At 69.9% G+C, this 57,671-nt stretch carries 49 protein-coding genes (2 of these 49 cut by a window edge); 15 read left to right on the forward strand and 34 right to left on the reverse strand.

Annotated features, from left to right (window positions below; translation table 11 throughout):
- On the reverse strand, positions 1-207 hold the start of the coding sequence (locus ABAZ39_RS21200) for a DUF1489 family protein (protein WP_040134732.1). The gene continues 222 nt to the left of window position 1, outside the view; 207 of the gene's 429 nt are visible here — the first part of the coding sequence; it begins with the start codon at positions 205-207; its stop codon lies off the left edge, out of view.
- Positions 208-309: 102 nt separating this feature from the next.
- Positions 310-753: an acyl carrier protein gene (locus ABAZ39_RS21205; protein ID WP_247875153.1), complete on the reverse strand. Its 444-nt coding sequence runs from the start codon at positions 751-753 to the stop codon at positions 310-312.
- A gap of 12 nt (positions 754-765) precedes the next feature.
- Between ABAZ39_RS21205 and ABAZ39_RS21210 the strand changes: the two genes are divergently transcribed.
- Entirely contained in the window at positions 766-1,665 is a 900-nt protein-coding gene (locus tag ABAZ39_RS21210) for a DMT family transporter (protein ID WP_040134736.1), read from the forward strand.
- Between the two features lie 21 nt (positions 1,666-1,686).
- Here the strand turns inward: ABAZ39_RS21210 and modC are convergent, their stop codons facing one another.
- From modC to ABAZ39_RS33240, 19 genes are all read right to left on the reverse strand, one after another.
- Entirely contained in the window at positions 1,687-2,778 is a 1,092-nt protein-coding gene (gene modC / locus ABAZ39_RS21215) for a molybdenum ABC transporter ATP-binding protein (RefSeq protein WP_040134738.1), read from the reverse strand.
- On the reverse strand, positions 2,775-3,443 hold the full coding sequence (gene modB, locus ABAZ39_RS21220) for a molybdate ABC transporter permease subunit (RefSeq protein ID WP_014198586.1): 669 nt from the start codon (positions 3,441-3,443) through the stop codon (positions 2,775-2,777). Before modB ends, modC begins: the two co-directional genes overlap by 4 nt.
- Positions 3,444-3,477: 34 nt before the next feature.
- Positions 3,478-4,224, reverse strand: coding sequence for a molybdate ABC transporter substrate-binding protein (gene modA, locus ABAZ39_RS21225; protein ID WP_051658320.1), 747 nt, complete (start codon positions 4,222-4,224; stop codon positions 3,478-3,480).
- 24 nt (positions 4,225-4,248) lie between these two features.
- The gene (locus tag ABAZ39_RS21230) at positions 4,249-5,040 is read right to left on the reverse strand and encodes a TOBE domain-containing protein (RefSeq protein ID WP_014198584.1); all 792 of its coding nucleotides are present in this window, start codon (positions 5,038-5,040) and stop codon (positions 4,249-4,251) included.
- 416 nt (positions 5,041-5,456) lie between these two features.
- Positions 5,457-6,188, reverse strand: coding sequence for an SIMPL domain-containing protein (locus ABAZ39_RS21235; protein ID WP_040134740.1), 732 nt, complete (start codon positions 6,186-6,188; stop codon positions 5,457-5,459).
- A 96-nt stretch (positions 6,189-6,284) separates the two neighbouring features.
- Positions 6,285-7,238, reverse strand: a complete 954-nt coding sequence (locus ABAZ39_RS21240) for a ligand-gated ion channel (RefSeq protein WP_040134742.1) — start codon at positions 7,236-7,238, stop codon at positions 6,285-6,287.
- 26 nt (positions 7,239-7,264) lie between these two features.
- Positions 7,265-7,852, reverse strand: coding sequence for a TIGR00645 family protein (locus ABAZ39_RS21245; RefSeq protein ID WP_081863192.1), 588 nt, complete (start codon positions 7,850-7,852; stop codon positions 7,265-7,267).
- Positions 7,849-8,406, reverse strand: a complete 558-nt coding sequence (locus ABAZ39_RS21250) for an Hcp family type VI secretion system effector (RefSeq protein ID WP_040134744.1) — start codon at positions 8,404-8,406, stop codon at positions 7,849-7,851. The genes ABAZ39_RS21245 and ABAZ39_RS21250 overlap by 4 nt, the downstream gene beginning before the upstream one ends.
- A 3-nt stretch (positions 8,407-8,409) precedes the next feature.
- The gene (gene tssA, locus ABAZ39_RS21255; protein WP_040134746.1) at positions 8,410-9,513 is read right to left on the reverse strand and encodes a type VI secretion system protein TssA; all 1,104 of its coding nucleotides are present in this window, start codon (positions 9,511-9,513) and stop codon (positions 8,410-8,412) included.
- A 1,978-nt stretch (positions 9,514-11,491) separates the two neighbouring features.
- Positions 11,492-13,546 (reverse strand): type VI secretion protein IcmF/TssM N-terminal domain-containing protein, encoded by a 2,055-nt coding sequence (locus tag ABAZ39_RS37095; RefSeq protein ID WP_247881676.1) that lies wholly within the window; start codon positions 13,544-13,546, stop codon positions 11,492-11,494.
- 15 nt (positions 13,547-13,561) lie between these two features.
- The gene (locus ABAZ39_RS21265; protein WP_040134750.1) at positions 13,562-14,440 is read right to left on the reverse strand and encodes a DotU family type IV/VI secretion system protein; all 879 of its coding nucleotides are present in this window, start codon (positions 14,438-14,440) and stop codon (positions 13,562-13,564) included.
- A gap of 8 nt (positions 14,441-14,448) precedes the next feature.
- A complete protein-coding gene (gene tssK, locus ABAZ39_RS21270) occupies positions 14,449-15,792 on the reverse strand; it encodes a type VI secretion system baseplate subunit TssK (protein WP_035678847.1) in 1,344 nt (447 codons plus the stop codon).
- A gap of 27 nt (positions 15,793-15,819) precedes the next feature.
- The gene (locus tag ABAZ39_RS21275; protein WP_051658321.1) at positions 15,820-16,269 is read right to left on the reverse strand and encodes a hypothetical protein; all 450 of its coding nucleotides are present in this window, start codon (positions 16,267-16,269) and stop codon (positions 15,820-15,822) included.
- A 5-nt stretch (positions 16,270-16,274) separates the two neighbouring features.
- Positions 16,275-17,051 carry an SPOR domain-containing protein gene (locus tag ABAZ39_RS21280; RefSeq protein ID WP_040134757.1) on the reverse strand — a complete coding sequence of 259 codons (777 nt, stop codon included), beginning with the start codon at positions 17,049-17,051 and terminating at the stop codon, positions 16,275-16,277.
- A 217-nt stretch (positions 17,052-17,268) separates the two neighbouring features.
- Positions 17,269-17,784, reverse strand: coding sequence for an SPOR domain-containing protein (locus tag ABAZ39_RS21285; RefSeq protein WP_040134759.1), 516 nt, complete (start codon positions 17,782-17,784; stop codon positions 17,269-17,271).
- Positions 17,785-17,794: 10 nt separating this feature from the next.
- Entirely contained in the window at positions 17,795-18,355 is a 561-nt protein-coding gene (locus tag ABAZ39_RS21290; protein WP_051658322.1) for a lytic transglycosylase domain-containing protein, read from the reverse strand.
- Positions 18,356-18,555: 200 nt separating this feature from the next.
- On the reverse strand, positions 18,556-20,580 hold the full coding sequence (locus tag ABAZ39_RS21295; RefSeq protein ID WP_040134761.1) for a SpoIIE family protein phosphatase: 2,025 nt from the start codon (positions 20,578-20,580) through the stop codon (positions 18,556-18,558).
- Positions 20,577-22,520, reverse strand: a complete 1,944-nt coding sequence (locus ABAZ39_RS37100; RefSeq protein WP_051658323.1) for a hypothetical protein — start codon at positions 22,518-22,520, stop codon at positions 20,577-20,579. Before ABAZ39_RS37100 ends, ABAZ39_RS21295 begins: the two co-directional genes overlap by 4 nt.
- Complete coding sequence (locus ABAZ39_RS33240; RefSeq protein WP_051658324.1) at positions 22,517-23,269, reverse strand: hypothetical protein; 753 nt, start codon at positions 23,267-23,269, stop codon at positions 22,517-22,519. The genes ABAZ39_RS37100 and ABAZ39_RS33240 overlap by 4 nt, the downstream gene beginning before the upstream one ends.
- Positions 23,270-23,451: 182 nt before the next feature.
- On the opposite strand from ABAZ39_RS33240, the gene ABAZ39_RS21305 reads away from it, so the two are divergent.
- The 11 genes from ABAZ39_RS21305 (at position 23,452) to ABAZ39_RS21355 (ending at position 36,207) form a co-directional block, all read left to right on the forward strand.
- The gene (locus ABAZ39_RS21305; RefSeq protein WP_040134766.1) at positions 23,452-23,766 is read left to right on the forward strand and encodes a hypothetical protein; all 315 of its coding nucleotides are present in this window, start codon (positions 23,452-23,454) and stop codon (positions 23,764-23,766) included.
- Between the two features lie 200 nt (positions 23,767-23,966).
- Complete coding sequence (locus tag ABAZ39_RS21310; protein ID WP_247881677.1) at positions 23,967-24,530, forward strand: hypothetical protein; 564 nt, start codon at positions 23,967-23,969, stop codon at positions 24,528-24,530.
- Between the two features lie 168 nt (positions 24,531-24,698).
- Complete coding sequence (gene tssB, locus ABAZ39_RS21315) at positions 24,699-25,235, forward strand: type VI secretion system contractile sheath small subunit (RefSeq protein ID WP_014198564.1); 537 nt, start codon at positions 24,699-24,701, stop codon at positions 25,233-25,235.
- 49 nt (positions 25,236-25,284) lie between these two features.
- Entirely contained in the window at positions 25,285-26,754 is a 1,470-nt protein-coding gene (tssC, locus tag ABAZ39_RS21320) for a type VI secretion system contractile sheath large subunit (protein ID WP_040134770.1), read from the forward strand.
- A gap of 39 nt (positions 26,755-26,793) precedes the next feature.
- A complete protein-coding gene (locus ABAZ39_RS21325; RefSeq protein ID WP_051658325.1) occupies positions 26,794-27,309 on the forward strand; it encodes an Hcp family type VI secretion system effector in 516 nt (171 codons plus the stop codon).
- A 151-nt stretch (positions 27,310-27,460) separates the two neighbouring features.
- A complete protein-coding gene (gene tssE, locus ABAZ39_RS21330; protein ID WP_040134772.1) occupies positions 27,461-27,934 on the forward strand; it encodes a type VI secretion system baseplate subunit TssE in 474 nt (157 codons plus the stop codon).
- Between the two features lie 14 nt (positions 27,935-27,948).
- A complete protein-coding gene (tssF, locus tag ABAZ39_RS21335; RefSeq protein WP_040134775.1) occupies positions 27,949-29,745 on the forward strand; it encodes a type VI secretion system baseplate subunit TssF in 1,797 nt (598 codons plus the stop codon).
- Positions 29,742-30,812 carry a type VI secretion system baseplate subunit TssG gene (gene tssG, locus ABAZ39_RS21340; protein WP_247881678.1) on the forward strand — a complete coding sequence of 357 codons (1,071 nt, stop codon included), beginning with the start codon at positions 29,742-29,744 and terminating at the stop codon, positions 30,810-30,812. Before tssF ends, tssG begins: the two co-directional genes overlap by 4 nt.
- Positions 30,809-33,424, forward strand: coding sequence for a type VI secretion system ATPase TssH (tssH, locus tag ABAZ39_RS21345; RefSeq protein ID WP_040134780.1), 2,616 nt, complete (start codon positions 30,809-30,811; stop codon positions 33,422-33,424). The genes tssG and tssH overlap by 4 nt, the downstream gene beginning before the upstream one ends.
- Positions 33,425-33,437: 13 nt before the next feature.
- A complete protein-coding gene (locus ABAZ39_RS21350; protein WP_040134782.1) occupies positions 33,438-35,513 on the forward strand; it encodes a type VI secretion system Vgr family protein in 2,076 nt (691 codons plus the stop codon).
- 1 nt (position 35,514) lies between these two features.
- Positions 35,515-36,207, forward strand: coding sequence for a toxin-antitoxin system YwqK family antitoxin (locus ABAZ39_RS21355; RefSeq protein ID WP_040134784.1), 693 nt, complete (start codon positions 35,515-35,517; stop codon positions 36,205-36,207).
- Positions 36,208-36,375: 168 nt separating this feature from the next.
- On the opposite strand, the gene ABAZ39_RS21360 is transcribed toward ABAZ39_RS21355, so the two are convergent.
- From ABAZ39_RS21360 to ABAZ39_RS21375, 4 genes are all read right to left on the reverse strand, one after another.
- Positions 36,376-36,768, reverse strand: coding sequence for a DUF4280 domain-containing protein (locus tag ABAZ39_RS21360; protein ID WP_014198555.1), 393 nt, complete (start codon positions 36,766-36,768; stop codon positions 36,376-36,378).
- A 94-nt stretch (positions 36,769-36,862) separates the two neighbouring features.
- Complete coding sequence (locus ABAZ39_RS21365) at positions 36,863-38,062, reverse strand: DNA polymerase IV (protein ID WP_040134787.1); 1,200 nt, start codon at positions 38,060-38,062, stop codon at positions 36,863-36,865.
- Between the two features lie 68 nt (positions 38,063-38,130).
- Positions 38,131-38,784, reverse strand: coding sequence for a ChrR family anti-sigma-E factor (locus tag ABAZ39_RS21370; RefSeq protein ID WP_040134789.1), 654 nt, complete (start codon positions 38,782-38,784; stop codon positions 38,131-38,133).
- Complete coding sequence (locus ABAZ39_RS21375) at positions 38,781-39,356, reverse strand: sigma-70 family RNA polymerase sigma factor (protein WP_051658326.1); 576 nt, start codon at positions 39,354-39,356, stop codon at positions 38,781-38,783. The genes ABAZ39_RS21370 and ABAZ39_RS21375 overlap by 4 nt, the downstream gene beginning before the upstream one ends.
- A 215-nt stretch (positions 39,357-39,571) precedes the next feature.
- On the opposite strand from ABAZ39_RS21375, the gene ABAZ39_RS21380 reads away from it, so the two are divergent.
- Complete coding sequence (locus ABAZ39_RS21380) at positions 39,572-41,008, forward strand: sigma-54 interaction domain-containing protein (RefSeq protein ID WP_040134792.1); 1,437 nt, start codon at positions 39,572-39,574, stop codon at positions 41,006-41,008.
- Here the strand turns inward: ABAZ39_RS21380 and pflB are convergent.
- The 8 genes from pflB to ABAZ39_RS21420 all read right to left on the reverse strand — a co-directional run bounded on the left by pflB (position 40,980) and on the right by ABAZ39_RS21420 (position 53,553).
- On the reverse strand, positions 40,980-43,112 hold the full coding sequence (gene pflB / locus ABAZ39_RS21385; RefSeq protein ID WP_372684163.1) for a formate C-acetyltransferase: 2,133 nt from the start codon (positions 43,110-43,112) through the stop codon (positions 40,980-40,982). The genes ABAZ39_RS21380 and pflB overlap by 29 nt on opposite strands.
- Positions 43,113-43,434: 322 nt before the next feature.
- Positions 43,435-44,046, reverse strand: a complete 612-nt coding sequence (locus tag ABAZ39_RS33245; RefSeq protein WP_051658327.1) for a PqiC family protein — start codon at positions 44,044-44,046, stop codon at positions 43,435-43,437.
- An 8-nt stretch (positions 44,047-44,054) separates the two neighbouring features.
- Complete coding sequence (locus tag ABAZ39_RS21395) at positions 44,055-45,749, reverse strand: PqiB family protein (RefSeq protein ID WP_040135782.1); 1,695 nt, start codon at positions 45,747-45,749, stop codon at positions 44,055-44,057.
- The gene (locus tag ABAZ39_RS34570; RefSeq protein ID WP_081863195.1) at positions 45,742-47,025 is read right to left on the reverse strand and encodes a paraquat-inducible protein A; all 1,284 of its coding nucleotides are present in this window, start codon (positions 47,023-47,025) and stop codon (positions 45,742-45,744) included. The genes ABAZ39_RS21395 and ABAZ39_RS34570 overlap by 8 nt, the downstream gene beginning before the upstream one ends.
- 159 nt (positions 47,026-47,184) lie before the next feature.
- Entirely contained in the window at positions 47,185-47,886 is a 702-nt protein-coding gene (locus tag ABAZ39_RS21405) for a hypothetical protein (RefSeq protein WP_040134794.1), read from the reverse strand.
- A gap of 111 nt (positions 47,887-47,997) precedes the next feature.
- Positions 47,998-49,692, reverse strand: coding sequence for a tetratricopeptide repeat protein (locus ABAZ39_RS21410; protein ID WP_051658329.1), 1,695 nt, complete (start codon positions 49,690-49,692; stop codon positions 47,998-48,000).
- A gap of 65 nt (positions 49,693-49,757) precedes the next feature.
- Positions 49,758-52,076 (reverse strand): NADP-dependent malic enzyme, encoded by a 2,319-nt coding sequence (locus tag ABAZ39_RS21415; RefSeq protein ID WP_040134797.1) that lies wholly within the window; start codon positions 52,074-52,076, stop codon positions 49,758-49,760.
- A 175-nt stretch (positions 52,077-52,251) separates the two neighbouring features.
- A complete protein-coding gene (locus ABAZ39_RS21420) occupies positions 52,252-53,553 on the reverse strand; it encodes a dicarboxylate/amino acid:cation symporter (protein WP_014198542.1) in 1,302 nt (433 codons plus the stop codon).
- A 229-nt stretch (positions 53,554-53,782) separates the two neighbouring features.
- On the opposite strand from ABAZ39_RS21420, the gene ABAZ39_RS21425 reads away from it, so the two are divergent.
- The gene (locus ABAZ39_RS21425; protein WP_247881679.1) at positions 53,783-55,612 is read left to right on the forward strand and encodes a sensor histidine kinase; all 1,830 of its coding nucleotides are present in this window, start codon (positions 53,783-53,785) and stop codon (positions 55,610-55,612) included.
- A complete protein-coding gene (locus ABAZ39_RS21430; protein WP_040134799.1) occupies positions 55,609-56,988 on the forward strand; it encodes a sigma-54-dependent transcriptional regulator in 1,380 nt (459 codons plus the stop codon). Before ABAZ39_RS21425 ends, ABAZ39_RS21430 begins: the two co-directional genes overlap by 4 nt.
- A 7-nt stretch (positions 56,989-56,995) precedes the next feature.
- Here ABAZ39_RS21430 and ABAZ39_RS21435 read toward each other — a convergent pair whose 3' ends face one another.
- Positions 56,996-57,671 carry the 3' portion of a DUF2161 domain-containing phosphodiesterase gene (locus ABAZ39_RS21435; RefSeq protein WP_040134801.1) on the reverse strand. It continues 17 nt past the right edge of the window, so the window shows 676 of its 693 coding nt (coding positions 18-693); the start codon falls outside the window, past its right edge; its stop codon occupies positions 56,996-56,998.

A 57,671-nucleotide genomic window follows, 5' to 3' on the forward strand; every position in this document is an offset into this window, starting at 1 on the left:
CACCCGCTGGCGGGCGGCAACGGAACCGCGGACCACCCAATAGATCGAACCGCCGGCGAGGATTTCGTCCCCGTGCTTCGGCACGCGGCGCGTGAAGACGGGAATCATCGACCGGCCGTCGACGGCCTGCGCGCGGCGCGCCTGCACCGCCGCCAGATGGTCGAGGTCGTCGATCCCGACGGCGAGCTTGATGAGATGCAACGGCATGAACGGCTCAGGGAGAAAGGTTGGCAGGACGGGTTCGCTGCCGGAGATGGGAATCCACGGCAGCGTTTCCAGCCATGCGCTGTTGAAAGCGAGACGCGCGGGTCAGGCCGGCACGTTGTTGAGAGACCGGCAACGCTCTTCGAACGGCGGGGTGACGAAGTCCGGCTTCTTGAAGAGGCCGCGCATCCAGGCCGTCAGCGTGCAGAGGTCTTCCAACCGCACGGTTTCGTTCAGGGTGTTCTCGGGGAAGGTCAGCTCAAAGGTTTCGGCGATGTGGTCCAGCACCTGTTCGAGCTGCTCGGCTGTGAGGCCGATTCCGCCGTCCAGCACGGCGTTGCGGGTCAGGACCTTTTCATCCACGCCGTATTCGTCACGGATCAGCTTCACGATCCAGCGGAACAGATGCATCCAATTGGTGATCCCGAGGATCGGCTCCGACATACCCCGCCCCTTGTGTACCGCGACCTTGGCGCGAAGAATGACACGTATTCTTTGCAAATTCATTGCGTGAAAATGCCGCTTCCGTAAGGCGGCGGCGGCGATCATAGAATGCGGCCCATGCGTGCCGCTTATCTCAACCTCGCCCTGTCGATGACCCTGGTCGGCCTGTCCGTTCCAGCGTCCAAGGTGATCGTATCCCATATCCCACCGCTGGTGGCGGCAGAAATGCGCTTCGCCCTGGTCGCGGTGCTTCTGGCGCCCTTTGCCCTCAGGGGTGGAACGGCGGCGCTGCCGCGCAATGGCCGGGACTGGACGAGCCTCACCCTGCTCTCCCTGTTCGGCATGGTTCTGTTTAACCTGTTCCTTCTCTATGGGTTGCGCGAGACCAGTGCGGTGGCCGCCGGGATCATCACCAGCACCATCCCGGCCATGACGGCTCTCGGGGCGGCGTTGATCCTGCGCGAGCGGATCGGAGCCGGCAGCGCCGCGGCCATCGCTTTGGCGGTCGTTGGCATGGTGGCGCTGAATCTGCGCCCCGGTGGCGGCGGTGGACCCGACGATTCCGTCGTCGGCAACGCGCTGGTGCTGGGCGCGGTGGTGTCGGAGGGGCTGTACGGAGTCTTCGCCCGGCAGCTCGGCGGGCGGATTCCGCCTTTGGCGCTGACCTGTCTGGCGAATGTGCTGGCCGCGGCGATGATGACGCCGGGTGCGCTGGCGACGCTGGGCGGCTTCGATCCGGCCGCGGTGCCCGGCTGGGTCTGGCTGCTGTTCGTGGCGTCCGGCCTGACCGGCGGCTTGCTGGCGGTGGTGCTGTGGATGCGCGGGATCGCCCATGTCCCGGCCAACCGGGCCGGGCTGTTCACCGGGCTGATTCCGGCGGCGGGCGTGCTGGCCGCCGTGCTGTTCCTGGGAGAAGCCTTCACGCTTGCCCACGCCGCCGGGCTGCTGTGCGTTCTGTTCGGAATCGCGATGGGGACGGGGGCGCTGCGCCTGCCCAAGCGCTTCACGCCGAGGTAGCGAGCAGCGCGTCCATCCGAATCACATCGATTCCTGGACCAGGGCCACCCCCTTGACCTGGGCATAGACCGGCTGGCCCGGCGACAGCCCCAGGGCGTCCCAGCTCTTGCGGGTGACGCGGGCGAGCATGCGCGCGCCCCTGCCCTCCTCGCCCAGGGCCACGACGGCCATGATCTGCACCTCGTCCTGCCGCTCCGCCGCGACGATGCGGGCGGGAAGCGCGTTCAGGATGGTGCTGCCCTCCGGCGGGTTGCGGGCGAGGCTGACGTCGGACGCCGCGATGCGGGCGCGCCGCGCCGTTCCCTGCGGCCCGAGGTCGCCCGGAACGAGCAGATGGCCGCCGTCCAGCCGCAGCAAGGTCAGGCCGTAGGCGTCCTCCCGCCCCGCCACCACCGCGGGCAGGGTCACCCCGGCTTCGGGCATGCGGGCGATGGGCAGGGTGGGATCGGCCTGAAGCTCCTGCATGGGGCCGGCGGCGACGACGCGCCCCTGGCGCAGCAGCACCAGATGGTCGGCCAGCCGCTCGACCTCCGCGATGTCGTGGCTGACATAGAGGACGGGGACGGACAGAACGCCGTGCAGCCGCTCCAGATAGGGGAGAATCTCCTCCTTGCTGAAGCGGTCGAGCGCTGCCAGGGGCTCGTCCATCAGCAGCAGGCGCGGTTGCGAGAGCAGCGCGCGGCCGACGCCGACCCGCTGGCGCTCGCCGCCGGACAGATGCTCGGGCGAGCGGTCGAGCAGATGCCCCAGCCCCAGCAGATCCACCACATCGTCCAGGCGGATGTGCTCCGGCACGCCGCGCCCCACCGTCCGGCGATGACCGAACAGCAGATTGGTGCGCACCGACAGATGCGGGAACAGGCTGGCTTCCTGGAAGACGTAGCCGATGGGCCGCTTGTGCGTCGGCCGGAAGGTCCGCCCCTCCTGCCAGACGTCGCCGTCCAGGGCAAAGCGCCCGTTCAGCCGCTGCAATCCGGCCGCGCAACGCAGCACTGAGGTCTTGCCGCAGCCGGACGGGCCGAACAGCGCCGTGATGCCGCGGCCCGGCGCCTCGAACGCCACGTCCAGGGCGAACTGGCCGAGCGTCCCGTGGAAATGCACCGACAGGCTCATCGCCCGCCCCGCCCGATGCGCTTCTCCAGCATCATCATCGTCAGGATCACCGTGAAGGAGAAGACCAGCATGCCACCGGCCAGCAGATGGGCCTCGTCCCATTGCAGCGTCTCGACATAGTCGTAGATGGCCACCGACAGGACCTTGGTCTGGCCGGGAATGTTGCCGCCGATCATCAGGACGACGCCGAACTCGCCCATGGTGTGGGCGAAGCCCAGCACGGCGCCGGTCAGGAAGCCGCGGCGGGCCAGCGGCACCGCCACGGTGAAGAAGGTGTCGAGCGGCGAGGCGCGCAGCGTCGCCGCCGCCTCCAGCGGGCGGTCGCCGAACGCCTCGAAGGCGTTGCGGATCGGCTGCACCACAAAGGGCATGGAGTACAGCACCGATCCGATGACCAGCCCTTCGAAGGTGAAGGCCATGGAGCGGGCGCCCCACAGGGAGGCCAGCCACCCGCCGGGGCCGTTCGGCCCCAGCAGCATCAGCAGGTAGAAACCCAGAACCGTCGGCGGCAGGACCAGAGGCAGCGCCACCACCGTGGCCACCGCCTCCTTCCACCAGGCTCCGGACCGCGCCAGCCACCAGGCCAGGGGGGTGCCGACGATCAGCAGGATGACCGTCGTCAGCGCCGCCAGCTCCAGCGTCAGGATGATCGGTTGCCAGCTCATCGGCGGGCTGTCCTTACCAGGGAGGCCGGCATGGTCAGTTCGGCGCCCGCGTGCCGTAGCCGTACTTGGAGATCACCGCGGCGGCCTCCGGCCCCTTCAGGAAGGCGAGGAAGGCCGTGGCGGCCTCGTTGCCGGCGCCCTTCTTCAGCAGGACGGCGTCCTGGAAGATCGGGTCGTGCAGCGCTTCGGGCACCGGCCAGCGGGTGCCGTCCGGCTTGGCGATCACCTGGGACAGAGCCACGAAGGCCAGCTCGGCGGCGCCGGTCTCGGCGAACTGGAATGCCTGGGCGATGCTGTTGCCCTGGACGATCTTCGGCTGGATCGCCTCGTAGACGCCCATCTTCTTCATCGTCTGCACGGCGGCGAGGCCGTAGGGCGCGGTCGCCGGGTTGGCGATCGACAGCTTCTCGAAGGCGCCCTTGCGCAGCGTGTCCTCGCCCAGCGGCGCGTCGCCGGCCTTGGTCCACAGCACCAGACGGCCGACGGCGTAGGTGAAGCGGGACTCCGGAACGGCCAAGCCCTCCTCCACCGCCTTCTTCGGGGTCTCGTCGTCGGCGGCGAGGAAGACGACGAAGGGCGCGTCCTGCTTGATCTGGGCGTAGAACTGGCCGGTCGCGCCGAAGCTCAGGACGGCCTTGTGGCCGGTCTTCTGCTCGAAGGCGGTGGCGATCTCCTTCGCCGGGGCGGTGAAGTTCGCGGCGACCGCGACGTTGAATTCGTCGGCCCGGGCCGTCGCCGAGACGGACAGCAGCGCGACGGCGGCAAGCAGGAAACGCGTCATTCGAAAACTCCTTCCGATCTATCGTCAATCCACCGCAAGAATGATGTGCGATGCGTCGATCAGCGCGCAGGCCGGGTCGCCGGGCTTCAGGCCGATGTCGTCGGCGCTGCGCAGCGTGATGATGGCGGTCAGCGTCTTGCCGCCGCCGATGTCCAGGGTGATCTCGCTGTTGACCGCGCCGTCCTCGCGGCGGGCCACCACGCCTTCCACGCGGTTGCGCATCGAGGTGCGCTTCGCCTCGTCCGCCGGGGCGAGGATCACGAAGGGCGCCTTGATCAGAGCCGTCGCCGCGCGCCCCGGGAACAGGCCCAGGTCGCGCACGCTGTCACGGGTGATGATCGCGACGATCGAGGTCTGGTCCGAGACGGCCAGGGTGACTTCGGCGTTCACCGCCCCGTCGGTGATGGCGGTAACGGTTCCGCGAAGGGCGTTGCGGGCACTGGTGCGCATGAAGAATCCCCACATCAGGCTGGCCGCTGAGAGGCCGGTGCCGTTGAGTTCCGGTTCGAGCACCTGGAAGGCGCGGACCATCTCGCTCTGCAGGCGGTGGAAGGTGGCGACCAGCCGCACGCCGTCCGGCGTCAAGGCGGTTCCGCCGCCGCGCTTTCCGCCGGCCTGCGCCTCGACCAGCGGGCGGCCGAACAGGTTGTTCATGGCGTCGATGGCGTCCCAGGCCGCCTTGTAGGTGACGCCAACCGACCGCGCCGCTCCGGAGATGCTGCCCTCGCGCCCCACCGCCTCCAGCAGCCGGATGCGCTCCGCGCCGATCGGCGACGCGTGCGGCCCGGCGAACGACACCTGCGGTTGGACGGACATGAGCGGGCACCCTGAATTCGCTATATACGATGGCTATATAACCATGCTCGACGCAGGTGAACTAGCGCTTTCTGCCGGAATCGTCATTTTTGAGGAATATCGGCGAGGGGATGCAGGGAGCCGATCTGAACAGCCGATCAACCCACGAAATGCATCGAGCAAACGATGCACGACATCTGCCCATTCTGCCGATTTTCTGAGCGTATTTTGGCAGAGGGCGAAGGTTTATTGTTCGCTTGGCGGCGCAATCGACGGATTACAGAAACAGGATTGTCAGTTTCCGCGCCATCACGATCCATAAGCCACCCGCAGGCCGTGCCGCCCGCCGCCTTTTGGGCAGCGGACGGCCAGATGCGGCGAATCCAATATATAGATGACCTATACAGCGAGAAGGCGGGCGGAGCACTGCCGCCCCATCAATCCACCAGTTCCCAGTCGAGTGTCGACACAACGCGGACGATCTTGTCGATCTGCCGGCTTTCCATGATGCCGGGAGCTTCGTCGCGGGCGAGGATCTGGAACAGACCCTGGTTGGCGCGGCGGATGCCGCCCAGAGTGGCGCCGCTGTCGGTCGCGAACTGGGTTGCCGCTTCGCGCGCCTTGGCGGTCGCCTCGGCAATCATCTCGGTCTTTACGTCGTTCAGCCGCGTGAACAGGTAATTGGGGCCGGAGCCCATGCCCGGCTCCCCGCCCAGGGTGACGCCCTGGTCGAGCAACTCCGCCAGATTCTGGCTGGCTCGATCGACCCGCTCCACGTCCGGGCTGCGGATCATCAGAGTGCGGGTGAGAATGTAGCGCTGGTCCGCCGGCCCTTGGCGGTAGGCCTGGGCGAGCAGGTCCACGAGATCGAGCGAGCGCGAGACAACGGCGTCGGCACCCAGCCCGTAGCGTTCCAAAAAGGCCAGCACGGCCTTCTCGTCCGCCGCCGTCTTCGTCTGGACGGCCGAGAGATCATCGCCGGTGGCGACGAAGCGCACCGGCCACAGCGCGAGGTTCGCCTTGACCTCGCGCTCCGCGGAGCCCTTCACGGTGACGAAACGGTCGGCCAGCCGGACCTGGGCGACCTCGCGCCCCGCCGACCAGCCCGCCACCGCGATCCCGATGGCGAGAAACGTCGCCGCAGCCAGCGCCGTCCGGTTTCCGATCATCCCACTCTCCCTCATCGCTCCACGCGGAGGATGACGGAGGATTGTGGCGAAGCTCAGGCCGGAACGGCGCCCCCCAACTGGATCACGGCGCCAGACTCACACCGTGGTCAGCCAGACGCACAGCAGCGCGTAGGCGACGGGGAAGATCACCAGGGACCAGCGGTCCAGGATCAGGGCCTTCGCCGCGTTCCGCTCGTAGATCATCAGCGACACCGCGCTCTGCATCAGGCTGAGGAAGATCATGCCCATGGAGGCGAGGTTGACCCGGTCCGACAGGGTGAAGCCGCTGCTGCGCGGCAGGTCGCTGGCGATGACGAAGTAGCAGGCGACCACCGCGAACAGCGCGCCGATGCCCAGGCCGAAACGGGGGTCGAGGTCCACCGGCTTCACCAGGAAGGCCAGGAAGGCCACCAGCGAGGAGATGAAAATGGTCGAGAAGGTCTTGATGTAATAGACCGAATCCGGCCGCTCCAATGTGATCGCGTGGGTGTAGCGGGAATAGACCGACTCGTGGTTCTTCGGCAGGGTGATGTCGCCGTAGTTGGTGCGGTAGCGATGCGCCGAGATGGTGGCGCCGTTGTTGATCAGCGTGTAGCCGGAGACGTCGACGTCGGGATCGACGGTGCTGTTGTCGGTGTCCGGCACATAGACGACGTATTCGGCCGTCTGGTCGCTGTCCTCAATCACCAGACGGATGGTCTGGGTGTCCAGGGGGAAGCGGCTCACATCCCAGGGCTGGTTCAGAACGGCTTGGACGCGCGCCTGCCCGTAGTTGGTGTCCTTCAACTTGCGGACCGGGGTGGGCGTGCGGGATTCGATCCGCCCGTTCATCAGCTCGAACGTCTCCAGCGGGTTCAGGGAGTCGTCGTCCCAGCGGAACCAGACGTAAAAGTCCACATTGACCTGATTGTCGCGGAGGTTCACCCCGGTGATCTGGTTGACGTAGGTGCCGACCACCACCTTCGCCGGCCCAGGGGGCGTTTCCGCCCTCGACGCTCCGGGCAGGCCGGTCAGAAGGATGGCGAGGAACGCCAGCGCATACCGAATCATGATGCCCTCTCCTTTCCTGCCGGATGTCAGTGCGCGTGGCTCTTCTTGACCAGCACGTCCATGGTCGCCAGCAGGACACCGGAGACGATGAAGGTGACGTGGATGGCGACCAGCCACATCAGGTCGCGGTCGGAGACCTCCGACACGTTCATGAAGGTCTTGAGGATCTGAATGGAGGAGATCGCCACGATGCTGGCGATCAGCTTCACCTTGAGCGCGCTGAAATCCAGCTTGCCCATCCATTCCGGGCGGTCGGCGTGGCCGGCGACGTCGATCTTCGAGACGAAGTTCTCGTAACCGCTGAAGATCACCATCAACACGAGGTTGCCGACCATCGTCAGGTCGACCAGCCCGAGCACGATCAGGATGATGTCGTTTTCCGTGCCGTGGATCAGAAGCGGCAGCGCGTGCACCAGCTCCAGCGCGAAGCGCCAGCCGATCATCAGCAGCGCTCCCACCAGGCCGACATAGAGCGGCGCCAGGAGCCAGCGGCTCTGGAACATCACCTGCTCCAGGAAATGCTCGGCCCGGCGCGCCGGACCGCGGCGCCCCTCGCCGTTGCGGGACAGGACGGTGGTGTCGCCGGTCAGGGCCGACGGGTTCGACTGGGTCATGACTTGCTCGCCAATGTGATGTCGCCATGGATTTGGCCGATTTTCCGGCCATCGATTTGATGCTGGTAGGTCATCTGCAGCTGGTCGAAGGCCAGCGAGATGGTTTCGGTGCCGTTGCTGCTGTCGTCGTCGTCGACCGACAGCACGTACTCCGTGATCTGCGTGTTCTTCAGGATGATGGTCAGGTACGGCTCGGCGAAAATGTCGCTTTGGCCGAAATGCTCGCCGCCCTGCAGTTGGGCGAATGTGCGGAAGAAGTAGATCTTCGCAGTGACGTCCTTCTTCTGCGGATCGAAGGCCGCCCGCATCAGCTTGGGCGAGGCGAGGTCGAAGTGCCGTTCCAGCTTCAGGCTGTCGACGCCGAGCTTGTCCTGCTTCTGCGCCTTGCGACTGCCGAAGTAGGAGTTGTCCTCGATCGGGTCGTCGTAGTTGAAGCCGCCGACCTCGCGCTTGCCCGACGACAGGTCGAAACTGACGCAATCGGCCAGATTCTTGTAGTTGCGGATCAGCGACTCGCCCTTGATGCCGGGGTAATCGAGCAGGATGCGGGGCATGGCTCAGTGCTCCTCAAGCCGCAGAAGGCCGAAGATCCGTCCGACCTCGCCGCGGTCGCCCAGCAGTTCGGCGTAAAGCTCCGGCAGGGACAGGTTCCCCCAGGCGGCGGCGCGGCGGACGAGGTAGGAGGTCGGGCTGTGCGGCTCCTCCCGCGCCAGGAAATCGGCGATCTGGTGCAGCATCGCGTAGGCTTCCTGTCGGGTCCGCGGCCCGCCCGGGCGGGCGAAGGCGGCGGCGGGGATGATCTCGGCGGACGCGTCGATGGTGGCCCCCTCCTCACCTTCGGCCTCCTCCGGCGCGGCGGAGGCGCCGTCCGGATCGATGCCGCGCTTGGCGAGCGCTTCGCGGTGGAACTGGATCAGGCTTTCCAGAGTCTTCAGAAGCTGGCTGAAGCCGGGGGCGGCGCGCCCGGCCACGGCGTCCAGCTCCGCCGCCAGGGTTCGCACCGCCGTCACCGTGTCGCGCAGGTGACCGTGCTGGGTCTGGTAGAAGTCCGGCGGGGTGCGGTCCTGCGCGGCGAGGATCTGCTCGACCGTCACCTCGCCGTCGTCAACCGCCGCGTGGAAGGCGCGCGGGTCGCGGGTGGCGAGCTTGCGCAGGCGCTGCGCGTTCTGCCAGTCCTGGAAACGGTGCGTCTCGTCGGTGTGTGGCCCCGGCTGGGTGATGGCGGTCGCCATCAGGTCGCGCGACAACTGGCTGTCCAGCCAGACCAGCGGGGCCAGCCGCGGCTCCGGGTCGCCGTCGTCCAGGCGCGGGTAGAGACCGTCCCAGAAATCCTCGACCAGCCCGTGGACCAGCAGAAGCCCCGGCGCCAGCCCCGCCGGGCCGTGCAGGTGGCCCAGCGCCTGGACCAGCCACGCCGCGACCTGGAGGTCCTTGGTGCGGGTCTTCAGCAGGTCCGAGGATTGCTGGACGACGCCCTTCCAGTCCGCCTTCTTGACGGTGGTCTGCCAGATGCCCTGGTCCAGATCGTCGTCCATCCGGCGCGCCTCGGTCAGCGCGTCGAATTCCGGGCCGTGGCGCAGGTCGTCGCCCGCCGGATCGTCGCCGGGGATGGGCTGGAGCAGGGCACCGATGTCGATCAGAGGGTGGGGCGTGGTGGTCATGGAACTGCTCACGGGAAGCGTTGGGCCGCGGGGCGGAGCATCGGGGATTGGGACGGAGGGGTGCCCAGATCGAAGAAGGCGCGATCCGCCGGAGCCACCGCCCCGGAGGGCGCCGGCCATCCGGCCAGACCCGGCATCCGCCGCATGCTGCCGACCGGGGCGAGCGGCGGCGCCTGCGCAGGCAGCGCCGGCACGGCCACCTTCTCCTCGCGCGGCGGCTTGCCGTCGGCCAGGACGGTGCGCTTGACCGCCAGAGTCATGAAGACCCGCACGTTGGGCTTCACCACGGGTTGCAGCACCGCCTGCACGGCCGGAGCGATCGGCATCGGGGCAGCGGCGGCGGCTTCCTTGACCGGGCCGCTGGCCGTGGCTTCGAACAGCAGCAGCGGTTCGGTGTCCGGACCGGGGCGGCGGTCGCGCTGCGGCGCGGCCTGTCGGCTGGCCAGGGCGAACAGCGCCCAGGGACCGTCGTAGTCGAAGCGCAGCGAGGGTCCGTCCACCGACGCCCCCGCACCGACGCCGGACACCGGCAGCACCGTGCCGTCCTTCGCCCAGCGCAGTGTCACGCTCAGCTTGTCGCCCGGATACCAGCGCAACGGCGTCCGCGGCAGCATGCTGGACAGGGAGCCGTTCGGCGTGGCGAGCTTCCATTCGATGATGTCGCTGCCCCCGGCCTCACGCCCGCGGTTGACGCGGAAGGCGGGGTCGAGCGCCAGACCGCCGCTCTGGTCCGGGGTCACCGCGGCGATCAGCAGCGGACGCGCCCGCTCCATGGTTTCCACGAAGCGCAGCGCCTCCCGCCCTGCGGTTCCGAAGCGCTCGCCGCGACGCAGCCCCTCCAGCACAAAGGCCGAGCGCGCGTCGAACCGCTCGTAGAAGGCGCGCACCGCCGCCGGGTCCGCCTCCTCGCCCGCCACTGCGGCGGCGGCGAAGGGGAAGCGGCCGGCTAGCATCTCGTTGAACGAGGCGGCCATGTCGACGTAGGCGTCGTAGACGCGGGCGTCGGCGGCCAGCACGCAACGCGTGGCGATCCACTGCTTCAGCTCGGCCAGACGGCTGCGGAAGAAGTCGTCGGGCACCCCGTCGATGGCGCCGAGATTTTGGCAGCCGGCGGCGTCCACCGCGGCGCTTTCCACCGTCACGAATTTTTCCAGCTGCGCCAGGGAACTGTTCGGGCGCCCGCCGTCGTACTTGTCCAGCTCGGCGATGATGCGCGCCCATTTGGCGGCGGCGCCCGACCCGGTCCCGGCGCCCATCACCGAGCGCTCCAGGATCTCCACCACGGGGGCGGCGATGTCGCGGGCAAGCACCGTCACCTCCTGCCGGGCGTTGCCGAGATAAAGCGCCAGCCCGGCCGGCGTGGTCTGCCCGAACAGCAGGTGCGGCACCAGCGGCCCGTCCACCCAGACGTCCAGCGCGTGGGCGTCGGGCCGGTAGAGCTGGTCGCCCTCCAGCAGCCGGTCGGCCTGGGCCAGAACGGCGTTGGCCTGCCGGGCCACCGTGTCGCGGATGGTGTCGGCGGAGGTGGTCAGCCCGATCTGGCGGAAGGACTGCATGGTTTCGGCCAGCACCGGGAAGGCGGTGCGCAGCGCGTGGGCCGAGGCGCGGAGCTGCGCCAGCCCACCGGCCCGGTCCACCCCGCCGGCCGCCGGACTGCCGGCCAAAGCGCGGGCGAGGATGCGCTCCACGCCCTGGCGAAGCTGGTGCTGCGCCGCCGCCCGCATGGAGGTGCGGAGCATGGCCGGCGCTTGCGGCAGGTCCTTGGCGTCGAAGAGCAGATAGTCCTCGACCAGCGGCGGGATGCTGTCCAGAGCGGCGCGGTCCCAGCCGGCACCCACGGCGGGCATCGCCAGCGCGCCGGTGTCGTCCGTCTTCATGAAGCGGCGGGCCATCCACACCGCCAGGGTGCGGCGGAGCTGCTCCGCCGCCGGAGCCAAGCGAGCGCCTCCGTTGGGGGCCTGTTCCAGCAGGCGGCCGATCACGGAGTCCAGGCTGCGGGCGCCGACGCCCGCCTCGTCGTAGCGGCGTTGCGCCAGATCCAGGATGTCGGCGCGCAGGTTCGGGCCGAGCAGGTCGGACTTCTCCAGCCGGCCGAGCAGCGCCTCGAATTCGGGGGGCAGGACGGGGCCGTTGGCGCCGATCCAGGCGCCGCGCTCCGCCCCCAGGCCGCGGGCGGCGTCCTCCAGGCTCGACAGAACCTCGGCGTAGGCCGCCGCCGCGTCGGCGCCGGACCGCGCCCCGCCGGCCAGCAGCTCCAGCTCGCTGGCGGCGACCGACAGCCGCGCGGCGGCGAGGCCGCCCATGGCGAGGTCGCGCAGATAGGAGTCGGCGTATTGCCGGAAGCGACGGCTGACCTCCGCCCGGTGGGCGGTGAGCCCAGCGCAAAGTCCAGCACCTCGTCCAGCGGCAGGGTCGGGTCGCGGGCGTCCACGTTGTTGTAGGCGCGGGCTAGGCCCTCGGCGATGCCGATCTCGCCCGCGAAGGCGCGCAGCCGCTCGAAGGCGCCCGCCCCCGCCGGCCCCACCCCGCCGTCGCGGGTCAGGCGGCGCAGCCGGTCCTCGGCGACGTCGCGCACGGTGGACAGGGCCAGCCGGCGGTAGCCGACGGCCAGCGCTCCCGACACCGAATCCGGGACGCCGCTGATCCAGGAGGCCGGCAGCGGGTTGAAGGTCCAGTCGGTGGGCAGCATGGTCACGCCCTGCACGAAGCGGGCGGCCGGATCGCCGTAGGCGGCGGTCATCGGCGCCCCGGCTTCGACCGCCGGACGCTGGTCGGCGAGCTGCTGGAGCCCGCCCGGAATATCGGCCAGGACCGGAACCAGCCGGTCCGACAGGGTGGAGGCGCGCTGCACCCCCATCCACAGCAGCAGAATCGCGGCCAGCGCGGCGGCCCCCGTCCCCACCGGCCAGGAATAGCGGCGCCACGCGCGGGACGCGGCCAGCGCGCGGGTCGGCTTGGGCAGACCGGCCTCGGGGAAAATCTTGCGGTTCAGCAGGTCGCGCCCGAACAGCGCCGCCGCGTCCGGATCGGGGCGGCCGGTGAAGTAGAGGCCGCGGACGTAGAGCGTTTCCTGATAGGCGGTGCGCTTGAAGGCGGTGCCGAGCAGGGCGCGCAAGGCCGCCTCCGTCCCGGTCAGCCGCTCCGTCAGGGCGAACAGCGGGGCGCCGTCCGGCGTGGCCGTGGCGCCGAACACCTCCAGCTCCACCGCCAGCAGGCCGTCCGCCAGCGACTGCAGCGCCTCACTCACGAAGTCGGGGGAGAAGGCGGTCTCCAGAGCGTAGGGGCTCGACCAGCCGAGCATCCCGCCGGTCAGGGACGGGGGCAATGCCTCGGCCAGCGCCGCGAAGCCGGGGGCCTCCTCGCAGCCCGTCACCACCACATAGACCGGCAGGGCGAAGCCCAGCGTGCGCTGGATCTCCCACAGCCGGGCGTACAGCTCCGTCCCGCGCGCGGTGGCGCGGCGCACGTCGTCCAGCTCGGCCAGCGGCACGGTCAGGATCAGCCCGTCGGCGGGCAGCATCGGGCGGCGGCGGCCCAGCAGGTCCAGCACGCCGGCCCAGGCGGCGCGGGGGTCGTCGACGTCGATGACCACCGCCCGGTCGTAGAAGCGCCAGGAGAAGCCCGCGTGCCGCTCGGCGGTCACCGGGGGGCGCACCTCCTCCGCGCAGGACAGCAGGCCGGCGTCATCCGACGCGGCGACGCCGGTGCGCAGGTACCAGGGCACCAGATAGACGTTGCGCGACAGCGTCTCGCGATAGGCGGCCAGACCGTCGCGGAACAGGCGGCGGATGTCGCGGATGGTGACGTCCGGCGCGGTGGCGGCCAGCGCGGGGACCGCCCCGCCCTCCTCCGCCGTCGCGTCGGGCGGCGGCAGGGCCGCCGGTTCCGCCGGGGCGGGCGGCGCCGCGCTGCGGGCGCGCAGCAGGATCGCCGCCATCACCGTGATGATGACCAGCACGAGGACGAGAAGCCCCGCGAAGACCCAGATCTGGTTGCCGGCGATGCCGGACAGGACCGCTGCCAGGAGTTCCATGACCGTCCTCTCCCGTCAGCGGGTCACGCGGACCGATGCCTGAAGCACCGCGTCCGCCGCGTTGGAAAGCTGTGCGGTGGACATCCACCAGAGCGCCTGACCCAGGACCAGCCACAGCCCGGCGATGGCCCCCAGAACCAGCGGCCAGCGCGGCCCGCGCGCCAGCGTGCGCGCCTTGCCGTCGGTCAGCGTGTAGGCGTAGGCGGCCGGGATCAGCGTCCGCCCGCCGGGCAGCACCCCCGCGCCCAGCTCGGACTCGCGGCCGGCGATGAACTCGAACAGGCGGGCGCTGTAGTCGCGCAGGGTGGACTCGCCGCCCGGCACCCGGCAGCGCCCCTTGAAGCCCATGCCGAGCACGCAGAGATAGACCGCCGCCAGCTGGACCAGCCGCCGGTCGTTGCTGGCGAGCAGCGCCTCCATGCGGTCGAACACCCGCTCGCCGGCCAGCCGGGTGCGGAACACCGCCTGTTCCAGCAGCACGCTGCGCCACAGCTCCCGCCCGTTCCACTCCACGTCGTGGATGAACAGGTCGTCGGCCAGCGCCGCCATGGCGTATTGCGCCTCGCGGTGCTGGCTGATCATCAGGTCGGTGCCGGTGCGCCCGACCTGGACCGCCTGCGCCTCCAGGAAGTCCTGAAGGCGGCGGATGATGATCTCGGCGTCGGGCTCCAGCGCCAGGGCCGGCACCGCCGCGGCGGCACCGCGCGGCGCCGGGATCGCCAGGGCGTCCTCGGTCAGGAAGGCCGGCAGGCTGTCCGCCGTCTCCCCAGCGGCGCCCTCGGGCTTCGCGGCGGCGGGACGACCCGCCCCGACCGCGGCGCGGTGCTTCTGGAGTTCCCGCGCGAAGGCGAGGAAGTGATCGACCAGATCCCGGCGGTGCAGCATGGCGGTCATTCCCAGCCTCAGGCGCTGACGAAAAGGGTGATCTCGACGGGGCGGAAGCGGCTGCCCAGCGAGTCCGGATTCCAGATCTCCAGCCGCTCGCCGGGGACGATGTAGCGGGGATCGACCTTGATCTCGAACGGCACCACGCCGCGCGGGGCCGCCACACCGCCCTCGCCGCTGTCGTCCAGCGCGACGCGCTCGGCCCCCTTGACGCGCAGGCCGGACAGCGTCTCCAGCCGCGAGCGGGAGGCGACGATGCAGTTCTCCATCCAGGCGGCGACCTCGCTGACCGGGGCGGAGGCCGGGCCGCGCACGCCGACGACCAGCCGGCCCTTCAGCCAGGCCTCGTCCATCGGCAGCCCGAACATGCCGTCCTCGAAGGTGAAGGGGATGCGGGCGACGCCCTCCTTCACCCGGTCGATCATGCGCAGGATGAAATCGCGCACCTCGCCAAAGCTCGCCATCGGGTCGTCGTGGTCGTAGCGCGACAGCTTGGCCGGCACGGCGCCGCTGGCGAAGGCCGACAGGTGCCCGGCGAGCGTGCACAGCGACATGTAGACGTCGAACGGATGGCAGACGCCAACGCCGAGTTGCGCCTCCAGCGGCGGCAGGCCGGTGACGAGGCTGCGGATCTCCGCCCGCGCCGCCTCGGCCAGTTCGGTCGCCGGGTTGCCGTTGCCCACGCCGGAACGCTCGGCCAGGAACAGCGCCTTCTCGCGCACGCGCCGCACCACCTCCGCCCCCAGCCGGCCGAGCGGCGCGTTGGCGGCGACGGTCATGGCCGGCGGCACGAAATCGGTCAGCACAAAGGCGTCGTTGCGGAAGGTCGCCTGCGCGATCGGCATGGAGACGAACTTCTGCGGCGGCTTCTGCGTCGGGCCGGTGGTGGCGAACAGCGCCAGCCGAGGGCGCAGCCGCGCGATGGACAGCTCCTCCCCGCCATGCTGGTCGGCGACCGGCGCGCCCTCGACCGAGACATAACGCGGCGTCTCCCCCGGCCCCGGAGCGCGGTCGCCGCGGGCGGCGGGAACGATCAGGTGGATGGTGATCTGCGTCTGCCCCACCGGGTCGGCGTAGGCGGAGATGTCCACCTCCAGCGGCTCGTCGATCCCGGCGCGGTAGTCCACGACGAGGCCATCGGGCAGGATCGCCTCCAGCTCCCGCACCTGGACCAGTCCGGAGACGAGCTGCACGCGGTCGACCTGGAGATGGACGACGCCCCAGTGGAAGGGCCGCGCCTGCCGGACATGGTAGGTCAGCTGCCGCTCGTGCCGCAGCGCCTGCTGCTGGAAATGCTGCGGGGCCAGCAGCATCCCGTCGTGCCAGTCGATGGCGTCGGGAATGTCGCGCGCCTCGGTCATGCGGCCCTCACGGAATGGGAAAGAACATCACGGAACCAGTTCGACATCCTTGTCCCCGGCGGTGAGGGTCAGCGTTCGTGTGTCGGGCACGCGCAGGCGGTGCGGTCCCGGCGTGGAATAGTTGGCGAAGACGAGCAAGGCCCAGGCCGGCTCGCCCGGCGGCAGGTCCGTCTTCAGCGTCTGGCCGGGGACCAGTTCCCAGCTCGTCACGCCGAGCGTGGCCGGATGGTCGCGCATCGACTGCTCGCGCTGGCCGAACCACTCCGCAGCGGTCAGCGTCCCCAGCTTGTCCACCAGCGCCTTGTCGCGGACGGCGACAAGGTCGATGGCGACCGGCGTGGTGTCGTTGGCGGCGGGGGCAACCGTGAAGGACACGCTGTCCAGCGCGGCGCGCGGCTTGTCCGCGCAGCCGGCGACCAACAACGCCAGCGTCAGGACGCCGGCCAAACCAAATCCTTTTCCGTTCACCGGAGTCATGGCGTTCAGCGCTCTCCCGCTTCGGCAAGGGTCACGACGGTTCCGGACACCCCGTTCGTCCGCGTCAGCGCGTCCAGCGCGCGGGCGGCCTCATCGGCGGCGGCGTAGCGTCCGGTGCGCACGGCGTAGGGGGCGTTGCCGCCCGGCAGCGGCGCGAAATCGACCGTGCCGCGCACGCCGCGCTGGGCGGCAGCGGCGGCGAAGGACTCCGCGTTGGCCGGGGTGGCGAAACGCCCGAGTTCGATGGCGTAGTGGCGGACCGGCGCCGCCCCGTCCTCCTTCATCGCGTCCAGCCGGTCGTTGAGCGTGTCCTCGACAAGGCCTTCCACGCTGTTCCCGGCGAATTCGGTGACGCGGTAGCCGGTCTTCTCGATGACGTGGGCGGCGGTGCCGGCCATCCAGCCGGGCAGGAAGCGGCGGGCCGCGTCCGCGGCGCCGCGGGTCATAGGCTCGGTCGCCGAAATTGCCCGTCCGCGCGCCTCGTCGCTGAAGATGTCCGCCGTCTCGATCACGCCCTGGCGGGCCTCGAAACTGTCGGCGACGCTGCTGCGTGCCATCGCGCCCAGTCCGCCGCCAGCGGCGCCACCGGCCGCAGGTGCGCCGGCGGATGCCACGGAGGAAGCGGCGGGTGCGGACGCCACCAGCGCGCCACCGCCATTGCCGCCGCCCGTCAGGATCAGCGCCGCCATCACCGCGCCGAGCAGCAGGGCCACGACGGTCAGCACGGCGACGCCGGCGGCCAGAGCCGCCACCTGCCATCGTCCGAGCGTGATCGTGGTCATCGCGGGAATTCCTGGGGAAGAAACCGTCGGATGGACCGCCCGCCCCACAAGACGGCGGCCCAGCCTGATAGAAGCATCCCGGCGGCCCAAATCCGCGCGCTGTCTGGTTCGTTCTGGCGTAGTCCCGCGGGGGTTTCCCGGCGATGGCCCGGAGGCCCGCCCCGTCCTGCGGAGAAGCCCGCAAATCCGGCGGGTTACCCCGTTGGTCCGAACTGGATCATTCGCCGCCGCCGACCTTCGCGGGCTGGGCGGCGGCAAGCGGCTCCTCGACCACCACCCCGCCGATCCCGGCGGTCCGCTCGAAGGACGGGCGGCGCGCCTCAGCCTGCCAGCGATCGGCGAAGGCGCCGGCGCGCACCCGATGCCATTGCCCGCCGGCGGCGTCCATGGTCTCGACGATTTCCACCGGAAGGCCCCGCCCGGCCAGCGCCGCCGCGAAGTCCTGGGCGTTCCCAGCGGAGCGGAAAACGCCGAGTTCGATGGAGAAGCGCGCCGTCGCCGCCTTCACGGCAGCAACCGGACGGACCGGGACGGCGGTCGGTGCGGCTTTCTCCGGCTCCACCTTCGCCGCGTCCTGCGGCGCCGCGGCGGGCGTGGCCGGTGCGGCGTTCGCCTCGGTGGGCGCGGGGTCCTCGGTGCCTCCCGGCATGCTGCCCCCGGCCAGGAAGTAACCCCCGGCAAAGGCCACCAGAAGGAGGAGCAGCGCCAGCACGCCGATCAGAAGTTTCTTCATGGCTCCGCGCTCACGATTCCGGGCCGCCGCACAGCCGGCGCATTTCAGCCGTCTCGCGCTGGTAGCCGAGCCGCACCCGCCGGTCGAGCACGAGGCAGAGGTAGGTGTCCTGCGCCGTCGGGTCGCTGGCGTGGTAGCGACGCACCGCCTCCGTCCAGGAGCCGTGGCGGTCGTACAGCTCCCGCAGGAAGCGGGCGGCGTAGGCGACGTTGACCGCGGGGTCCAGCATGTCGTCGCCCCCCGCGAAGGAACCGGCGTGCCAGCGCGTGTGGATCTGCATGCAGCCGACCGCCACGTCACCGCGCAGGCCGCCCTCGCCATCCTGCATCAACCGCAGCGCCTCGCGCCGTGTCGCCGGGTAATGCGGGCGCCCCGAGACGTTCAGCGCCCAGGGCCAGGGCATCCCGGCCCGCCCGGACTCCACGACGCTCATGGCGTGCAGGATACCCGGCGGGATGCCATAGAGCGCCTCCCCGTTGCGCAGATAGCGGCTGCATTGGAACAGCGCCGGTCCACCGTCGGACGCCGGAGCCAGTTCCGCCACCGCCGGCCCGGCGAGCAGGGCGCCCATCAATCCCAGAACACCGGCGAAAAGGCGCCCCGCCCGCCAACCCCTCTCCCGCTCCGGGAGAGGGAGGGGCCCGCCGCGTCGCGGCGGGAGGGTGAGGGTGCGGCCAAGGAACCGCGCCACCATTCTCGCACGACCCTCACCCGGCGCCATTGGCGCCACCCTCTCCCGGGGCGGGAGAGGGAATGGAAGTGCGCCGGCCCTCATGCCCGCACCCGCAGGGCGACGCACAGCCGGTCCACCGCCATCGCGGCGCCGCCGCCATGCTCGGCCAGACCGGCGGACACCGCGGCGGTGACGCTGGCGGCGGACAGGTCGTCGAGGTTGCCGAGGATGCCGGTCAGCCGCGCCCGCCCGAAGGCGACGCCGAAGCGGTTCTCGCCGTCCAGCAGCCCGCCGTTGCACAGCACCAGCGTCGAGGGCACCGGCAGGTCGAGCGCGGTTTCCACCGCCGTCATCGCCGGATCGAGGCCGAGCGGCGGGTTGGCCGCCACCGGCAGGTCCACCACGTCGCCGAAGCGCCGCAGCAGGAAGGGCTCCGGCACGCCCGCGGCGGCGAAGACCAGCCGGCGCGAGCGCGGCGACACGATGCCCATGGCGAGCCCGATCGACAGACCCGCGGCATTGTCCGCCGCCAGCAGCCGGTTGGCGCCGGTCAGGCAGGCCGCCGGCCCAAGCCCGGCCGCCGCCAGCGTCCGCAGGGCGGCGCGCGCCGTCACCGTCATGAAGCCCGCCGCCAGCCCACCGCCCGACACCTGCCCGATCAGCACCGCCAGCGACCCGTCCGCCGTCAGGAAGAAGTCGTAGAAGCTGCCGTCGAACTCCGCCGCCGGGCGCATCAGGCCCGACGCCTCCAGGTCGGGCGCGGTGGTCAGGTCGGGCGGCAGGATGGCCGCCTGCATGCGCCGGGCGATCTCGAACTGCTTCTGCAGCTCGACAAGCTCGGTGCGGGTGTCCAGCGCGGACTGAAGCTGACGGACCATGCCGTCGAGCGCGGTGTGCTGGTCGCGCACGCGCTCGGCCATCACCTCGAAGGCGACGGCGAGCGCGCCGGGATCGTCGGTGCGTGCGCAGGGCGTCCGGCCCTCCGATGCGGCCTCGATGCGGGCGAGGTCGGCGAGGAGTTCACGTCGCCCCTGCTCCGGCAGGGTTTCGGACAGGCGAAGCATCTGGCGGCGGATGAAGGACTGCTGGCGCAGCCAGTGACGGGCGCGCCGCTCCTCGGCGTCGCGCAGCGCGCGGCTGCGGCTGCGGAAGACCTCCACGGTGCGGGCGAGCTGCCCGGCTTCGTCGGTGCGCTCCGCCCCCAGCACGGCGACGCCGGTGTCGCCCGCCGCCAAAGCCGACAAGGCGGACATGGAGGCGTAGACCGGCGTGAAGACACGCCGGAAATACCAGTCCAGCCCCAACGTCCCCGCCACGAGCACCATCAGCACGACGAGAAGGGCGGAGCTGTCCAGCAGGCTGTCGGCCATGGCGGCCAGCGTGGTCTCGCGCACGGTGACGAGGTACAGCGTGCCGTCCCCCTCCGTTCCCGCCACCTTGGGCAGGCGCAGCTTGCGCACGCCGTAGCCGCGGGCGCCGATGCTCGCCTGCACCTCCTCGCCGCGCTCCGCGGCGGGACGCACGTCGGCCCAGGCCAGCGGCCCGGCGTGACCGTACAACGTGCCGTCGCTGCCGACCAGGAAGGCGGAGCCGCCGAGGACGCCGGCCAGCGCCTCCAGGCTGCCGGTCAGCGGGCGGATGGCGACCAGCGCCCGGTCAGCCGGCCGCTGCGCGCCGAGGGGGCGGGCAAGCAGAAGCTGCGCGGCACCGCCGGTCAGCACCAGACCGTCCTGCGTGTCGTTGCGGGCCAGCACCTGCCCGATGCGCCGCTCGTCGAGAAGGCGGATCGGCTGGTCGGCCGGGACGGCGAGCAGGGTCTGCCCCGCACCGTTGACCACCGTCACCGCCGTGAAGCCCAGAGCGCCGAGCCGCTCTGCCACCGCAGCGGCGTTGCCGCGCTCCAGGGCGTCGGTGAGGCGGGGATCGCCCACCGCCACCCGAGCGGCGGCGGCGGACTGGTCGAGCAGCCCTTCCCACAGCCGCAGGGTCATCCGCCCTTCGTCCTCCGCGTGGCGGGTGGCCCCGCTTTCGATGCGCAGCAGGGCGAAGACCGCAGCGGTGACAAGCACGGCGAGGACCACCGCGGCGGCGGCCACCGTCATGCGCTGGCGAAGACCGGTCATCGCGCGGCCTCCCCTTCGACCGAAACGCGCCGGCGTGGCGTGGCGTGGCGCCACAGGGTCAGCGCCAGCGGCGGCAGCGCGGCGATCCCGGCGAGCAGGGCGAGGGAGGGCAGCGTTCCGGCGGCCACCACCGTGTTGCTTCCGCCGGACAGCCACAGCACGCCGAGCGTCGCGGCCAGGGTCAATGCGGCGCGGACCGCGGTCAGCCCCCCCCAATTCCCCGACGCCGCGAATCCCGCATGGCCGGCGCCAAGCGCCGCGGCGATGCCCAGCGCGACGGCCGTTCCCGGCTCCACCGGACCGAGCGCCAGGAGAAGCCCGACCACCGCCGTCGCCCCCAAACTCAGCAGCCCCGCAGCCCCCCGCGGCAGCAGAACCGCGACCAGCGCGGCGGCCAGCCAGGCCGGAGTGGCGTGCAGCCAGAGGAGTTCCGCGACCCGGCGGGCGTCCATCGCTCCGCCGCCGTCGGCCCGGCTCAACACCGCCAAGGCCAGCGCTGTGACCAGCCACAGCCCCCAACCCTTGGGACGCAGCGTCCCGTCCACCCACCAACGGTCCACCGCCAGCAGAGCGCGGAGGGTCACGCGCGGCAGCGTCAGACCGCTCCGCCGCTCCAGCCGGACGGCGGCCAGCAGACCGGCCAATCCGGACAGCACCGCGCCGGCCATGAGAACGCCCGGCACGCCACCGCCGATGCACAGTACCGACAACCCCGTCCCGGCGACCAGACCGCCCGCGGCGGACACCGCCGGTCCGGCGCGCAGACTTTCCGCGGCGGGACGAGCCGCCTGGAAGGGAAGCGCCGCGGAAAGCCCGCCCAGCACCGCCCCGCTCAGCCAGACAACCACTCCGTCGCCCAACCCGTTCAGCAGCGCCCATGCGCCCAGCGCCAGCGCTCCCGCGACCGGTGCGCGGCGGCCGAGCGCCAAGGCGAGCGGAACCGCCACGGCCATGCCCAGGACCACCCCGCCGAGCGCCACGCCCGGTGGCAGGTGCCGCGCCGCTATGGCCGCGGCGACGGCCGCCCCCACACCGGCGCAGAAGGCGGTGGCGTAGGGCAACGACCCGGCATCCGGCGGTGCCAGCGCGGTCAGCCGGTCGGGCGAGAAGCGGCCCAGCCGCTCGATCCGCTCGATCAGCGGCGCCACCTCCGCCGCGGCATCCTTGTTGAAGCTGAGGTCGCGCACCTCGGCCAGATAGCTGCGCAGGCGGGCGAAGCGGTCGTTCACGCCGGTCACCACCCGGTTCATCTCGGCCAGCAGGGTGCCGATCAGGCTCTGCTCCACCGGCGGGGCGATGCGGTCGTAGGCGGAGCGCGCAAGGTTGGCCTCCAACGACGACGCCAGCCGCAGCGGCGCCATCACCTGGGCGTTCAGCATGGTGCGCAGCGCCAGCCCGCCGAGCGCCAGGGCGATGCTCAGCGCCACCGCGAAGTCGATCAGGATGCGCGGCGCATTGGCCGGCTGCGCCACGGCGCTGCGGCCCAGCAGGACCTCACCCGCCGTCGCGGCGCCCTGACGAATGGGAAAGCGTTGCAGGACCAGCCCGAGCGCGGACCAGTCGGTCTCCGCCGGCACCAGCCGGACCGACAGGTCGGGGCGCGCCGCGTCGGATTTCTGGAACAGCGGGCGCCCGGCGCCGTCCACCACCAGGATCAGCTTGATCTCCGGAAAGACCGCGCCCGCCTCGCCCAGATAGTCGTCCATCCCGGCCATGCGGTCGAGTGGCAGGCCGAACGCCAGCGCCTTTTCCAGGTCATGGGCGATGCCCGTCCCGACGATCTCGGCGCGGGAGGCGGTTCCCCGGTCGGCCAGCCCGGCCGCGGCGATCAGCGCCGCCGCCAGCGTGGCGAGCCAGGGCACAACGACGACCACCGCCATCAGCGGGATGAAGCGCCGCAACACGCTGCGCTGGGGGAACAGCGTCGCCGGGCGGGTCATCGCAGCACCTCCCCGTCGATGCGGGCGGCCTCGGTCTCCGCCGCGCGCAGCCCGGCCAGGACGGCGGACAGCGCCGGATCGGCGACCGCCACGGCGGCGGGTGCGTCGGCCTGCAGCTGCCGCGCATCGGCGGCGTAGAAGGCCGTCCGCTCCAGAACGGACCGGCAGACGCCGGACAGCAGAAGCCGCGTGCCCAGAACGGCGAGAAGCCCGATGGCGGCCAGGAAGACGGCGGTGACCGTCGCCGTCTCGCGCAGCGCGGCCAGAACCTCCACCCGCGCGTCCTGCTGCGGGGCGAGGCCCAGCACGGCGCCGGCGGGCTTGCCCAGGGCGTCGGCCACCGGCACGCCGACCAGAACGCCGTCGCGGTCCGCGAGGTCCCAGGGCTCTGCCGGCAGCCCCGCGGCGCCGCCCATCCAGGAGGCCGGCACCGGCGTTCCCGCCGCCTGGGCGGTGGCGAACAGCACCGTCCCGCGCGGGTCCACCACATAGAGCCGCACGCCACCGCCGCCGGTGGAGGCCACCTCGATCAGCCTTTGCAGGTCGTTCTGGTCGGCGAGTGGAAAGCCGATGGCCGCGCGCTCCGCCGCGCTGGCGGCGACGCGGCTGGCCAGCGCCGACGCGCGCGCAGCGATTTCCGCCGTGTGCGCCTCCGCCACCGCGTTGTGAAAGGCGAACAGGGTGAACGCCTGCCCGCCCACGGCGCACAGCCACAAAACAAGCGCCAGACGCCCGAAACCGTAGAGCATGGCCAGCCTCCCAAGGGTCCGGCTATAGCGGCTTTCCGCGGGGGCATCCCGTTCAGATTGGCCCAACTTGGTCTGATCTGCTTTTGCCGCTTCCCGGCCCCTGCGATACTCCCCCGACCAACCAGACCAAACAACCAGACCGGCCAACCAGAAAGGACGCGCTCCATCATGAACCGGCCATCATGAACCGGGATGCCCGCCTGCACGCGATCCTCGCCCGGCTGCGCAGCGATTCCCCCGGCGAGCGGCTGGCCGCCCTCTCCGCGCTGGAGCGGTTGATGCCCGCCGGCACCTCCCTCTACGAGGTCATCCAGGTCGGGCTGTTCTACACCGACCGCGGCACCGTCGCCCCCTCGCTGGTCGAGGAGGTGGACCGTCTGCGCGGCGAGGCGCAGGAGGCCACGCGGCGGGAAGAGCGGCAGCGCCGCCGCGTCCGGGCACTGGAAACCGGCATCCGCGCCGTGATGGAGGAATTCCGCGGGGGCAAAGGCGACTGACCGCCTTCGCTCCGCAACGGACGCAGTTCCGGCGGCGTGACTCCGGGAGTGGACCAACAAGGCGTTCCGCGGCGGCCCGCCATCGCACACCTTGCGAAGCATTATCGCCGTGCGTACCCGGAGGCCCTTTGCCCACCATCACAGCACCCTGTCAGCATGCCCTTTACGCCGCCGTGGACTTAGCGGCGGCGGCGCGCGGCATGACGGTGCCCGCCCTGATCCGCTCCTGCCTGACGCTGGTCGGGCCGGAGGCACTGACCCATCTGCCCGACCCCGGCAGCCCCGAGCCGGTGGACGTCTCCCACCGCACCGTGACGCTGAAGAACGGCGGCACCCGCCGCGTGCGGGTGGTGCCGAAGCTGCGGGTGCGCCACGCCACGCCGCTGGACGCGGCGACCGTGCGCAAGGCCGCCTGGGTCGCCGCCACCATCGGCAACGACGACGGCGCGCACCTCATCACCGCGGGCGAGCTGAACGCCGTGGAAAGCGAGATGAGCCGCTGCCGCCTGCGGCTGGAGCAACTGACCGCGGCGCTGGAGACGCTGGCCTTCCGCCCGCTGCGCCAGCCGATCCGCAAGCCCTGGCAGGCCACCTACGTGCTGGGCTTCACCCACGAATGGGGGCTGGACACGCAGACGGTCAACAGCCGCTTCCGCACGCTGGCCCCGATCTTCCATCCCGACACCGGCCTGCTGTCCAGCGCCGAGCGGATGAGTCAACTATTGGAGGCCCGCAACTTCCTCTTGCAGCACCTTCGAAGCTGAGCGGGCGATGCTTCGTACGCCGGACATTCCCTCCGAAACGGAGGTGTTCCGGGGCGATGTCGTCCAATTGGGGTCCATCTCGGCTGGCCTCCGCGGGGGTGCCTTTCGAATGATGGCGAAGCTCGACAGCCGGCGCGCGACGCGCACAACCCTATGAGGTCGTCAGATATGAGCGAGAGCAGTCAGAAGAAGTTGGAGCGCGTCCGCCCGCCGCGGGTGAAGCTCACCTACGAGGTCCACACCGGTGGCGCCCAGGAGATGAAGGAGCTGCCCTTCCTGGTCGGCATCCTGGCCGATCTCAGCGGCAAGCCGGAGAAGCCCCTTCCCAAGCTGAAGGAGCGCAAGTTCGTCGAGATCGACCGCGACAACTTCAACGACGTGATGGCCTCCGTCGGGCCGCGCCTCGCCTTCCAGGTGGACAACAAGCTGCAGGAGGACGGCGGCAAGCTGAACATCCTGCTGAACATGCGCCACATGGACGATTTCCAGCCGGTGGAGGTGCTGAAGCAGGTGCCGACGCTGAGCCGCCTGTTCGAAGCCCGGCAGAAGCTGTCGGATCTGCTGGCCAAGCTGGACGGTAACGACGAGCTGAACGGCCTGCTGAACGACGTCATCACCAGCACCGAACAGCAGGACGAGCTGAAGAAGCTCCTCGGCCCGGTGGCCGGCGCCCCGGCCGGCGAGCCCGCGGGCGAGCCCGCCTGATCCCCCCTCCCGGTAAGCCCAACCAGAACCCCCTTCACGGAGCGAACAGGTGAGCACGGAAACGTCCGTTGAGAGCGCCGCCAGTCTGTCCCTGCTCGACCGCATGATGGTCGAAGGCAAGATGGCGCGCGAGGAGGGCCAGCGGCCCTACGCCCGCGACCTTCTGACCGAATTCGTCGACCAAGTCCTCGCCGAGACCGGCGACGCCTCCGCCATCGACGTGGTCGAGGCGATCAACCAGCGCATCGCGCAGATCGACGAGCTGATCAGCGACCAGCTGAACGAGGTCATGCACCACCCCGACTTCCAGAAGCTGGAAGGCACGTGGCGCGGCCTCAACTATCTCGTCATGAACACCGAGACCTCGACGACGCTGAAGCTGCGCGTCCTCAACGTCTCCCGCAAGGACCTTCAGAAGGACCTGGACAGCGCGGTCGAGTTCGACCAGAGCGCCATGTTCAAGATGGTCTACGAGGCCGAATACGGCACGCTGGGCGGCACGCCCTACAGCATGCTGGTCGGCGACTACGAGTTCGGCCGCCATCCGCAGGACATCTCCCTGCTGGAGAAGATGTCGAACCTCGCCGCCGCCGCCCACGCGCCGTTCATCAGCGCCGTGTCGCCGGCGATGTTCGACATGGAGAACTTCGGCGAGCTGGGCGCCCCGCGCGACCTGTCGAAGATCTTCGAGACGGCCGAGATGGTGAAGTGGCGCTCCTTCCGCGCGTCGGAGGATTCCCGCTACGTCTCGCTGACCATGCCGCACGTCCTGATGCGCCTGCCCTACGGCCCGAACACCGTTCCGGTCGAAGGCATGAACTTCGTCGAGGACACCGACGGGCGCGATCACTCCAAGTACCTGTGGGGCAACGCCTCCTGGGCGCTGGCCGCGCGCATCACCGACAGCTTCGCCAAGCACGGCTGGACCGCGGCCATCCGCGGCGTGGAAGGCGGCGGCAAGGTCGAGGGTCTGCCCAGCCACACCTTCAAGACCGACGAGGGCGACATCGCCCTGAAGTGCCCGACGGAGATCGCCATCACCGATCGCCGTGAGAAGGAACTGAACGACCTCGGCTTCATCTCGCTGGTCCATTGCAAGAACACGGATTACGCGGCCTTCTTCAGCGGCCAGACCACCAACAAGCCGAAGGTCTACAACACCGACGAGGCCAACGCGAACGCCCGCATCTCCGCGATGCTGCCGTACATGCTGGTGTCGTCGCGCTTCGCCCATTACCTGAAGGTGATGCTGCGCGACAAGATCGGCGCCTTCCTGACGCGCAACAACATCACGGACCACCTGAACACCTGGATCGCCAACTACGTCCTTCTGGACGACGAGGCGTCGCAGGGCACGAAGGCCCGTTTCCCGCTGCGCGAGGCCCGCATCGACGTCTACGACGTGCCGGGCCGTCCGGGCGTCTACCGCGCCAACATCTTCCTGCGTCCGCATTTCCAGCTCGAAGAGCTGTCGGCCTCCATCCGCATGGTCGCCGAACTGCCGGCGCCGGAAGCCTGATCCCCTCCCCACCGAACGCATCGTCCGGAGTAAATCCGCATGTCTATGATCATTCTCGATATCCCCAACGTCCAGGGGGAGTCCGCGGTGGAGATCGCCGGGGGCACGGTGTTCAAGGACATGATCCTGTGTGATTCCCTGTCGCAGGACATGACCGTCGAAATGGAAGTGTCGACCAACGCCCGCCGCACGGTCCACACCCCGAAGGTCGAGAACATCACGCTTGAGCGCAAGTGGGACCGGGCTTCGCCCAAGCTGATCTCGCTGCTGCTGCGCTCGGCCAACTCCGACACGGCGAAGAAGCAGTGGACCATCCACTGCCTCAAGCCGATCGGCGACACCCACCAGTGGGGCGAGTTCCTGACGATCGAGCTGACCAACCCGCTGATCGCCAAGCACAGCCTGAGCGTCAACGAGGGCGACACGACCGAGACCATCGAGATCAACGCCACCGAGATCTACTGGACCTACAAGCGCTACACCGAGGAGCAGAAGCACGAAGGCGGTGGCGGCGTGAAGTTCAACCTGCTGAAGGGCACCGTGTCCGACAGCTAATTCTCCACGCTTGGCAGAAGCCCTCTCCCCCTGGGGAGAGGGTTGGGTGAGGGGGTTGTGCGTGTCGGCACGTCCGGCAAAAGCATAACCCCCTCATCCTAACCTTCTCCCCAGAGGGGAGAAGGAACTGAAGCCCCCAACGGACACGGCGATGACCCAGCCCAAGACGATGACCGGCGGACGGTCGCTGCTGTTCGAACGGCTGATCGACTTCGAACCGGACCACCCGACGGGCGACGAGCCGTCCGCCACGGTGCTGTCCATGCCCGACCTCAAGGCGTCGATCCGGCGCGAGGTGGCGCGCATCCTCGACAGCCGCAGCACCGGCACGCGCCGCCCCGACCTCGGCGGAACGGCGCTGGACTATGGAATTTCCGACATCACGCATCTGGACGCCGCTTCCGACGCCGACCGCCGTCAGGTGGAACGGATGGTGCGGCAGGCCATCATCGATTTCGAGCCGCGGCTGAAGCGCCCGCGGGTGACCGTCAGCGCCGGAACCGGGCGCGGCACCATGGTCACCAGCATCTCCGGCGAGGTCGTGGCGGGAACCGTCACCGAACGGCTGGAGTTCGACGTGGGCCTGCGCGGCCCGGCCGCCACCGAGCCAAGCCAGTCCGGCTGAAAGGACGCACCAGGATGCGGCGCGAGGACCTCCTCGACCATTACGAACGCGAGCTTCTCTACGTCCGCCGGGCGGGCGAAGCCTTCGCGCGCAGCTATCCCAAGATCGCGCGCCGCTTGGCGCTGGGGCCGGATCAGGCCGCCGACCCGAACGTCGAGCGGCTGATCGAATCCTTCGCCTTCCTGTCGGGTCGCCTGCAACTCAACCTGGAGCGCGAATTCCCGCGCTTTTCCGAGGCGCTGCTCGGCATCCTGCACCCGCAGATGATCGCGCCGATCCCGGCCATGGGCATTGCGCGGATGGAGCCGACGCCCGGTGAGGGGCGGCTGACCGGCGGCTTCCGCGTGCCGCGCGGCACCCCGCTGCACGCCGTGGCCGAGGACAACATCCGCTGCCGCTTCCGCACCGCCTACGACGTGACGCTGTGGCCGGTCGCGGTGACCGACGCCGCGGTGGAACCGGCCGACCGCTACGACTTCCTCGACGGCGCCGCCACCGCGTCGGTGCTGCGGCTAAGGTTGGAGACGCGCAACCAGTCCTTCGAGAATCTGCCGATCGACAAGCTGCGTCTGTTCATCGACGGCGAGACCATCCTCACCTCCGCCCTGCACGAGCTGTTCCTGTGCGGCGTGGTCGAGATTGCCTACGTCCAGCCGGGCAAGCCGCCGGTGCGGCTGCGCGGCGAGAACCTGATCGCCCCGGTGGGCTTCGGCCCGGACGAGACGGTGCTGCCGCATCCCAAGCACGCCCAGCCCGCCTACGGCCTGCTCCAGGAATACTTCGAGTTCCCGCAGAAGTTCGACTTCTACGACCTGCCGATTCCCCAGGGGCGATTGTCGGGAGAGGTCGTCGATATCCTGATCGCGGTGTCGCGCCCGCTGCCCAACCGGCTGACCCTGCGCAAGGACAGCTTCGTCCTCGGCTGCACGCCCATCGTCAACCTGTTCAACCGCACGGCGGAGCCGATCCGGCTGAATCACCGGCGCACCGCCTACCGCGTCGTCCCCGACGCCTTGCGCGAGCGCACGACCGAGGTTCATTCGATCCTGGAGGTCAGCGGCCTGCGCGACGGCGACGGGATGCACCACCGCTACGTCCCCCTCTTCTCCCACCAGCACGCCGAGGCCGAGGCCGAGCCGCGCGGCTTCTGGCTGGCCGCGCGCGAGCCGACCCAACGGGAGGACGTGCCGGGCACCGACATCCATCTCAGCCTGCACCACCTCGACCTGACGCCGACCGACCCGGCGGACGAGACGCTTCTGGTGCGCACGCTGTGCACCAACCGCGCTCTGGCCGAGCAGGTGCCGGCGGGGGCCGCGCTGATGATCGAGGAAACCGCCCCCATCGCCACCATCCGCTGCCTGCACAAGCCGACTCCCGGCCGCCCCGCCCCGGCGGGCGGTTCCTCGGCCTGGAAGCTGATCTCGCACCTGTCGGTCAACCATCTCAGCCTGACCGGCGATGCCGAGGGGCTGCGCGCCCTGCAATCCATCCTGCTGCTGCACGCGCCCGACGACCCGTCCGCCCAGCACCAGATCCGTGGCGTGCAGGGCCTGTCCTCCCGCCCGGTGCTGCACCGCATGGGGCAGGACGCCTGGCGCGGCTTCGTGCGCGGGCTGGAGGTGACGGTGGCCCTGGACGAACGGAACTTCGTCGGCGCCAGCCCGCTGGTCTTCGGCGGGGTGCTCAGCCGCTTCCTCGGGCTCTACATCAACGTCAACGCCTTCGCCCAGCTTCGGCTGCGCTCGGTGCAACGGGAAGGGGTTTGGAAGGCATGGTCGCGCCTTGCCGGCAGCCAGCCGGTCCTGTGACGGACCGTCCCTCTCCCTCCTCGGGCCACCCTCCCGCCCTGATCGACCGGCTGGAGGCCGAGCCCTGGGGCTTCGACCTGCTGCAGGCCATCGCCCTGCTGGAGCGCGCCGCTCCCGGTCTGGCCCCGCTCGGCACCGGCATCGACCCGGAGCAGGAGGCCGTCCGCATCGAGCACGACCCCAGCTTCGTCTTCCCCGCCAGCGACGTGGTCGAGGCGCGGCGAACCGAGGACGGGCGTGGCGTGGTGCGTTCCCCCGTTCTCGGCGTCGCGGGCATCAACGGTCCCCTGCCCTACGTCGCCACCGAACTGCTCGTCGAGCGGGCGGCGCGGCGCGACACGGCGGGCTCGGCCTTCTACGACATCTTCAACCACCGCCTGATGTCGATCTTCTACCGGACGCGCCAGGGCAGCCTGCCCCTGCTGGAGCGCGACCCGGAACGCACCCTGATGGCCCGCGTGCTGCGCGCGCTGGCCGGCATCGGCACGCCCGGCCTGGAGCAGCGCCTGCCCGGCACGCCCGACCGTATGCTGCTGGCCTTCTCCGGCATCCTCGCCAACCGGCGCCGCTCGTCGGCTGGATTGGAGGCGATTCTCGGCGCCGTCTTCCGGGTGACGGTGCGGGTGGAGAGCTTCGTCGGGCGCTGGCTGCCGCTGGACGAGGAGAGCCGGACCCGGATCGGGGGCGGCTTCGGCGCGCGGAACAACAGCCTCGGCCGCACCGTCGTGCTGGGCCGCCGCGTCTGGGACCAGCAGAGTTGCTATGCCATCGAACTGACGCTCGACAGCCTGGAGCGCTTCCGCGAGTTCCTGCCCGACGGACGGCACCACCAGACGCTCTGCGCGCTCGCCCGCTTCCACACCGGGGACGGCATGGACTTCCGCATCGTGCTGGTGCTGGAGGCCACCAAGGTGCCGCCGACGCGTCTGTCCACCAAGCCGCCGGAGGGCAGCCGCCTCGGCTGGACCTCCTGGCTGCGGGCGCCGGGCCGCCCGAATTTGACGGACGGACGCCTGACCCTCGACCCCGCCCCGCCCGCAACGTCATCCCAGGGAGCCGTCCCGTGACCGCCGACATCAAGTCCCTCATCGGAAAGCTCGACCGCGACGGGCGCAAGGTGCTGGAACGCTCCGCCGCGCTGTGCGTCTCGCAGACCCATTACGACGTCGAGGCGGAGCATGTGCTGCTGGCATTGCTGCGGCTGAAGGACGCCACCGTCGCCGGCATCCTGCGCCATTACGGCGTCGAGGCGGGCCGGCTGGAAACGGAACTCGAAGCGGCGCTGGACCGCATCCGCCGCGGCAACAGCCGCACCCCGGCCTTCTCCCCCCGCGTGCCGGAGATGCTGGAGACGGCGCTGCTGATCTCCGTCACCCATCTGGACAGCCCTCAGATCCTTCTCCCGACCATCCTCTGGGCCGCGGTCGCCTGCGATTCCGTGCGGGCGGTGGTCACGGAGTCCGCTCCCTCCCTGCTCGCCCTGCCGCGCGAGCGCACCGCGTCCGACCTGCCGGAGCTGGTCCGCGTCCTGAAGGAGGGCGGACCGTCCGCCGCCGCGTCCGAATCTTCTCCCGCCGCCGCTCCGGTTTCCGCCGCCTCGGACGGGCGGGCCATGCTCGACCAGTACAGCCAGGACCTGACCGCCCAGGCCAAGGCCGGGAAGATCGACCCGGTGATCGGGCGGGACCGCGAAATCCGGCAGGTCATCGACGTCATGATGCGCCGCCGTCAGAACAACCCGATCCTCGTCGGCGACCCCGGCGTCGGCAAGACCGCCATCGTCGAGGGGCTGGCCCTGCGCATCGCCGAGGGCGATGTGCCGCCGCCGCTGCGCGGCATGGTCATCCGCACGCTCGATCTCGGGCTCCTCCAGGCCGGGGCCGGGGTCAAGGGCGAGTTCGAAAACCGGCTGAAGTCGATCATCAAGGAGGTCTCGGCCTCCCCCGTTCCCATGGTCGTCTTCATCGACGAGGCCCACGCCCTGATCGGCGCCGGCGGGGCCGCCGGCCAGGGCGACGCCGCCAACCTGTTGAAGCCCGCCCTGGCGCGCGGCGAGTTCCGCACCATCGCCGCCACCACCTGGGCCGAGTACAAGAAGTATTTCGAGAAGGACCCGGCGCTGGCCCGCCGCTTCCAGCCTGTTTCGGTGCCGGAGCCGGACGAGACGGCAGCGGCGGCCATGCTGCGCGGCCTCGTCCGCCGCTTCGAGGAGCATCACGGGGTCAGCGTGCTCGACGACGGCATCGCCGCCGCGGTCGCCCTGTCCGCCCGCTACATCCCCGCCCGCCAACTGCCCGACAAGGCGATCAGCGTGCTCGACACCGCCTGCGCCCGCGTCGCCATCGCCCGCAGTTCCAAGCCCGAAGCCATCGAGGCGATGGAGCGCGAGGACGCCATCCTGGCCCGCGAGGCGGAGCGGCTTGAGGCCGAACCCGGCACCGCCCACCACGCCCGCCTGTCGCAGATTTCGCAACGCCGCGGCGCGCTGGCCCTGGAGAAGGCCGCGCTGGACGAGCGCTGGACGCGCGAACGCGATCTGGTCGATGCGGTGGAGGCCGCGCTGAAGGCCGGCCACACGGTGGAGGCCGCCGCGGCCATGGAAAAATTGAAAGCGATCCAGGGCGACAGCCCGCTGGTCCCGCACCGGGTGGACGGCGCGGTGGTCGCCGCGGTGGTGTCGAACTGGACCGGCATTCCGGTCGGCTCGATGTCCAAGGACGATCTGGAGGTGGTCGCCACGCTGGAGGACCGCATGGCCGCCCGCGTCGTCGGCCAGCCGCAGGCGCTCCAGGCCATCGCGCGGGCCGTGCGCGGCTACCGCGCCGGGCTGGGCGAGCCGCAGCGCCCCATCGGCGTCTTCCTGCTGAGCGGCCCGAGCGGCGTCGGCAAGACCGAAACCGCCCTGGCGCTCGCCGAGCTGCTGAACGGCGGCGAGGACAGCCTGATCACCATCAACATGTCGGAGTATCAGGAGGCCCACGCCGTGGCGACCCTGCGCGGCGCCCCTCCGGGCTATGTCGGCTACGGCAGCGGCGGCGTGCTGACCGAGGCGGTGCGCCGCCGCCCCCACGCCGTGGTGCTGATGGACGAGGTCGAGAAGGCCCACCCCGACGTGCTGGACATGTTCTATCAGGTCTTCGACAAGGGCGTTCTGGAGGACGGCGAGGGCGTGGAGGTGGACTTCCGCAACACGCTGATCCTGCTGACCAGCAACCTCGGCGACACGGAGCTTTTCGCTCTGGGCCGCGAGGCGCTCGACGCCGGGCGCATCGGCGAGGCACGGGAAGAGGGGCTGGCCGCCATCTCCGACGTGCTGCGCCGCCGTTTTCGCCCGGCCTTCCTCGGCCGCCTGTCGGTCGTGCCCTACTACCCGCTGAGCGAGGCGCAGATCCGCCGCATCGTGACGATGAAGCTGGACAAGCTGCAACGCCGCACCGCCGGCAACCGCGGCGCCGAGCTAGCCGTCACCGACACGGCGGTGGAGGCGCTGGTGCTGCGGGCGCTGAACTCCGACGCCGGCGCGCGCATGATCGACACGCTGCTGTCGGAGTTCGTGGTGCCGGAGGTGGCGATCCGCATCCTCGACCGCATCGCCGCCGGCCAGCCGGTGGGCCGCATCACCGTGGACCACGGCGCGGACGGGCGCTTCACCGTGAGCGTGGACGGCACGGCAGCCTGAGGGAGCGGCGAGGATGGCGAAGCGCTTTTCCCAGGACGGCCAGTATCTGTCCATCACCAGCCCGCTGGGGGCGGACGCGCTGGCGCTGCGCACCATCGTGGGGGAGGAGCGGCTGTCGTCGCTGTTCACCTACCGCGTCACCATGATCTCGTCGGACGAGGACATCGCCTTCGACCGCGTCGTCGGCAAGGCGGTGACCGTCGCCATCACGCTCGGCGACCAGGAGACGGTGCGCTGCATCAACGCCATCGTCGGGCGGATCGAGCTGACCCACGTCGACGACCGCGGCCAAGTCGCCCATTACGAGGCGGAGCTTCACCCCTGGCTGTGGATGCTGACCCATTCCGGCGACTGCCGCATCTTCCAGGAGAAGACGGTCCCGGAGATCGTCGAGGAGGTCTGCAAGGGCGCCGGCTACACCGACCTCAAGAAATCGCTGACCGGCACCTACGCCAAGCGCGAATATTGCGTGCAGTACCGCGAGACCGACTACAACTTCGTCGCCCGTCTGCTCGAAGAGGAAGGCATCTTCTATTACTTCGCGCATGAGGACGGGAAGCACACGCTGGTGCTGGGCGACGGGGCCAACGCCTTCGCCAAGAGCCCGCTGCTCGACGCCTTCGAATACCGCACCACCGAAGGGCACGACGACGAGGACCATGTGCTGAACGGGCTCAGCGTCGAGCGGCGCGTGACGACCAAGAGCTACGGCATCGACGGCTACCATTTCGAGACACCCTCGACCGACCTCTACGCCACGGCCGAAGGCGCGTCGGGCTTCGGCACGGTCAGCGACTACATGGGCCGCCACACCACCTCGTCGGATGGGGAGGCGATGGCCAAGCTGCGCCAGCAGGCGCTGGCCTTCCCCGGACGCCGGGTGCGCGGCAGCGGCGAATGCCGCTCGCTGGAAGCGGGGACGCGCATCACCGTGTCCGGCCACAGCAAGAGCGACCTGAACGCCGAATATGTCCTGTATTCCGTGCGCATCGACGGGGCGAGCGGCCATTTCAACGCCCATTTCACCGCCTTCCCGCCGGATCTGCCCTTCCGCCCGCTCGACACGGCGGTGAAGCCGCGCATCCACTCCACCCAGACCGCCATCGTCGTCGGCAAAAGCGGGGAGGAGATCTGGCTCGACAAGTACGGGCGCATCAAGGTGCAGTTCCACTGGGACCGGCTGGGCAAGAAGGACGAGAAAAGCTCCTGCTGGGTCCGCGTCGCGCAGAATTGGGCGGGCAAGAACTACGGCATCATGTTCTTCCCCCGCGTCGGGCAGGAGGTGGTGGTGACCTTCCTCGACGGCGATCCCGACCGCCCGCTGGTCACCGGCTCCGTCTACAACGCCGAACAGACGGTGCCCTACACCCTGCCCGACGATTCGACCAAGAGCACCATCAAGACCCAGACTTCGAAGAACGGCACCGGCAAGTTCAACGAGATCCGCTTCGAGGACAAGGCCGACGCCGAGGAGATTTTCGTTCACGCCCAGAAGGACATGAACGTCGAGGTGTTGAACGACGTGACCCGCCTCGTGAAGCACGACGAGGTGGAGACGGTCGAGAACGACAGCACCATCGACATCCAGCACGACCGCAAGCTGACCGTGAAGAACGATCACAGCATCACCGTGTCGGAAGGCAACGAGACTCACGAGGTCGCGAAGGGCACCCGCGCCGTGACGGTGAAGGACAACGAGACCCACACCAACAAGGCGGACTTCATCCACAAGGCCGACGGCGACTACACCCTGACCGTGAAGGGCAACCTGACCATCGACGTGACCGGCGACGTGGTCATCAAGGGCAAGTCGGTGAAGGTGACCGCCACCTCCGGCGAGGTCGGCGTCAAGTCCGGGACGGACATGAAGCTCGACGCCGGCGGCGCCTTCAACGCCAAGTCCGGCATGGCCATGGAGATCAAATCGGGCATGGGCATGGACGTCAAGGCGAGCATGGGCATGAACCTGAAGGCCGGCATGGCCCTGTCCGCCGAGGGGCTGTCCGCGACGCTGAAGGCCCAGACCATGGGCGAGGTCAGCGCCGGCGCCATCATGACCGTCAAAGGCACCCTGGTGAAGGTGAATTGAGATGGCCGCCGAGACAGCCGACGAAAGCCCATCTGAAGTCCGGATTGCCGATCCCCAGCCCGTGGAGGAGCGCGACGAGCTGGGCCGCATCGTCCGCAGCGGCGAGATGCGCGAGGAACAGTTCCATGGCCTCTACACCGCCTACGGCGAGGATGGGCACCCGCTCCTGCGCGCCCGGCTGCGGGCCGGGAAGCTGCATGGGGAGGTGCGCAACTACGCCCCCGGCGGCGCCCTCGTCCAGGTCGCCGAATATGCGGACGGCGTGCAGCACGGCCAGACCACCTTCTACGCCAACGCCCGCCCGACCTGCCGCATGACCTACCGCGGCGGGCTCCTCAATGGCCCGTCGGTCTTCTTCCACGAGAGCGGCACGGTGGCCGCCGTCTTCCAGTATTGCGACGGCAAGCGCGAGGGCGAGGCGCTGTTCCACAGCCCGCAGGGCCGCCCGATGCGACGGGAGAGCTACGCCGGCGACCGCCTGCACGGCCCGGTCCTGGGCTATTACGACGACGGCACGGTGAGCGAGCGCGCCGCCTTCCTGGACGGGCTTCAGGACGGGGTGCTGCGCCGCTTCTTCCCCTCCGGCGCGCTGATGCAGCACGGCGTCTACCGCCGCGGCCTGCTGATCGAACCGCTGCGGACCTATTCGGAGGACGGCAAGGAGATCGCCGTGCTGCAGCCCCCGGCAGGGTGACGGTGCTTGGGCCGGCATCCATAATCCCCTCTCCCCTCTGGGGAGAGGGTTAGGGTGAGGGGGTTGCGCTTTTGCCGAACATCCCGCCTCGCATATCCCCCTCACCGGCCCTTCGGGCCACCCTCTCCCCAGAGGGGAGAGGGCTAAACCGCCACAAACAAAAGTCTATCACGGCGTCTGCACCGTGAACTGCCCTGGCACGACGATCTGGATCACCCCGCCCCAGTTGCACATCAGCTTGCTGGTGGAGGTCAGGGCCGGCATGTTGCCGACCATCACCGTGGGCGCGCCGGGCACCCAAGGGGCGACGGTGCAGGGAACGCAGGGCTGCGGCTTGATCACGCCCGGCGGCGGCACCGGAATCATCGAGGCGACCACCGGGTTGGCCGGGCTGGTGCACACACCGAAGGGCGGAATGTTCATGATCGGCTTGTTGTCCATGATGTTCGCCATCGGCGGGCCGCCGGCCATCGTCCGGTTCAGCGGCAGCACCACCAGGGCGGACGGCGCCGCCCCGAAGCTGCAGGTCATCATGGCACCCGCGCACACCGCCTGACTCATCCCGTCTCTCCACACCGAAACGTCCAGACGAAGAGTGGGCGCCTCCGCCGTCCCGCGGCAAGCGGTCCCTGGACCGGATTGGTCCGAATTCGCTTCAACCCGGCGGAGACGGGCCGAAGCCGTCGAACAGGCCCGGCTCGGCCTCGGTCTCCGGGTCGAGCAGGTCGGTGCAGCCGACGCCGATCAGGCGGATCGACCGCCCGTCCGGTTCGGCGTCCAGCATTTCGCAGCCGGTCTGCCAGATCAGCCCCGCCGATCGCGCGGGCGGATCGACGCGCCGGGAGCGGGAGATGGTCTGGAAATCGGCGGTCTTCATCTTCAAGACCACGCTGCGCCCCCGCAAGCCTGCGGCCGACAGGCGGCGCGCCACCGTCTCGGCCAGCGGCAGCAGCGCGTCCTTCAGCGCGGCCTTGTCGGCGGTCTCCCAGTCGAAGGTCGTCTCGGCGGAGATGCTCTTGTTCGGCGACTCCGGCTCCACCCGGCGGTCGTCCTGGCCGCGGGCGAAGCGGTGCAGCAGGCGGCCCATCTTGCCATGGCGGCGCACCAGATCGATCTCCGACCAGCCGCGCAGGTCGCCCACCGTGCGGATGCCGTCCGACTGCAGCTTGCGCTGGAGCACCGGCCCGACGCCCCACAGGATCGACACCGGCTTGGGCGCCAAAAAGTCGAGCGCCTGCCCCCGTCCGATCACCGAGAAGCCCCGCGGCTTCTCCAGGTCGGAGGCGATCTTGGCAAACAGCTTGTTGTAGCTGAGCCCGACCGAGGCGGTGATGCCCAGCTGATTCTCGAAACGGCGGACCAGCTCGGCCAGCGCCTGGGCCGGGCTGATGCTCAGCCGCTCCGCCACGCCGGACAGGTCGAGGAAGGCCTCGTCGATGGACAGCGGCTCGACCAGCGGGGTGAAGGCGTGCATCAGCTCCCGCGCCTGCCGGCCCACCGCCTTGTACTTCGCCATGTCGGGCCGCAGCACGACGGCGTCCGGGCAGGCCTCCAGCGCCTGCCACATCGGCATGGCCGAGCGCACCCCGGCCATCCGCGCGATGTAGCAGCAGGCGGCCACCACCCCGCGCCGGTCGCCGCCGATGATCAGCGGGCGGCTGACCAGCTCGGGCCGGTCGCGCTTCTCCACCGTGGCGTAGAAGGCGTCGCAGTCGATGTGGCCGATGGCGAGGCCGTGCAGCTCCTCATGCCGGACCAGCCGCCGGCCGCCGCATTTGCAGCAGCGCGGCTCGCTTCCGCGGAGGGCCGCCGCGCAGTCGCGGCACAGGACCTTGCAATCGTCGAACACAGCCATGGCCGCAGTCTAGCAGCAGCGCGCCCGCGGCGGGGAAGGAATGTTCCTGTCCCGTTCCAGTTTTCCGCTCAGAAGCGGAAGCCCCGGTTGAGCAGCCAGCCGAGCGGGCCGGTGAAGACCAAGGGCTGGTCCTGCACCAGCAGGCACAGGCATTCCCCGTCCGCATCGGCCACGGCGTGGTGTGGCGTGCCGGTGTCGTAGGACGCCACGTCGCCGACCCGGTAGGCCCCGAACTCGTCGGAGAAGCCGCCCTTCATCACCAGCAGCAGCTCGCTGTCGGTGTGGCGGTGGGCCGGCACCCGCGACCCCGGCGCCATGCGCAGCAGGCAGGCCGAGGCCGTTCCGGCGCTGACGCCCCAGGCCGACAGGTGGACGCCCGGAACGACGCGCACCCATTCCAGCACCTCCGGCTCCGCCCCGATGACGCGGCGCAGCGGGCCTGGAAACAGGCTCTTTCCGACCGGCGTGGGAACGGGCGGTGGGGCGGCGGCCGTCGCGTCGAGCCGGGTCATCAGGGTGCCGAACAGCGAATCGGACACCGGCTCCGGCGGCAGATCCGCCAGCAGGACGCCGCCGCAGGCTTCCAGCTCCGCGACCTGCGCACGGCAGTCCGGGCAATAGGCGAGATGCGCGGCGACCAGCAGCGACTGCACCTCGCGCAGGCTGCCGGCGGCGTAGTCGAGAAGCAGTTCGGGGGCGGGATGATGGGCCGGCACGGTCACGCTCCCTCCCCGAAGGCCCGGCGCAGGCGGACGAGGGCCAGCCGCAGGCGGGTCTTCACGGTACCCAGCGGGATGCCGCGTTCGGCGGAGATTTCCGCATGAACCTTGTCCTCGTAATAGGCGAGCCGTAGCACGTCGGCCTGCTCCGGTGGCAGGTTGCCGATCACCGCGCGCAGGCGGAAGGCCGTTTCGGCGGCCTCGAAGTGGTGATCGGGCATCAGCTCCTCACCACCGTCCGGCATCAGGTCGTCGGGCTGAAGCTCGGGCCGCCGCTCCTGCCGGACGCGGTCGATCCGGCGATTGCGGGCGATGGTGTAGATCCAGGTGGAGGCGCTGGCCAGCGCCGGATCGAAGCGGTCCGCCCGCAGCCACACCGCCATCATGACGTCCTGGACCAGTTCCTCCGCGGCGCTGCTGTCGGCCCCCAGGCGGCGCATGTAGGCCTTGATGCGCGGCGCGAAATGATCGAACAGCGCGCGGAAGGCGGTGGAATCGCGGTTGCGCGCGACGGCAAGCAGCAGTTGCTCGTGGTCCGGCATGGTCGGGTCGTTCGAATCGGCCTTCGGCAGCATGCCAGGGACAGGTCTTCGGTCGGTCTCGGTCTTGCCGCACCATACAACAGCGGGTGCCGCGGCACACGGCGTAATTCGGCATAGGATCAGAGCCGTGCGTAGGGGCGGGGCATCCCCCAACTGGATTCCCTGGTATGGTGTCCCCACTTGATGCTAGGTCCGCGACGCCCTCCGCCAAGCCCTCCGCCAAGCCCCCCACCAAGAAGGAAGAAGGCATGAGCCTCGAACCGAACTTCGAACATTTGCGGGCCAGGGCCGTGGAGTCGCTGTTCCACCATCTGGCGGACGCCTGCGTCGGGCTGATCGTGGTCGACCAGAACGCGCGGATCGCCTGGATCGGCGAGCGCTATCTGGAGTTGCTCGGCTATTCCGGCAATCCGGACGACGCGCTGGGCCGCCCGGTCGAGGAGGTCATCCCCAACAGCCAGATGCGCCATGTGGTGGAGAGCGGGCAGACCATGCTGCTCGACCTCATGGACATCGGGGAGCGGACCATCGTGGTCACCCGTCTGCCGCTGCGCGAGGAGGACGGGACGCTGATCGGGGCCATCGGCTTCGCGCTGTTCGACCGGGCAGACCGGCTGCGCCCGCTGATGTCGAAGTACCAGAAGCTCCAGGAGGAGCTGACCCGCGCCCGGCAGGAGCTGGCGCAGGAGCGGCGCGCGAAATACTCCCTGTCGCAGATGATCGGCAACAGCGATTCCATGCGCGAGGTGAAGCGTCTGGCCCGCCGCGCCGCGCAGCTCGACAGCACCGTCCTGCTGCTGGGCGAGACCGGCACCGGCAAGGAACTGCTGGCCCACGGCATCCACGCCGCCAGCCCGCGCGCCAACGCGCCCTTCGTCGGGGTGAACGTCGCGGCGATCCCGGAAAACCTTCTGGAATCGGAGCTGTTCGGCGTCGCCCCCGGCGCCTACACCGGCGCCGACCGCAAGATGCGCGAGGGCAAATTCCAGTTGGCCGACGGCGGCACCCTGTTCCTCGATGAGATCGGCGACATGCCGCTGCCGCTCCAGGCCAAGCTGCTGCGCGTGCTCCAGGAGCGGGAGTTCGAGGCGGTCGGTTCGAACAAGGTGGTGCGCGTCGATCTGCGCGTCATCGCGGCAACCAGCCGCGACCTCGACGCTCTGGTCCGCGAGCGGCAGTTCCGCGCCGACCTCTATTACCGGCTGAACGTGGTTCCGATCACCCTGCCGCCGCTGCGCGACCGGACGGAGGACATCGGCAGCATCGCCGACCGCATCCTCGACGAGCTGGCCTTCACCACCGCCGCCCCGTCGCGGGAGCTGACCGCCGGGGCCATCGCCGTGCTGGAGGATTACGACTGGCCGGGCAACGTGCGGGAGCTGCGCAACGTGTTGGAACGGGTGTCGGCGATGACCGACGACACGGTCCTGACCGCCGACCACATTCGCGGCGCCCTGCCGCGCGCGGCGGGTCCCGCCGGTTCGGCCGAGCGGCTGGGTGAGGGTGGCGACCGTCCCTTGAGCGACGTGCTGAAGGACACGGAGCGCGCCGCCATCGTCGGCGCCCTGTCCCGCACCGGTGGGGTGAAGGCGAAGGCCGCCAAGCTGCTGGGGATTTCGCGCGCCTCGCTCTACGAGCGGATGCAGGCGCTGGGGATCAAGGAGGACACGCAGGGGACGGTGTGAGGGGGCGGCGTGTTGCCCCCACCCTTCCCACGGCTCCGCCGCGGGCCCCTGCCACCCGCTCGCCCTCGGTCGGGCCCAGCGCGCCGGGCACGATGGTGAAGGTGTAGCTGATGCCGTCCTGGGCGTGCGCATAGGGCAGCTTCGCCACCGACGCCATCGAGGCGATGGCCCCCTTGCGGTCGCGCCCGTGCATCGGGTTGGCTCCCGGCGCGAAGGGCTGGCCGGCCTTGCGCCCGTCCGGCGTGTTGCCCGTCTTCTTGCCGTAGACCACGTTCGACGTGATCGTCAGCACCGACTGGGTGGGCACCGCGTCGCGGTAGGCCTTCTGCTTGCGCAGCAGACCCATGAAGGTCTCGACCAGCCACACCGCGATCCCGTCCACCCGGTCGTCGTTGTTGCCGAAGGCCGGATAGTCGCCCTCGATGACGAAGTCGGTGGCCAGCCCACGCTCGTCGCGGACTACCTTGACCGTGGCGTGCTTGATCGCCGACAGGCTGTCCGCGACCACGCTCAGGCCGGCAATGCCGCAGGCCATGGTGCGCAGCACGTCGCGGTCGTGCAGGGCCATCTCCAGCCGCTCGTACATGTACTTGTCGTGCATGAAGTGGATGGCGTTGAGCGTGTTCATGTAGGCGCGGGCCAGCCACTCCATCATCGGCAGCAGGCGGGCGACCACCGTGTCGTGGTCGAGCACGTCGCCGGTGATCGGCGCGAAGGCCGGGCCGACCTGCTCGCCGGACACTTCGTCGCGGCCGCCGTTGATGGCGTAGAGCAGCGTCTTGGCGAGGTTGGCGCGGGCGCCGAAGAACTGCATCTGCTTGCCGATGCGCATGGCCGAGACGCAGCAGGCGATGCCGTAGTCGTCGCCCCAGTACGGCCGCATCAGGTCGTCGTTCTCGTACTGCACCGAGCAGGTCTTGATCGACGTCTCCGCGCAGAATTTCTTGAAGCCCTCCGGCAGGCTCTCCGACCACAGCACGGTCAGGTTCGGCTCCGGAGCGGGGCCGAGATTCTGGAGCGTGTGCAGCATGCGGAAGCTGCCCTTGGTCACCAGCGTGCGCCCGTCGAGCGCCATGCCGCCGATGCACTCCGTCACCCAGGTCGGATCGCCGGAGAAGAGCTGGTCGTATTCCGGCGTGCGCAGGAAACGCACCATCCGCAGCTTGATGACGAACTGGTCGATCAGTTCCTGAGCGCCCGCCTCGTCCAGACGGCCTTCGCGCAGGTCACGCTCGATGTAGACGTCGAGGAAGCTCGACACGCGGCCGAGCGACATCGCCGCCCCATTGGCCTCCTTCACCGCGGCCAGATAGGCCAGATACGTCCACTGCACCGCCTCGAAGGCGTTGGTCGCCGGGCGGGTCACGTCGAAGCCGTAGGATGTCGCCATCGTCACGAGGTCGCGGAGCGCGCGGATCTGCTCGGTGATCTCCTCGCGCAGGCGCAGCGTGTTCTCGTCGATGCGGTCGACTTCCAGGCTCTTGTACTGCGCCTTCTTGTCGGCGATCAGGAAATCGGCGCCGTAGAGCGCCAGCCGGCGGTAGTCGCCGATGATGCGGCCGCGCCCGTAGGCGTCCGGCAAACCGGTGATGACGCCCGATTTCCGGCAGCGCAGCATCTCGTCGGTGTAGACGTCGAAGACGCCGTCGTTGTGCGTCTTGCGCATTGCCGGGAAGACGTCGTCCAGCTTGGGTGAGGGCTTGAAGCCGTAAGCTTCCAGGCCCGTCTTGACCATCCGCCAGCCGCCGAAGGGCATGATCGAGCGCTTCAGCGGTTTGTCCGTCTGAAGACCGACGATGACCTCAAGCTCCCGGTCGATGTAGCCGGGGGCGTGGCTGACGATGGAGGACACCAGTTCCGTGTCGGCGTCAAGCACGCCGCCCTTGGCCGCGCGCTCCTCCTTCAGGAGATCGCGTACCTTGTTCCACAGCGACAGGGTGCGGTCGCTGGCCGGGGAGAGGAAACTGCCGTCGCCGCCGTAGGGGCGGACGTTCTTCACGATGAAATCGCGCAGATCGACCGTGGTCCGCCAGGAACCGGGCGCAAAACCGCGCCAGGGGTTCGGCGTCTCGGCTTCGGCAACGGGGATTTTCGGTTCGAACATCAGGGAATCCATGACGCGCCTCTATTGGTCTGCGGCGGTCCCTGCCCTCCCCGGCGGGGGCCGCGCCACGTTGCGCGGCGCCGGACCGGACGGACCCGCCCGGCCAAGCATCGCGCTTGCCCAGTCAGTAGGCGCCCAAAGCTCCCCAGCCACATTGATCCCAATCAATCAATCTCTGCGAAATACGCAGACCACCATCCAAGGCACGTCCTGTCACAAAAACTGAAGAAATGCGCCGCTTTTGCGTCGCAGCATTTGAGACAATCCACCGGAAGCCGAATATTTTCATTCGGATCGCCGGTTTTAAAACAGACGGTTCAGATCAGCGCAGCGCGCTTGCGATATCTTGCGCCAAGCGGGCCAAGGTGCGGCTGAGGGCGTCGGCGACGGCTCCCGGATCGCCTGCCGCACTCACCGGCTCCTGCGCCGCGGTGTGGCCGAGACGGCGCAGCCGGTCGCCGCCCTGGTCGAAGACCCGCCAACGCGCCTCCAGAACCGCCGGCCCATCCTCCGCCGCGTCGAAGCGGTCCAGCGTCACCTCCACCACCTGGGACAGCGGGAAGTCGCGCTGAAGCGGCAGGCCGACGACCTCCGTCCCCGGCAGGTCCGTCTCCAGGTTCCGCAGAAGCGTGCGGGTCACCATCTCGTCGAGCGGGCCACCCCAGCGGTCGAACTCCCGGACGACCAACCGGTTGCCCGGCGCCCGCATCACCAGCTCCGACCGGTCGAGATAGCCAGGGACCTTCACCCCTTCCAGCCCGATCACGCGCCGCTGCGCCTCGGCGCCCCGCATTGGGGCTGTGCCCGAGGGGGCCGTGTCCGGCGCGACGGCGTCCAGATGGTAGAAGCGGCTGGGCGGCGTGCTGCAGGCGGCCAGCACGGCCACAGCGGAGGCGCACAGCAGCAGGCGACGGGCGTGAGCAATCGGAGCCATGGGAATCCTCAACCGCGTTTGCCCCGGATCAGGGCTTCGGGATGGCGTTCGAGATAGTCGGTCAGGCCGCGGATGGAGCGGGCCGCAGCGGTCAGTTCGCGCACCAGCCCCTGCAGGTCGCTGACCGCGGGGCGGGACGAGTTGACCAGCCCATCCGCGCTGCTGAGCGTCTTCTCGGCCTGCCGGACCAGCTTGGAGGTGTTTTCCGCCACGTCGCGCAGGGCGCGGATGGTCGGCTCGCCCTCGCTGCCCAGGGCCTGCGTCGTCTTTTCCAATTCGGCGAGCGACCGGCTGAGCGAGCCGACGGCCTGCGCGATCTCCGGCGAGCCGATCAGGGCGCCGGCCTTCTGGATGGTCGAGCGCAGTTCCACCACCGTTTCGGCGATGGGCGCGCGGGCCAGCTCGTTCATCAGATCGGTGGCGGTCTTGGTCGCCGTGTCGAGCACGTTGGGCTGGGAGGGCAGTTCCGGGTAGGGACCGCCACGGACCAGTGTTTCCTTTGGCGCGTCCGGGAACAGGTCGAGCGTCACGATCAGCTCACCGGTCAGCAGGTTGCCGGTGCGCAACTGCGCCCGCAGCCCCTGCTCCACCAGCGTCTTCATGCGGGCATAGGCGGTGTCGGTGTCATGCGCCGCCGGCAGGTCGCTGCCCAGCCGCTCCGGCTCGATGTTCAGGGTCACCGGAATGCGGGCCTCGCCGGTCACCGGGTCCACGTCGAGGCGAATGTCGGTCACCTCGCCCACCCGGATGCCGCGGAACTCCACCGCGGACCCCGGATGCAGCCCGCGCACCGACCCGTCGAAATGCACCAGGAAGGGCACCCGCCGGGTGAAGCGGGCGTCGCTGGCGGCGTTGCGGTTCTCGTAAAGCGGGAAGTCCGTGCCCTCCGCCGCGATCTCGCCGCTGTCGCCGGGGCCGCCGAGACCGGGAGTCTCGAAGGACACGCCGCCGGTCGCCAGCGATTGCAGCGATTCCAGCGCCACCGTCGGCCCCTCCGGCCCGATGGACACCGACAGGCCGCTGGCGTTCCAGAAGCGGGTGTTGGGCCGGACGATCCGGTCGTAGGGGGCGTGGATGAAGACCGGGATGGTCAGCGACTGCCAATCCTTGGAGAATTCGTAGCCGACCACCTCGCCGACCTGGATGCCGCGGTAGTAGATCGGCGCCCCCGGCCCGAGGCCGCCCAGACGGTCGGCGCGCAGCGCGAAGCGTCGCCCCGGAGAGCTGGAGCGGATCAGCGGCGGCTCCTCCAGCCCGCGGAAGGCGCTGAGGGCTTCGCCGTTGCCGGTTCCCGGGTCCATGCCGATGTAGGCGCCCGAGATCAGCGTGCCGAGGCCCGACACGCCGCCGAAGCCCAGCCGCGGCTTGACCACCCAGAAGCTCGTCCGATCGTTGAGGTAGGAGGCGGCGCCCTTCACCATGCGCACGGAGACGATGACGTTCGCCAGATCGGGCGAGACCGCCACCCCCTGCACCGTCCCGACATCTACGTCGCGGTAGCGCACGCGGGTCTTGCCGGGCTCCAGCCCCTCCGCCGTGTCGAAGGTGATGGTGATGGTCGGGCCGCGCTCGTTCAGCGTCCTCCAGGCCAGCCAGCCGCCGATCAGCGCGGCGACCAGCGGCACCAGCCAGATCAGCGGCAGGCCGCGGCGGCGGCGGATCACCGGGCTGGCCGGCTCCACGGTGGACTTCGGGTCAGTCATGGGCATCAATCATAGAGGAATCCTGCCGCTGCGCCCGCCGGGGCGGCGCATCCCAGATCAGCCGCGGGTCGAAGGACTCCGAGGCCAGCATGGTGATGATGACGACCGCGGCGAAGGCGACGGCGCCCAGCTCCGCGTGGATGGTGGCGATGGTGCCCAGTTGGACCAGGGCGGCCAAAAGCGAGATCATGAAGATGTCCACCATGGACCAGCGCCCAACCCCCTCGATCAACCGGTAAAGACGCGTGCGGTCGCGTTGCCGCTTCGGCGAGCCCCGCTGCACCGTCCACAGCAGATAGGCCAGCCCGATCAGCTTCAGCACCGGCACGGTGATGCTGGCGAAGAAGACCAGCAGGGCCACCGGCCACATCTCCGCCGCGATCAGCGCCTCCACACCGGACAGGATGGTGTCGGGCTGGCCGGCGCCGAAATAGACCACCGTCATGATCGGCAGCAGGTTCGCCGGAATGTAGAGGATCGTCGCCGCGGAGATCAGCGCCCAGCCGCGCGGCAGGCTGTTCGGCTTGCGGTGGTGGAGACGGGCGCCGCAGCGCGGGCACGCACCCTGCGATTCACCGCCATCGGGCCCCGCCACCACCTGATGACAGTCATGGCAGGCGGTCAGCCGCTCGGGATCGACGTTGGCGGCCTGGGCAACGCGGGTCTGCGGCGCGATCCGCTCCCACACCTCGAAGGGGCTGAGCGACGCCTCCCCCCACACCTGCACCAGGATGAAGGCGACCAGGGCGGCCAGCGACGCCCCCGGCTCCAGCTCCGCCAGATCGGACAGCTTCACATAGGCGACGATCAGGCCGAGCAGGAAGACCTCCGCCATCGCCCAGCGGCGCAGCCGCGCCACCGTCCGAAAGGTCCAGGCCGCACCCGGCGCCGCCGTCCGCCCGGCGGCGAGCGGCATCACGACGTAGAGCGTGCCGAGCACCTGCGCCAGCGGCGCCAGGAACAGCACGAAGAAGACCAGGACACCCAGCACCTCATAACCGCCGTCCCACAACGCCACCGAGCCGCTGAGCAGGGTCGCCGTCTGCGCCCGCCCCTCCAACTCGAAGGTCAGAATGGGGAACAGGTTGGCGGTGACGAACAGGATCGTCGAGGCGATGGCGAGGGCCACCGCGTGCCCCAGCCCGCCGGTCCGGAAATGGCGCAGCACCGCCCCGCAGCGGTGGCATTCCGCGCGATGGCCGGGCAAGGCCGGCGGCAGGGCGTGCGGCGCCCCACAGTCGTGGCAGAGCAGGATCGGATGGTCCGGTGCGGTCATAGCGTTGGCTTAACATTTCCCACGGGCGAAAGGTCCGCCGATTGCGGGGTGCGCCGGTGGAGGAGCGCCGAGCGGGCGGACCATGGGCTCCGGATGGAAAAAGCCCTTCCCCCATGGGTGGGGAAAGGGCTTCGGCCTTTGGTGGAGATCAGGATTCGATCAGACGAACATGTTGAAGCTGCCCAGCAGCTTTTGCGTGCCGGTCTGGCCGGTGGGGATCGAATTCAGGCTCGCCGCCGCCTGGCTCAGCCCGTCCAGCATGGCCTGCTGGCCGGTGGAGAGGTTGAATGGGCTTTCACCCTTCTTCGGCGCCTTGACGACCGTGTCGTAATCCTGGGTGTATTTGCCCATGCTGAGCTGGATGGCGTAGTTCTTGGGGTCCTTGGCGGACTGCCCTTTCTCGCGCGTCAGGCGCAGCGTGTAGTCGCCGCGGTCGAGTTCGTACTCGCCCTGCATCATGCCCTTGAAGGCGTCGTAATTCTTGCCGGCGCTCTTGTCGCTGTCGGCCACGACCGTGCCGAACTTGGACATCACCTGGACGCGCAGCCCCTCGTCGCCGACCTGACCCAGAGTGACTTCGCCCTTGGTGGTCACGCGGAACTTGTAGAAGTCAACAGGGTCGTCGGCGCCCAGCGCACCGACCACGTTCAGGCGGGTCACGTTCTTGGCGAGAACGCCCATGTCCGTGGCGAAACCGGGGGTGTTGACGGAGGACTTGCGGACGTCCTTGCGGAATTCCTGCACGTTCGCACTGGCGGCGGCCTCGGCCTCGCGCTGCGCCTTCACGCGCTCGACGGCGGCAGACACGGACTTGTTGAGGTCCGAGACCATCTGGTTGACGCCGGCCATTCCGTCAGACATGGCACCCTCTCCCATCAAGCGCGCCCTCCAAGCGGAGAAGCACGAATGGATCGCTCGACCCTCACTTTACCGCAAAGCATGTAAAGTTGCGAATTGTTTTTCGCCGAAATTTCAGATAGGCCGGCGGGCGAGTTGTGCGGCCATCCGGTTCAGCACGTCATGGACGTCCTCCCCGCCGCGCGGCTGGAACAGGCGCTGCGCCGGAAACCAGGGGCGCACCGCGGTGCCGAGCTGGGTCCAGTCCCGCCCGCCGAAGCGCCAGACCGGCACGCCGAGCGCCGCCGCCAGTTCCCCCACCGCCGTGGCGGGCGCGATCACCAGATCCAGGCTCGCCATCAGCGCCGCCGTCCCGTCGAAATCGTCGGTCAGGTCGAGATCGTCCCAGCGGTGGATGGTGACGCCGAAACGGTCCTCCGCCGCGACCCGCTCGGCCTCGCACGCGCCGTACTGGAGGTTGACGAAGACCAGACCCGGCACGGCGAACAGCGCCCCCCACTGGTCGAGCCGGCTGTAGGCGGCGCGGCGCGATTCGGTCATCAGCGCGCTGCGCCAGCCGACCCCCACGCGAAGGCCGGGGCCGAGCGCGGCCACCCGCTCCCGCCACACCGCCAACCGCGCCGGGTCGGGGACCAGCCAGCCGCCGGCCGAGCCCGCGAAGGCGGACAGGTCGCGGCGGAAGACCCGCGCCAGGGAGCCGATGGGCGTGTGCCGGTCGCAATCGGGCAGGGCATCGGCATCGGGGCTTTGCGGACGGACGAGCGCTCCGGGAAAGGAGCGGGCGAACAGTGGCACCAGCCGTCGGTCGGTCTCGATCACCACGGAACGGGCACGGGCGATGGCCTCGGCGCAGAGGGAGGAGAACAGGATGGTGTCGCCCACCCCCTGCTCGCCCCAGATCAGCAGGCGCTTCCCGGTCAGGTCCTCGCCACGCCATGCGGGCAGGCGCGGCTGACGCGCCCCTCCCGCCTGACCGGACGCAAAGCGCCAGCCATAGCCGGCCCAGCCCTCCGCCAACTCGCCGCGCTCCAAGTGCAGCAGGCCGCGGTTGAACCGGGCCAGCGGCAGATCGGGACACACGCGCAACGCCCGCCCGTACAGACGGTCCGCCAGCCCGCCGTCGCCCAGGCGCTGCACCGCCAGACCGAGATTGCACAAGGCCGCCGCGTATCCGGGATCGAGTGCCAGGGCGCGGCGGAACCAGCGGGCCGCCTCCGCGGGGCGGAGCCGCGCCTGCAGCGCGTGGCCGAAGTTGTTGTTGGCTTGCGGCTCACCCGGCATCAGCCGCAGCGCGCGGCGGTGCGCCCTCTCGGCCTCGTCCAGCCGCTCGGCGTCGCGCACCCCGCCGCCGAGGTTGGACAGCCCCTCCGGCAAGGCGGGGTCGAGCAGGACGGCGCGCTGCCACGCCGCCAGGGCCGCGGCGGCCCGGCCTTGCCGGCTCAGCGCATTCGCCAGATTGTTCCAGAACGTCGCCCGGTCGGCGCTGTGGGCCAGAGCGGCGCGGTGGCAGGCTTCGGCTGCCTCGAAGCGGCCCTGCCCGGCGCGCAGCGTGCCCAGGCTGTCGGCCGCGTCCGCAAACCGGGGATCGATGGCGAAGGCCGCCTCGAAGCATGTGGCGGCCCCGTCCATCTGCCCGAGATCGCGCAGCACCAGCCCGAAGCCATAGAGCAGCGCCGGGTTGCGGCGATCCAGCCGCAAGGCGTCGGTGTAGGCGGTCACCGCCTCGGCCAGCCGTCCCTGCGCGTGATGGCGGGCGGCCGACGCCGTCAGGGAGGACAGGTCATCGCGGGAAGCATCGTCGGGACTCATCCCGGCAGAGTGGCCCGCGGGACCGGACCGGCGCAAGCACCGTCCGGCCCCGCGGTCGCGGTTGCTCAGTCCTCGCCGTCCTGCAGCGCCGGGGGACGCGGGGCGGCGTTGACCGGGGCGGCGAGCTGGGCGTCGACCACCGCCACCGCCGTCATGTTGACCAGACCGCGCGTGGTCACCGACGGGGTGACGATGTGCACGGGGCGCGCGGCGCCCAGCAGCATCGGCCCGACATTCTGCGCGTCGGCCATGATCTTCAGCATGTTGAAGGCGATGTTGGCGGCGTCCAGGGTCGGCATGACCAGCAGGTTCGCCTCGCCCTTCAGGCGGCTGTCGGGCAGCACGCCCTTGCGCAGCACCTCCGACAGGGCGGCGTCGGCGTGCATCTCGCCGTCCACCTCCAAGTCGGGCATCTCCTCGGCGATGAGCTGGTAGGCCAGACGCATCTTGCGGGCGGACGGGGTGTCCGCGCTGCCGAAGTTGGAGTGGGAGAGCAGCGCCACCTTCGGCTCGATGCCGAAGCGCTTCACCTCTTCCGCCGCCAGCCGGGCGATCTCGGCCACCTGCTCGGCGGTCGGGTCGGGGTTGACGTAGGTGTCGCAGATGAAGTGCGTGCCCTTCTGCGAGATCAGACCGTTCATCGCGCCGGCGACCTTCACGCCCTTACGCAGGCCGATCACGTCCATGACGTGGTTGAAGTGGTCGCCGTAACGGCCCGAGGTGCCGCAGACCATGCCGTCGGCCTCGCCCCGGCGGACCATCAGCGCGCCGAAGACGCTCGGCTGGGTGCGCACGACGTTCAGCGCATTGGCCGGCGACACGCCGCGGCGGCCCATGAGTTGCCGGTAGACCTCGGCGTAGTTGTGGCAGCGCAGGTCACGGGCGGCCTCGATCACCTCGACATCCTTGCCGATGCGGATGCGCAGGCCCATGTCGGCGATCGTCCGCTCGATCACGTCGGCGCGACCGAGCAGGACCGGGTGGGCAATGCCGTCGTCCACCACCACCTGGGCGCAGCGCAGCACGCGCGGCTCCTCGCCCTCGGCGTAGACGATGCGCTTGGGGGCCGCCTTCGCCTTGGTGATGACCGGCTTCATGACGAGGCCGGAGCGGAAGACATACTGGCCGAGGCTGTCGCGGTAGGCGCGGAAATCGACGATCGGCCGCGTCGCCACGCCCGACTCCATGGCCGCCTTGGCGACCGCCGAGGACACTTCGATCACCAGACGCGGGTCGAAGGGCTTGGGCAGGATGTAGTCCGGGCCGAAGCGCAGATTCTCGCCGACATAGGCGGCGGCCACCACGTCCGACGGCTCGGCCTGGGCGAGGCTGGCCATGGCGTGGGTGGCGGCGATCTTCATCTCCTCGTTCACCGTCGTGGCACCAACGTCGAGCGCGCCGCGGAAGATGAAGGGGAAGCAGAGGACGTTGTTGACCTGGTTCGGGAAGTCCGAGCGGCCGGTGGCGATGATGGCGTCCGGGCGGGCCTGCCGGGCGAGGTCCGGCATGATCTCCGGCTCCGGGTTGGCCAGCGCCAGCACCAGCGGCTTGTCGGCCATGCGGGCCAGCATCTCCGGCTTCAGCACCTTGGCGCCGGACAGGCCGAGGAAGATGTCCGCCCCGTCGATGACGTCGTTCAGGACGCGGGCGTCCGTCTCCTGCGCGTAGGCGTCCTTGTACGGGTTCATCTCCTCGTTGCGGCCCTTGTGGACCACGCCGATGCGGTCGACCAGCCAGACATTCTCGCGCTTGACGCCCAGGCTGAGCATCAGGTCCAGGCAGGCGATGCCCGCGGCCCCGCCACCGGTGGAGACGACCTTGACGGTGGAGATGTCCTTGCCGACCAGCTTCAGCCCGTTGAGGACGGCCGCACCCACCACGATGGCGGTGCCGTGCTGATCGTCGTGGAAGACCGGGATCTTCATCCGCTCGCGGCAGCGGCGCTCCACCTCGAAGCAGGCGGGGGCGGCGATGTCTTCCAGGTTGATGGCGCCGAAAGTCGGCTCCAGCCGGACGATGGTGTCGACCAGACCGTCGACGTCCTTCTCGTTCAGTTCCAGGTCGAAGCAGTCGATGCCGGCGAACTTCTTGAAGAGGACGGCCTTGCCCTCCATGACCGGCTTGGCGGCCATCGGACCGATGTCGCCCAGGCCCAGCACCGCCGTGCCGTTGGTGATGACCGCCACGAGGTTGGCGCGGGCCGTCAGCTCCGCGGCCTGGGCCGGATCGGCGGCGATGGCGCTGGACGCCGCGGCCACGCCCGGCGAGTAGGCCAGCGCGAGGTCGCGCTGGTTCGCCATGGGCTTGGTGGCGACGATCGCCAACTTACCGGGCTTCGGATTCCGGTGGTACTCAAGCGCCATCGCGTCGAAGTCGCCGGACATACGTCCTCTCCCCTTTTAACTTGATTTCAGTTAATTTGCCGAACGACGAACTGTTTCCCCTCCGGCTTATACCCGAATTGCCCGAGTACCGGAATGGGAAAGGGGCAGCCCGCGGCGGACCACCCCTTCCTTTTCACCCCCTGGAACGGGGGTCGGACCGGAGGCCGGACCCGCGTCAGATGCGGGCCAGAGCCGGCTCCTTGAAGTGCTCCTGGTACTCGGCGACCGCCTTGCTCTCGTCGAACTCGCCTTCCATCTTGGCGACCACGATGGTGGCGACGCCGTTGCCGATCAGGTTGGTGATGGCGCGGGCTTCCGACATGAAGCGATCCACACCGAGCAACAGCGCCAGACCTTCGATCGGCAGGTGGCCGGTGGCCGACAGGGTGGCCGCCAGCGTCACGAAGCCGCCGCCGGTGACCGCCGCCGCACCCTTGGAGGTCAGCATCAGCAGGCCGAGGATGGTGAGCTGCTGCCAGATCGTCAGGTCGATGTTGAAGGCCTGGGCGATGAAGATCGCGGCCATCGACAGGTAGATCGAGGTGCCGTCCAGGTTGAACGAGTAGCCGGTGGGGATGACGAGGCCGACGACGTGCTTGGAGCAGCCGAACTTCTGCATCTTCTCCATCATGCGCGGCAGCACGGACTCCGACGAGGAGGTGCCGAGCACGATCAGCAGCTCGTCCTTGATGTAGCGCAGGAAGGTCAGGAGGCTGAAGTTGTACAGGCGGGCGATGCTGCCCAGCACGACGAAGACGAACAGCGCCATCGTGATGTAGACCGCCGCCATCAGCTGGCCGAGCGAGGTCAGCGACGACACGCCGTATTTGCCGATGGTGAAGGACATGGCGCCGAAGGCGCCCAGCGGGGCGACGCGCATCAGGATGCCGATCACGCCGAACAGGGCGTGCGACACCTTCTCGAACATGTCCTCGACCACCTTGCCCTTCTGGCCCATGGCGGACAGCGCGACGCCGAAGATCACCGCGAAGAACAGGATCTGCAGCATGTCGCCTTTGACGAAGGCGCCGATGACGTTGTCCGGGACGATGTTGACCAGGAAGTCGATGGTCGTGTGGTTCTGCGCCTCGGTCGCGTATTTGGCGACGGCGTCGGCCTTCAGCGAACCGGCCTGGATGTTCATCCCCGAGCCCGGCTTCACGAGGTTGACGACCAGCAGGCCGAGCCCCAGGGCGAAGGTGGTGACGATCTCGAAGTACAGGATCGCCTTCCCTCCGACCTTGCCGACCTTCTTCATGTCGCCGATCGAGGAGATGCCGGTGACCACCGTCAGGAAGACGATCGGGCCGATGACCATCTTGATCATCTTGATGAAGACGTCGCCCAGAGGCTTCATCTGCACCGCAAGAGCCGGATAGAAATGGCCAAGCAGAATGCCGATGGTGATCGCGGTCAGAACCTGGACGGTCAGGTTCGTGTAGAATGGCTTTTTCTGGGGCTGCCCTTGGGCGTGCATGATCGTCTCCTCGTGGCGTTCCTGAAATGGGCTGCCGCTCTTGTCTCGCGGTCGGCGGCCTGCCCGTCATGCCCCTCTCAAAGCAAGCGGTGTGCCAAAATTAAAAGTGAGGAATCGCAGCGCTCTGACGAAGCGCGTGGGTCAGAATCCGCACGACAGGGGCGGAATCCATGTGCGAAAATCCGCACATCGAGACCTCTTGTTGCGGCGCAGCATGAATTGAGGACCGTTGGTTAGGATCGCCCCCACCCGTTGGACATTTTCGCAAAGCCGCGACTGGGTCGCCCGGCGGCTGCCGGTCCTGTTCGCCCGTCCGCGGCGGGTGATGCTGGCCGTGCTGGTCGTCGGCATGCCGCTGGCCGCGGCGGTGGCCGCGGGTTTGGCAGCGGACAACGCCAGCGAGTCCCTGCGCGAACAGGGCTCGGCGCAGCTGTCGCTGTACGAATCCAACCTGCGGACGGAGCTGGAACGCCACGCCGCCGTGCCGATGGTGCTCGCCCGCGACCAGGAGGTCGCCGACCTGCTGCGCGACCCCAGCCCGGAGCGGGTGGACCACCTGAACCGCAAGCTGGAGGCCATCGCGGCGACGCTGAAGGCGTCCGCCCTCTATGTGATGAATGGGGCGGGAACCACCGTCGCGGCCAGCAACTGGAACGCCACTCCCAGCTTCGTCGGGCAGAATTTCAGCTACCGCCCCTATTTCCAGTCGGCCATGGAACGGGGGGAGGGGCATCACTTCGCGCTCGGCACCACCTCGCTCGTCCCCGGCTACTACACGGCGCAGCGGGTGGTGGCGGAAAACCGCACAGACGGCCGGGCAGGCGACCGGGGGGCCGGCGTCGTGGTCCTGAAGGTCGGTTTCCAGGAGTTGGAACGCGCCTGGTCGCATGGTCAGGAGAAGGTGCTGGTCTCCGACCGCGACGGCATCGTCTTCATCACCAACGTGGAAGGCTGGCGCTACAACGCCCTGCCCCGCCGTCTGCCGGTCACGCTGCCCGCGTCGGCATCGCCCCCGACCGAGGAGATCCCCACCCTGCCCTGGGCCTTCGGCGGGGCCTCCGACCGCATCACGCTGCGGGAAGGCAATGCGGAGCGGCGCTACCTCCTGCAGTCCGCCGCGGTGCCCGGCGGCGATTGGACCATCCACGCCCTGACCAGCCTCGCCCCGGTCGCCATCCGCGCCCAGCAGGCCGGGCTGCTCGCCGCCGCGGTGGTGGCGCTGGCCGCCCTGACCGGCCATGCGCTGGCCCAACGCCGCCTCAACCTCGTGGAGCGGCTGGCCCTCCAGGAGGAGGCGCGGGCCGAGTTGGAGCGCCGCGTGGCCGCCGCCACCGCGGCGCTGCGCGCCACCGAGAACGAGCTGACCCAGGCGGCGAAGCTGGCGGCGCTGGGCCAGATGTCGGCGGCCATGGCCCACGAGATCAACCAGCCGCTCGCCGCCATCCGCAGCTTCGCCGACAACGCGGTGGTGCTGCTGGAGCGCGGACGCCCGGATGCGGTGCGCGACAATCTGGCGGAGATCGCCGACCTGACCGACCGCATGGCCGCCATCACCCGCAGCCTGAAGGGCTTCGCGCGGCGCGCCTCGGGCACGCTGGGCGCCGTCTCCGCCGCCGCCGCCGTCGGGCAGGCGCTGGCCCTGCTGGAGGCCCGGCTGCGCCGCGATTCCGTGACGGTGGACACCGATCTGCCGCCCGGCCCCCTGCTGGTCACCGGCGAGGACGTGCGGTTGCAGCAGGTGCTGGTCAACCTGATCGGCAACGCCGCCGACGCCATGCGCGCCTCCCCCCACCGCCACGTCCGCATCACCCTGGCCGCGGAGGGGGAGGAGGCGGTGCTGACCGTCCGCGACAGCGGCCCCGGCATCGCCGAGGCCGACCTGCCGCGCATCTTCGTGCCCTTCTTCACGACCAAGGAGGCGGGCGACGGGCTCGGCCTCGGCCTGTCGATCAGCCACGGCATCGTCGAGGATTTCGGCGGCAGCCTGACCGCCGCCAACCACCCGGAGGGCGGCGCCCTCTTCACCATCCGCCTCAAGCGCAGGGATATCCAGACATGACGACCGGCAGCATCGCCCCGGGCGGCTCCGTCCTCTTCGTGGACGACGAGCGGTCCGTCCGCCTCGCCGGGCAGCAGGCGCTGGAACTGGCCGGCTTCGACGTCACCGCCTGCGACGGGGCGGAGCGCGCGTTGCGCCATCTCGGCCGCGACTGGCCGGGCGCCCTGGTCACCGACGTGCGCATGCCGCAGATCGATGGGCTGGAGCTGATGGAGCGCGCCCTGGCGCTGGACCCCGAGCTGCCGGTCATCCTGATCACCGGCCACGGCGACGTGCCGATGGCGGTGGAGGCGATGCGCCGCGGCGCTTACGACTTCCTGGAAAAGCCCTTCCCCTCCGACCGGCTGGTCGAGGTGACGCGGCGCGCGGTGGAGAAACGCCGGCTGGTTCTGGAGAACCGGCGCCTGCGCGACCAGCTGGCCGGGCTGCCCGCCGGGGAGGCATCGCCCATCGTCGGGCGGACGCCGGGGATCGAGCGGCTGCGCGGCGCCATCACCGCGGTGGCCGACACCGACGCGGACGTGCTGGTGCTGGGGGAGACCGGCACCGGCAAGGAGATGGTCGCCCGCGCCCTCCACGCCGGCAGCGGCCGGCGCAAGCACCCCTTCGTCGCCCTGAACTGCGGCGCCATGCCCGAGGCGATCTTCGAGAGCGAGCTGTTCGGGCACGAGGCTGGAGCCTTCACCGGGGCCGGCAAGCGCCGCGTCGGTCGCATCGAGCACGCCAGCGGCGGCACCCTCTTCCTCGACGAGATCGAGAGCATGCCGCTGTCGCTCCAGGTCAAGCTGCTGCGCGTGATCCAGGAGCGGGTGGTGGAGCCGCTGGGCTCGAACGAGCTGATCCCCGTGGACCTGCGCGTCGTCGCCGCGACCAAGGTGGACCTGCGCAAGGCGGCCAGCGAGGGCAAGTTCCGCGAAGACCTCTATTACCGGCTCAACGTCGTCGTGGTGACCATCCCGCCGCTGCGCGACCGCCGCGACGACATTCCCCTGCTGTTCCAGCATTTCGTCGTCCAGGCCGCCGCCCGCTACAACCGTGAGCCCCGCGCGCCCAGCCCGGCGCAGGTGCAGCGGCTGGCGGCCCACGACTGGCCGGGCAACGTGCGCGAGCTGCGCAACGCCGCCGACCGCTTCGTGCTGGGGCTGGACGACACGCTGTCGGCGGTGGGCGGCGCCGCTCCGGCGATGGCGGCGGGGCGCAGCGGCCTGTCGCTGGCCGAGCAGGTGGACCTGTTCGAGAAGAGCCTGATCGAAAGCGAGCTGGCCCGTTGCAAAGGCAGCGTGAAGGCCACCATCGAGGCGTTGAACATCCCGCGCAAGACCTTCTACGACAAGCTGAAGCGCTACGGGCTCAGCCGCGAGGATTTCGTGGAGTGACGGGCCGTCATTCGGCGGCCAGGGCGTGGGCGAAAGTCTCCACCCCCTGGACGCCGGCCGCGCTCAGCCCGTAGGTGCCCTTGGCGATCCGTTCGAACCAGCCGTAGACGTTGCGCTGGAGGATGGCCGCGGCGTCCTTCGGCGCCCCGGCGGCGCGCAATGCCTTCAGGGACAACGGCCCCGCGGCCAGCAGCCGGGCGCAGCGCAGCGCGTCCTGGCGGTAGGCGGTGACGATGGGCACGCGGGTGGAGCCGCCGCGGTTGGGATCGCCCCTGCGCCGCGCGTGCTCTCCCAGCAGGCGGGCGGCGCGCGTCTTGTCCTTGCGCGGGCTGTAGGGAACGGGGTCGAGCAGAACCTCCACCTCATGCCCCGCAGCCCGGCCGGTGTCGACGATCAGCAAGCCGACACCCAGCCGCCGGCACAGCTTGCGCACACCGCTGTCGTGGGGCGACGCGCCGCTGGCCTTGCGCCCCGGCTGCGGCACGGCGAGATAGACGGTGTCGGTCAGGGCGAGCCGGTCGACCCCTTGAAGCAACAAGTCCAGCGTGAAGCGCTTCTTCAGCTCGACGATCAGCGGCGGCTCGGCCCCGCGCACCGCAACGAGGTCGCAGCCGTGAATCTCGGCCTTCACATCGTAGCCCTGGGCTTCGAGGAAGGCCTTGACGGGGGCGTAAAGGTCGGTT

It is taken from the genome of Azospirillum argentinense (assembly GCF_000632475.1).
Taxonomy (GTDB): domain Bacteria; phylum Pseudomonadota; class Alphaproteobacteria; order Azospirillales; family Azospirillaceae; genus Azospirillum; species Azospirillum baldaniorum.

Coding starts and splice junctions, on each gene's coding strand:
- ABAZ39_RS21275 (WP_051658321.1), bottom strand. CDS start 16,269: ATGACTCCGGTGAACGGAAAAGGATTTGGTTTGGCCGGCGTCCTGACG.
- ABAZ39_RS21210 (WP_040134736.1), top strand. CDS start 766: ATGCGTGCCGCTTATCTCAACCTCGCCCTGTCGATGACCCTGGTCGGC.
- modB (WP_014198586.1), bottom strand. CDS start 3,443: ATGAGCTGGCAACCGATCATCCTGACGCTGGAGCTGGCGGCGCTGACG.
- ABAZ39_RS21380 (WP_040134792.1), top strand. CDS start 39,572: ATGAGCCTCGAACCGAACTTCGAACATTTGCGGGCCAGGGCCGTGGAG.
- ABAZ39_RS21395 (WP_040135782.1), bottom strand. CDS start 45,749: ATGACTGACCCGAAGTCCACCGTGGAGCCGGCCAGCCCGGTGATCCGC.
- ABAZ39_RS21290 (WP_051658322.1), bottom strand. CDS start 18,355: ATGGGCGCCCTGCTCGCCGGGCCGGCGGTGGCGGAACTGGCTCCGGCG.
- ABAZ39_RS21280 (WP_040134757.1), bottom strand. CDS start 17,051: ATGACCACGATCACGCTCGGACGATGGCAGGTGGCGGCTCTGGCCGCC.
- ABAZ39_RS21230 (WP_014198584.1), bottom strand. CDS start 5,040: ATGTCCGTCCAACCGCAGGTGTCGTTCGCCGGGCCGCACGCGTCGCCG.
- ABAZ39_RS21355 (WP_040134784.1), top strand. CDS start 35,515: ATGGCCGCCGAGACAGCCGACGAAAGCCCATCTGAAGTCCGGATTGCC.
- ABAZ39_RS21430 (WP_040134799.1), top strand. CDS start 55,609: ATGACGACCGGCAGCATCGCCCCGGGCGGCTCCGTCCTCTTCGTGGAC.
- ABAZ39_RS37100 (WP_051658323.1), bottom strand. CDS start 22,520: ATGACCCGCCCGGCGACGCTGTTCCCCCAGCGCAGCGTGTTGCGGCGC.
- ABAZ39_RS21325 (WP_051658325.1), top strand. CDS start 26,794: ATGTCTATGATCATTCTCGATATCCCCAACGTCCAGGGGGAGTCCGCG.
- tssA (WP_040134746.1), bottom strand. CDS start 9,513: ATGACCACCACGCCCCACCCTCTGATCGACATCGGTGCCCTGCTCCAG.
- tssE (WP_040134772.1), top strand. CDS start 27,461: ATGACCCAGCCCAAGACGATGACCGGCGGACGGTCGCTGCTGTTCGAA.
- ABAZ39_RS21420 (WP_014198542.1), bottom strand. CDS start 53,553: ATGCACGCCCAAGGGCAGCCCCAGAAAAAGCCATTCTACACGAACCTG.
- ABAZ39_RS21235 (WP_040134740.1), bottom strand. CDS start 6,188: ATGATCGGAAACCGGACGGCGCTGGCTGCGGCGACGTTTCTCGCCATC.
- ABAZ39_RS21205 (WP_247875153.1), bottom strand. CDS start 753: ATGATCGCCGCCGCCGCCTTACGGAAGCGGCATTTTCACGCAATGAAT.
- ABAZ39_RS21310 (WP_247881677.1), top strand. CDS start 23,967: ATGACGGTGCCCGCCCTGATCCGCTCCTGCCTGACGCTGGTCGGGCCG.
- ABAZ39_RS34570 (WP_081863195.1), bottom strand. CDS start 47,025: ATGACCGCACCGGACCATCCGATCCTGCTCTGCCACGACTGTGGGGCG.
- ABAZ39_RS21245 (WP_081863192.1), bottom strand. CDS start 7,852: ATGACCCAGTCGAACCCGTCGGCCCTGACCGGCGACACCACCGTCCTG.
- ABAZ39_RS21365 (WP_040134787.1), bottom strand. CDS start 38,062: ATGGCTGTGTTCGACGATTGCAAGGTCCTGTGCCGCGACTGCGCGGCG.
- ABAZ39_RS21350 (WP_040134782.1), top strand. CDS start 33,438: ATGGCGAAGCGCTTTTCCCAGGACGGCCAGTATCTGTCCATCACCAGC.
- pflB (WP_372684163.1), bottom strand. CDS start 43,112: ATGTTCGAACCGAAAATCCCCGTTGCCGAAGCCGAGACGCCGAACCCC.
- ABAZ39_RS21265 (WP_040134750.1), bottom strand. CDS start 14,440: ATGACCGCCATGCTGCACCGCCGGGATCTGGTCGATCACTTCCTCGCC.
- ABAZ39_RS21405 (WP_040134794.1), bottom strand. CDS start 47,886: ATGTCTGACGGAATGGCCGGCGTCAACCAGATGGTCTCGGACCTCAAC.
- modA (WP_051658320.1), bottom strand. CDS start 4,224: ATGACGCGTTTCCTGCTTGCCGCCGTCGCGCTGCTGTCCGTCTCGGCG.
- tssB (WP_014198564.1), top strand. CDS start 24,699: ATGAGCGAGAGCAGTCAGAAGAAGTTGGAGCGCGTCCGCCCGCCGCGG.
- ABAZ39_RS21250 (WP_040134744.1), bottom strand. CDS start 8,406: ATGCCCCGCATCCTGCTCGATTACCCCGGCATCAAGGGCGAGTCGCTG.
- ABAZ39_RS21375 (WP_051658326.1), bottom strand. CDS start 39,356: ATGCTGCCGAAGGCCGATTCGAACGACCCGACCATGCCGGACCACGAG.
- tssF (WP_040134775.1), top strand. CDS start 27,949: ATGCGGCGCGAGGACCTCCTCGACCATTACGAACGCGAGCTTCTCTAC.
- ABAZ39_RS21285 (WP_040134759.1), bottom strand. CDS start 17,784: ATGAAGAAACTTCTGATCGGCGTGCTGGCGCTGCTCCTCCTTCTGGTG.
- ABAZ39_RS33245 (WP_051658327.1), bottom strand. CDS start 44,046: ATGGCTCCGATTGCTCACGCCCGTCGCCTGCTGCTGTGCGCCTCCGCT.
- ABAZ39_RS21415 (WP_040134797.1), bottom strand. CDS start 52,076: ATGTCCGGCGACTTCGACGCGATGGCGCTTGAGTACCACCGGAATCCG.
- ABAZ39_RS37095 (WP_247881676.1), bottom strand. CDS start 13,546: ATGGAACTCCTGGCAGCGGTCCTGTCCGGCATCGCCGGCAACCAGATC.
- modC (WP_040134738.1), bottom strand. CDS start 2,778: ATGAGCCTGTCGGTGCATTTCCACGGGACGCTCGGCCAGTTCGCCCTG.
- tssK (WP_035678847.1), bottom strand. CDS start 15,792: ATGACCGAGGCGCGCGACATTCCCGACGCCATCGACTGGCACGACGGG.
- ABAZ39_RS21305 (WP_040134766.1), top strand. CDS start 23,452: ATGAACCGGGATGCCCGCCTGCACGCGATCCTCGCCCGGCTGCGCAGC.
- ABAZ39_RS21360 (WP_014198555.1), bottom strand. CDS start 36,768: ATGAGTCAGGCGGTGTGCGCGGGTGCCATGATGACCTGCAGCTTCGGG.
- ABAZ39_RS21240 (WP_040134742.1), bottom strand. CDS start 7,238: ATGATTCGGTATGCGCTGGCGTTCCTCGCCATCCTTCTGACCGGCCTG.
- ABAZ39_RS21295 (WP_040134761.1), bottom strand. CDS start 20,580: ATGACCGGTCTTCGCCAGCGCATGACGGTGGCCGCCGCCGCGGTGGTC.
- ABAZ39_RS21410 (WP_051658329.1), bottom strand. CDS start 49,692: ATGAGTCCCGACGATGCTTCCCGCGATGACCTGTCCTCCCTGACGGCG.
- ABAZ39_RS33240 (WP_051658324.1), bottom strand. CDS start 23,269: ATGCTCTACGGTTTCGGGCGTCTGGCGCTTGTTTTGTGGCTGTGCGCC.